The organism is Sporolactobacillus shoreicorticis (genome assembly GCF_024125445.1).
Taxonomy (GTDB): Bacteria; Bacillota; Bacilli; order Bacillales; family Sporolactobacillaceae; genus Sporolactobacillus; species Sporolactobacillus shoreicorticis.
In genome coordinates, this window is the sequence record NZ_JAMXWM010000007.1 from 57,672 (window position 1) to 115,342 (window position 57,671).

Annotated in this window: 52 protein-coding genes (2 of these 52 cut by a window edge); 39 read left to right on the forward strand and 13 right to left on the reverse strand. The window is 42.6% G+C overall.

What is annotated here, in order from left to right; all coding sequences use genetic code 11:
* Window positions 1-1,362: the 5' portion of a glucose-6-phosphate dehydrogenase gene (gene zwf, locus NIE88_RS07855; RefSeq protein WP_253060825.1), read on the reverse strand. The gene continues 111 nt to the left of window position 1, outside the view; the window shows 1,362 of its 1,473 coding nt (coding positions 1-1,362); the start codon lies at window positions 1,360-1,362; the stop codon falls past the left edge of the window.
* Window positions 1,363-1,712: 350 nt separating this feature from the next.
* On the opposite strand from zwf, the gene cshA reads away from it, so the two are divergent.
* Complete coding sequence (cshA, locus tag NIE88_RS07860; protein ID WP_253060827.1) at window positions 1,713-3,161, forward strand: degradosome RNA helicase CshA; 1,449 nt, start codon at window positions 1,713-1,715, stop codon at window positions 3,159-3,161.
* Between the two features lie 183 nt (window positions 3,162-3,344).
* Window positions 3,345-3,572, forward strand: coding sequence for an IDEAL domain-containing protein (locus NIE88_RS07865; protein WP_253060829.1), 228 nt, complete (start codon window positions 3,345-3,347; stop codon window positions 3,570-3,572).
* 175 nt (window positions 3,573-3,747) lie between these two features.
* On the opposite strand, the gene NIE88_RS07870 is transcribed toward NIE88_RS07865, so the two are convergent.
* Both NIE88_RS07870 and NIE88_RS07875 read right to left on the reverse strand, forming a co-directional pair.
* On the reverse strand, window positions 3,748-4,665 hold the full coding sequence (locus NIE88_RS07870; RefSeq protein ID WP_253060831.1) for a DMT family transporter: 918 nt from the start codon (window positions 4,663-4,665) through the stop codon (window positions 3,748-3,750).
* Window positions 4,662-5,093 carry a reverse transcriptase-like protein gene (locus NIE88_RS07875; protein WP_253061089.1) on the reverse strand — a complete coding sequence of 144 codons (432 nt, stop codon included), beginning with the start codon at window positions 5,091-5,093 and terminating at the stop codon, window positions 4,662-4,664. Before NIE88_RS07875 ends, NIE88_RS07870 begins: the two co-directional genes overlap by 4 nt.
* 140 nt (window positions 5,094-5,233) lie before the next feature.
* On the opposite strand from NIE88_RS07875, the gene NIE88_RS07880 reads away from it, so the two are divergent.
* Complete coding sequence (locus NIE88_RS07880) at window positions 5,234-6,925, forward strand: formate--tetrahydrofolate ligase (protein ID WP_253060833.1); 1,692 nt, start codon at window positions 5,234-5,236, stop codon at window positions 6,923-6,925.
* 118 nt (window positions 6,926-7,043) lie between these two features.
* On the opposite strand, the gene NIE88_RS07885 is transcribed toward NIE88_RS07880, so the two are convergent.
* On the reverse strand, window positions 7,044-8,312 hold the full coding sequence (locus NIE88_RS07885; RefSeq protein ID WP_253060835.1) for a BaiN/RdsA family NAD(P)/FAD-dependent oxidoreductase: 1,269 nt from the start codon (window positions 8,310-8,312) through the stop codon (window positions 7,044-7,046).
* A gap of 237 nt (window positions 8,313-8,549) precedes the next feature.
* Between NIE88_RS07885 and trhO the strand changes: the two genes are divergently transcribed.
* Window positions 8,550-9,488, forward strand: coding sequence for an oxygen-dependent tRNA uridine(34) hydroxylase TrhO (gene trhO, locus NIE88_RS07890; protein ID WP_253060837.1), 939 nt, complete (start codon window positions 8,550-8,552; stop codon window positions 9,486-9,488).
* Window positions 9,489-9,596: 108 nt separating this feature from the next.
* A complete protein-coding gene (locus NIE88_RS07895) occupies window positions 9,597-10,271 on the forward strand; it encodes a type II toxin-antitoxin system HicB family antitoxin (RefSeq protein ID WP_253060839.1) in 675 nt (224 codons plus the stop codon).
* Window positions 10,272-10,663: 392 nt separating this feature from the next.
* On the opposite strand, the gene tgl is transcribed toward NIE88_RS07895, so the two are convergent.
* Together tgl and NIE88_RS07905 are read right to left on the reverse strand one after the other, a co-directional pair.
* Entirely contained in the window at window positions 10,664-11,464 is an 801-nt protein-coding gene (tgl, locus tag NIE88_RS07900; protein WP_253060841.1) for a spore coat transglutaminase TGL, read from the reverse strand.
* Window positions 11,461-12,444: a hypothetical protein gene (locus tag NIE88_RS07905; RefSeq protein WP_253060843.1), complete on the reverse strand. Its 984-nt coding sequence runs from the start codon at window positions 12,442-12,444 to the stop codon at window positions 11,461-11,463. Before NIE88_RS07905 ends, tgl begins: the two co-directional genes overlap by 4 nt.
* 184 nt (window positions 12,445-12,628) lie before the next feature.
* On the opposite strand from NIE88_RS07905, the gene NIE88_RS07910 reads away from it, so the two are divergent.
* The 4 genes from NIE88_RS07910 (at window position 12,629) to NIE88_RS07925 (ending at window position 16,214) form a co-directional block, all read left to right on the forward strand.
* Window positions 12,629-13,423, forward strand: a complete 795-nt coding sequence (locus tag NIE88_RS07910; RefSeq protein WP_253060845.1) for a thymidylate synthase — start codon at window positions 12,629-12,631, stop codon at window positions 13,421-13,423.
* Window positions 13,420-13,905, forward strand: coding sequence for a dihydrofolate reductase (locus tag NIE88_RS07915; RefSeq protein WP_253060847.1), 486 nt, complete (start codon window positions 13,420-13,422; stop codon window positions 13,903-13,905). Before NIE88_RS07910 ends, NIE88_RS07915 begins: the two co-directional genes overlap by 4 nt.
* 84 nt (window positions 13,906-13,989) lie before the next feature.
* Complete coding sequence (locus NIE88_RS07920; RefSeq protein WP_253060849.1) at window positions 13,990-14,208, forward strand: hypothetical protein; 219 nt, start codon at window positions 13,990-13,992, stop codon at window positions 14,206-14,208.
* A 554-nt stretch (window positions 14,209-14,762) separates the two neighbouring features.
* Complete coding sequence (locus tag NIE88_RS07925) at window positions 14,763-16,214, forward strand: NADP-dependent glyceraldehyde-3-phosphate dehydrogenase (RefSeq protein WP_253060851.1); 1,452 nt, start codon at window positions 14,763-14,765, stop codon at window positions 16,212-16,214.
* 109 nt (window positions 16,215-16,323) lie between these two features.
* Here the strand turns inward: NIE88_RS07925 and NIE88_RS07930 are convergent, their stop codons facing one another.
* The gene (locus tag NIE88_RS07930) at window positions 16,324-16,704 is read right to left on the reverse strand and encodes a hypothetical protein (RefSeq protein WP_253060853.1); all 381 of its coding nucleotides are present in this window, start codon (window positions 16,702-16,704) and stop codon (window positions 16,324-16,326) included.
* Window positions 16,705-16,887: 183 nt separating this feature from the next.
* Here NIE88_RS07930 and NIE88_RS07935 point away from each other — a divergent pair, with 183 nt between their 5' ends.
* From NIE88_RS07935 to NIE88_RS07955, 5 genes are all read left to right on the forward strand, one after another.
* Entirely contained in the window at window positions 16,888-17,361 is a 474-nt protein-coding gene (locus tag NIE88_RS07935) for a GNAT family N-acetyltransferase (RefSeq protein WP_253060855.1), read from the forward strand.
* Window positions 17,362-17,666: 305 nt separating this feature from the next.
* Entirely contained in the window at window positions 17,667-19,217 is a 1,551-nt protein-coding gene (locus NIE88_RS07940; protein WP_253060857.1) for an ABC-F family ATP-binding cassette domain-containing protein, read from the forward strand.
* Between the two features lie 85 nt (window positions 19,218-19,302).
* Window positions 19,303-19,626, forward strand: coding sequence for an ArsR/SmtB family transcription factor (locus NIE88_RS07945; protein WP_253060867.1), 324 nt, complete (start codon window positions 19,303-19,305; stop codon window positions 19,624-19,626).
* 93 nt (window positions 19,627-19,719) lie between these two features.
* Window positions 19,720-19,968, forward strand: a complete 249-nt coding sequence (locus NIE88_RS07950; protein ID WP_253060869.1) for a hypothetical protein — start codon at window positions 19,720-19,722, stop codon at window positions 19,966-19,968.
* 146 nt (window positions 19,969-20,114) lie between these two features.
* On the forward strand, window positions 20,115-20,582 hold the full coding sequence (locus NIE88_RS07955; protein ID WP_253060871.1) for a Fur family transcriptional regulator: 468 nt from the start codon (window positions 20,115-20,117) through the stop codon (window positions 20,580-20,582).
* Here the strand turns inward: NIE88_RS07955 and NIE88_RS07960 are convergent.
* The gene (locus NIE88_RS07960) at window positions 20,549-20,995 is read right to left on the reverse strand and encodes a hypothetical protein (protein ID WP_253060873.1); all 447 of its coding nucleotides are present in this window, start codon (window positions 20,993-20,995) and stop codon (window positions 20,549-20,551) included. The two genes, NIE88_RS07955 and NIE88_RS07960, sit on opposite strands and share 34 nt — an antisense overlap.
* Window positions 20,996-21,014: 19 nt before the next feature.
* Window positions 21,015-21,770: a hypothetical protein gene (locus tag NIE88_RS07965; RefSeq protein ID WP_253060885.1), complete on the reverse strand. Its 756-nt coding sequence runs from the start codon at window positions 21,768-21,770 to the stop codon at window positions 21,015-21,017.
* Window positions 21,771-22,095: 325 nt separating this feature from the next.
* Here NIE88_RS07965 and NIE88_RS07970 point away from each other — a divergent pair, with 325 nt between their 5' ends.
* The 14 genes from NIE88_RS07970 (at window position 22,096) to NIE88_RS08035 (ending at window position 37,843) form a co-directional block, all read left to right on the forward strand.
* Window positions 22,096-22,377 carry a DUF3870 domain-containing protein gene (locus NIE88_RS07970; RefSeq protein ID WP_253060896.1) on the forward strand — a complete coding sequence of 94 codons (282 nt, stop codon included), beginning with the start codon at window positions 22,096-22,098 and terminating at the stop codon, window positions 22,375-22,377.
* A gap of 88 nt (window positions 22,378-22,465) precedes the next feature.
* Window positions 22,466-23,386, forward strand: coding sequence for a S66 peptidase family protein (locus NIE88_RS07975; RefSeq protein ID WP_253060906.1), 921 nt, complete (start codon window positions 22,466-22,468; stop codon window positions 23,384-23,386).
* 184 nt (window positions 23,387-23,570) lie between these two features.
* Entirely contained in the window at window positions 23,571-24,374 is an 804-nt protein-coding gene (locus NIE88_RS07980; protein WP_253060908.1) for a serine hydrolase, read from the forward strand.
* A 196-nt stretch (window positions 24,375-24,570) separates the two neighbouring features.
* Entirely contained in the window at window positions 24,571-24,888 is a 318-nt protein-coding gene (locus NIE88_RS07985) for a DUF3870 domain-containing protein (RefSeq protein WP_253060910.1), read from the forward strand.
* A 146-nt stretch (window positions 24,889-25,034) separates the two neighbouring features.
* On the forward strand, window positions 25,035-25,970 hold the full coding sequence (locus NIE88_RS07990; RefSeq protein WP_253060912.1) for an ABC transporter permease: 936 nt from the start codon (window positions 25,035-25,037) through the stop codon (window positions 25,968-25,970).
* Window positions 25,970-26,926 carry an ABC transporter permease gene (locus NIE88_RS07995; protein WP_290446362.1) on the forward strand — a complete coding sequence of 319 codons (957 nt, stop codon included), beginning with the start codon at window positions 25,970-25,972 and terminating at the stop codon, window positions 26,924-26,926. The genes NIE88_RS07990 and NIE88_RS07995 overlap by 1 nt, the downstream gene beginning before the upstream one ends.
* A 7-nt stretch (window positions 26,927-26,933) precedes the next feature.
* Complete coding sequence (locus NIE88_RS08000) at window positions 26,934-27,950, forward strand: ABC transporter ATP-binding protein (protein WP_253060914.1); 1,017 nt, start codon at window positions 26,934-26,936, stop codon at window positions 27,948-27,950.
* Window positions 27,951-27,969: 19 nt separating this feature from the next.
* Complete coding sequence (locus NIE88_RS08005) at window positions 27,970-29,589, forward strand: peptide ABC transporter substrate-binding protein (protein WP_290446363.1); 1,620 nt, start codon at window positions 27,970-27,972, stop codon at window positions 29,587-29,589.
* Between the two features lie 250 nt (window positions 29,590-29,839).
* Complete coding sequence (locus NIE88_RS08010; protein WP_253060916.1) at window positions 29,840-30,925, forward strand: mandelate racemase/muconate lactonizing enzyme family protein; 1,086 nt, start codon at window positions 29,840-29,842, stop codon at window positions 30,923-30,925.
* Between the two features lie 13 nt (window positions 30,926-30,938).
* Window positions 30,939-31,838: a C40 family peptidase gene (locus NIE88_RS22595; RefSeq protein ID WP_253060918.1), complete on the forward strand. Its 900-nt coding sequence runs from the start codon at window positions 30,939-30,941 to the stop codon at window positions 31,836-31,838.
* Between the two features lie 3 nt (window positions 31,839-31,841).
* The gene (locus tag NIE88_RS08020) at window positions 31,842-32,804 is read left to right on the forward strand and encodes an ABC transporter ATP-binding protein (RefSeq protein WP_290446375.1); all 963 of its coding nucleotides are present in this window, start codon (window positions 31,842-31,844) and stop codon (window positions 32,802-32,804) included.
* Window positions 32,805-33,081: 277 nt separating this feature from the next.
* Window positions 33,082-35,004 (forward strand): NAD(+) synthase, encoded by a 1,923-nt coding sequence (locus NIE88_RS08025; RefSeq protein ID WP_253060925.1) that lies wholly within the window; start codon window positions 33,082-33,084, stop codon window positions 35,002-35,004.
* Window positions 35,005-35,028: 24 nt separating this feature from the next.
* Complete coding sequence (locus NIE88_RS08030; protein WP_253060927.1) at window positions 35,029-36,753, forward strand: ABC transporter ATP-binding protein; 1,725 nt, start codon at window positions 35,029-35,031, stop codon at window positions 36,751-36,753.
* A 97-nt stretch (window positions 36,754-36,850) separates the two neighbouring features.
* Window positions 36,851-37,843 carry a S66 family peptidase gene (locus NIE88_RS08035; RefSeq protein ID WP_253060932.1) on the forward strand — a complete coding sequence of 331 codons (993 nt, stop codon included), beginning with the start codon at window positions 36,851-36,853 and terminating at the stop codon, window positions 37,841-37,843.
* 203 nt (window positions 37,844-38,046) lie between these two features.
* On the opposite strand, the gene ald is transcribed toward NIE88_RS08035, so the two are convergent.
* Entirely contained in the window at window positions 38,047-39,186 is a 1,140-nt protein-coding gene (gene ald / locus NIE88_RS08040) for an alanine dehydrogenase (protein WP_253060934.1), read from the reverse strand.
* Window positions 39,187-39,462: 276 nt separating this feature from the next.
* On the opposite strand from ald, the gene NIE88_RS08045 reads away from it, so the two are divergent.
* The 3 genes from NIE88_RS08045 (at window position 39,463) to NIE88_RS08055 (ending at window position 44,793) form a co-directional block, all read left to right on the forward strand.
* Window positions 39,463-41,118: a PucR family transcriptional regulator gene (locus NIE88_RS08045; protein WP_309247023.1), complete on the forward strand. Its 1,656-nt coding sequence runs from the start codon at window positions 39,463-39,465 to the stop codon at window positions 41,116-41,118.
* A gap of 95 nt (window positions 41,119-41,213) precedes the next feature.
* Window positions 41,214-42,953 (forward strand): ABC transporter ATP-binding protein, encoded by a 1,740-nt coding sequence (locus tag NIE88_RS08050; protein ID WP_253060945.1) that lies wholly within the window; start codon window positions 41,214-41,216, stop codon window positions 42,951-42,953.
* The gene (locus tag NIE88_RS08055) at window positions 42,946-44,793 is read left to right on the forward strand and encodes an ABC transporter ATP-binding protein (RefSeq protein WP_253060947.1); all 1,848 of its coding nucleotides are present in this window, start codon (window positions 42,946-42,948) and stop codon (window positions 44,791-44,793) included. Before NIE88_RS08050 ends, NIE88_RS08055 begins: the two co-directional genes overlap by 8 nt.
* 6 nt (window positions 44,794-44,799) lie before the next feature.
* Here the strand turns inward: NIE88_RS08055 and NIE88_RS08060 are convergent, their stop codons facing one another.
* Window positions 44,800-46,038, reverse strand: coding sequence for an EAL and HDOD domain-containing protein (locus tag NIE88_RS08060; protein WP_253060957.1), 1,239 nt, complete (start codon window positions 46,036-46,038; stop codon window positions 44,800-44,802).
* A gap of 175 nt (window positions 46,039-46,213) precedes the next feature.
* On the reverse strand, window positions 46,214-46,927 hold the full coding sequence (locus NIE88_RS08065; RefSeq protein WP_253060959.1) for a DUF1361 domain-containing protein: 714 nt from the start codon (window positions 46,925-46,927) through the stop codon (window positions 46,214-46,216).
* Between the two features lie 189 nt (window positions 46,928-47,116).
* Here NIE88_RS08065 and NIE88_RS08070 point away from each other — a divergent pair, with 189 nt between their 5' ends.
* The 5 genes from NIE88_RS08070 to NIE88_RS08090 all read left to right on the forward strand — a co-directional run bounded on the left by NIE88_RS08070 (window position 47,117) and on the right by NIE88_RS08090 (window position 52,967).
* Window positions 47,117-48,529 carry an isochorismate synthase gene (locus NIE88_RS08070; protein ID WP_507237320.1) on the forward strand — a complete coding sequence of 471 codons (1,413 nt, stop codon included), beginning with the start codon at window positions 47,117-47,119 and terminating at the stop codon, window positions 48,527-48,529.
* Entirely contained in the window at window positions 48,526-50,271 is a 1,746-nt protein-coding gene (gene menD, locus NIE88_RS08075; RefSeq protein WP_253060968.1) for a 2-succinyl-5-enolpyruvyl-6-hydroxy-3-cyclohexene-1-carboxylic-acid synthase, read from the forward strand. The genes NIE88_RS08070 and menD overlap by 4 nt, the downstream gene beginning before the upstream one ends.
* Window positions 50,261-51,097, forward strand: coding sequence for a 2-succinyl-6-hydroxy-2,4-cyclohexadiene-1-carboxylate synthase (menH, locus tag NIE88_RS08080; RefSeq protein ID WP_253060970.1), 837 nt, complete (start codon window positions 50,261-50,263; stop codon window positions 51,095-51,097). The genes menD and menH overlap by 11 nt, the downstream gene beginning before the upstream one ends.
* On the forward strand, window positions 51,094-52,212 hold the full coding sequence (gene menC, locus NIE88_RS08085; RefSeq protein ID WP_253060972.1) for an o-succinylbenzoate synthase: 1,119 nt from the start codon (window positions 51,094-51,096) through the stop codon (window positions 52,210-52,212). Before menH ends, menC begins: the two co-directional genes overlap by 4 nt.
* A gap of 104 nt (window positions 52,213-52,316) precedes the next feature.
* Entirely contained in the window at window positions 52,317-52,967 is a 651-nt protein-coding gene (locus tag NIE88_RS08090) for an HAD family hydrolase (RefSeq protein WP_253060974.1), read from the forward strand.
* On the opposite strand, the gene NIE88_RS08095 is transcribed toward NIE88_RS08090, so the two are convergent.
* Complete coding sequence (locus NIE88_RS08095; RefSeq protein ID WP_253060976.1) at window positions 52,964-53,698, reverse strand: SIR2 family NAD-dependent protein deacylase; 735 nt, start codon at window positions 53,696-53,698, stop codon at window positions 52,964-52,966. The genes NIE88_RS08090 and NIE88_RS08095 overlap by 4 nt on opposite strands.
* Before the next feature lie 119 nt (window positions 53,699-53,817).
* Here NIE88_RS08095 and NIE88_RS08100 point away from each other — a divergent pair, with 119 nt between their 5' ends.
* The 3 genes from NIE88_RS08100 to NIE88_RS08110 form a co-directional block, all read left to right on the forward strand.
* On the forward strand, window positions 53,818-56,076 hold the full coding sequence (locus tag NIE88_RS08100; RefSeq protein ID WP_290446364.1) for a DEAD/DEAH box helicase: 2,259 nt from the start codon (window positions 53,818-53,820) through the stop codon (window positions 56,074-56,076).
* Complete coding sequence (locus tag NIE88_RS08105; protein WP_373689416.1) at window positions 56,076-57,353, forward strand: ribonuclease H-like domain-containing protein; 1,278 nt, start codon at window positions 56,076-56,078, stop codon at window positions 57,351-57,353. Before NIE88_RS08100 ends, NIE88_RS08105 begins: the two co-directional genes overlap by 1 nt.
* 147 nt (window positions 57,354-57,500) lie before the next feature.
* Window positions 57,501-57,671: the 5' portion of an SLOG family protein gene (locus tag NIE88_RS08110; protein ID WP_253060980.1), read on the forward strand. 420 nt of this gene lie beyond the right edge of the window; 171 of the gene's 591 nt are visible here — the first part of the coding sequence; its start codon is at window positions 57,501-57,503; its stop codon lies off the right edge, out of view.

Sequence of the window (57,671 nt, forward strand, 5' to 3'; positions counted from 1 at the left end):
TTCTTTCCAAGAATCAACAATTGAATCAATGATCTCCCACGAATAGGCAACCTCATCCCATCGCGTGAAATTTGTGGAATCGCCCTTGATACAATCAGCCATGAGCCTCTCATAAGCATCTTGCATGTTTTCCATAGCCAGCTCATTGTTACGAAATTTGAGCGAAATTGGAATTGTGTTACCCGTTTCGCCGGTCTCTTTTACATTTAATTTAAGCGAAAGTCCTTCATCCGGTGAAATATAAATCACAAGCAGATTTGGTCCGACGTGATTTATATTATGAAAATAAGGGTTCTTCGGCAATTTCTTAAATTGTATAACAATTTGGGTGGATTTTTCAGCAAGGCATTTCCCTGTACGGATATAAAACGGTACCCCTTGCCAACGATAATTATCAATTAAAAATTGAGCCGCAACAAAAGTTTCGGTATCTGAATCGCTACTAATGTTGTCCTCATCCAAATAGGCTCTCAGTTTCTTGCGGTCAGGAGTTATCCCCCTAGAATACTGACCGCGAACAATTTGCTCGACGACATTGTTAATATGCATGGGGCGGATTGCTTTCAATACCTTGACCTTTTCATAACGCACATCATTCGTTTCAAATCGGACAGGCGGCTCCATTGCAATGAGTGTCAAGAGCTGCATGATATGATTCTGAACCATGTCCAGCAGCGCGCCGGTTTGATCGTAATAATTGGCACGGTCTCCGACACCCAGAGTTTCACTGAGCGTTATTTGAACATTTGAGATGTAACGCCGGTTCCATATCGCTTCAAAAATAGGATTTGCAAAACGCAGTACTTCGATATTTTGAACCATTTCTTTGCCGAGATAGTGATCAATTCGGTAAATCTCTCTTTCGTTAAATGCATGAAGCAGGCTCTCATTTAATTCTTGAGATGATTTAAGGTTATGGCCAAATGGTTTTTCAATAATCAGCCGCTTCCAACCCGAAGTTGTTGACAGACCGGACTTTTTTAAATTTTGTGCTGCCTGTGCAAAATAACATGGGGCAAGAGAAAGGTAGAAAATTCGATTTCCATGCAGTTGGTAGCGTTCGTCAAGCTCATCACAAAAACTTTTTAAAGCATCAAAATTTTCCGGGCGTGTAATATCGAGTCGCCGATAATAAAAACGTGTTAGAAAATGTTTGCGCGGCCCAGCCTCCGAAGGAAGCGAATCATTAATTAAATCTCGAAAAGATTCATCTGTGTGTGCACGGCGAGCCAGTCCGATTACTGCAAATTCCTGATCTCTGGTATAAAGTCGATAAAGAGCTGAATAAAGTTTTCTTCTGGCCAAATCGCCTGTCGCTCCGAAAAGAAAAATTAACACCGGCTCTTTTGACGTTTCAATCATTATTGATTTCCCTCGTTCCTCGTTCATTATGCTTAAATGTTATCACACTTTTTGATTAATGTGCTACACTTTATTCCTGCTTCGTTTGAAATGAATGTGAACATTGGCTATTATTGGCGGATTATAAAGGTTTCAATCTGTTTTTAAGGTGCGTCCATTGCATTTCATGTCTGTACATGTTATGGTGAATTTATGTGTTTAGGTAATCATAGGGATGGAAGAGGTTTACTTTTGAAAACAATGATGAAATCTCGTTCAATGTTTAGTAGGCATTTTCCGTCCGCCGCGGGGAATGCCTAATCATTTGCTTGATAAAACTAAACAGGATAAAAAGGAGATAGTACAGCTTAATGAAATTTTCAGAACTTAAAATTAGTGAAGAAATCAAAAAGGCAACCGAAAGAATGGGGTTTACAGAAATGACCCCTATTCAAGAGCAGGCGATTCCGGTTGCTGAAACTGGTGTGGATTTAATCGGTCAAGCACAAACCGGCACAGGAAAAACGACTGCTTTCGGTATACCAATGATTGAGGCGGCGGATCCTCATAATTCGGACATTCAAGGTGTGGTCATCACACCTACGCGTGAACTTGCGATACAGAATGCTCAAGAGCTTAGTGCTTTAGGTTTTTATAAGAAGGTTAGAACAGTCGCCATTTACGGAGGGCAGGATATTCAAAGACAGATTCGCGATTTGAAAAGACGGCCAAGCATCATTTCCGCAACACCGGGACGCTTACTCGATCATATTAAAAGACGGACGATCCGTTTGGATCAAATTAAAATGATCGTGCTCGACGAAGCAGATGAAATGCTGAACATGGGCTTTATTGAAGACATTCATGAGATTTTGGAGAGCACCCCGCAAAATCGTCAAACGCTGCTGTTCTCAGCAACGATGCCGAGACCAATCCAGTTGCTGGCAGAAAAATTTATGCACGAGCCGCAGAAGGTACAGGTCAAAGCAAAAACGCTGACAGTGTCTTTAATTGAGCAGAATTATGTAAAGCTCAGAGAGAATGAGAAGTTTGATGCGCTGACCCGTTTTCTAGACATTCAGACTCCCGAACGGGCCATTGTTTTTGGACGTACAAAGCGCCGGGTTGATGAATTAATGAGGGCTTTGCAAAAGCGCGGTTATGAAGCAGAAGGTATCCATGGCGATCTAACACAATCAAAGCGTGATCTTGTACTTCGCCGCTTTAAGCAAAATGAAGTAAAACTTCTGATTGCCACCGATGTTGCAGCGCGCGGTCTTGACATTAGCAATGTAACACATGTGTACAATTTTGATCTTCCCCAAGATCCGGAAAGCTATGTACACAGAATCGGACGTACCGGACGTGCCGGCAAAACCGGTATGGCACTTACGTTCATTACACCTAGTGAGTTTCCTCACCTTCGTTCCATTGAACGCTTGACAAAGCAGCCGATGAAACAGATTAATGCACCAAGCTATGAAGAAGCGCTGGTTGGTCAACAGAAATTAGCGATTGATCATTTAAAGGAAGCACTTGAGTCCGGAAATTATCATGCTTACGCTTCAAAAGCCCAAGATCTGCTTGACGACTTTGACGCCGTTGATCTTGTGGCTGCTGCGTTAAAGCTTATTACTAAGGAACCGGATACGACACCGGTACGGCTAACACGGGAACAGCCGCTGATGGTAAAGCGTTCATCCGGCCGTCAACAACGGGGCGGAAAAGGGAGAAGCTCATACCACTCTCGCGAACGGGATCGTCGCCAAGGTAATAATAATTATCGTGGAAGAAGCAAGCAAAAATCGCAACGCTATTAATTAATTGTACTGATCATTTAGAAAGAGCTTAGATAGCTCTTTCTTTTTTCGTTTTGCAGCAATTTGTTAATCACCTCCAATTTAATCAAATAATTTGAAAAGTAGAAAGAAATCGAACGCAAATGGTTGTAACTTTCAGAAAAGTAGTGTAGAATAATAAAAAGTGCAAAGGGGGCAATAAAGATGAACAATGATCACTCTTTCCAGGATAATACGAAGGCGCTTGTTGTATACAAAGAGCAGCAAGCGAAGGTCTCAGTTGTCGAAATGTATGCCCAGATGATCCTTGATGAACTGGAATTCAATCAAAAAGTGAAAAATTTACGCGAGAAGATTGATGAAAGCTTGGATTCAAGGAACGAAGCACTCTTTATGAAGCTCACTACGGAATATACGGCATTGACTCGCTGATAATAGGTGCGAGCAGTTTTAATAAAAGGAGACGAATGATGGTCGTCGGTCAGGGGTGAACGGAGCATCTTTTCCTCCACATCATTCATTTGTTTTCACAAATTGATAATAATAATAAAAAAACGGACTTTTTGAGTCCGTTTTTTTATTTGCTTCAAGAAGTGATTGGTGAAACCTAGTGCTGTTTTTCCATAGTTCTCCTGCCGACGGGCCATTCGGCAAGAAACATCCCAAGCAGAATAAGCAGTGATCCAGTTAATTCACTCGGACCGAAATGAGCATCTTGGATCAGGACAGAGGTCCAGGCAGCAAATACAGGTTCCATAATATAAATGATTCCGACATGAGTTGCAGGTGTTTCCTTTTGCAAGCTTGTCTGAAAGAGAAATGCGAGCGCAGTCGCAAACAATGACATGAAAAGAACAACGATAATTACGTCGCCCTGAAGCAGAATATGCAAATTAAAAGCTTTTCCGCCTTCAAAAACGTAACCGGTAATAAAAGCAAATAAAGCGACAAAAGCAAGCTGAACAATGGTTAGTGACAGACTATTATATTGCTCTGTCACCTTTGCTGTAAAAATAATATGCAGTGCAAAGGTGACAGCACTGACCAAGACGATTACATCGCCCTTGTTAAGAGAAAACTGACCTTTTGTAGTCAGAAAAAACAGGCCAACAGCGGCAAACAGTACACCAATGACCGCTGCTTTATGCGGTACACTTCGTAATAAAATTGCTGAGAAAATCGGAACAAGTACAACACTTAATCCAGTAATGAACGCAGCATTGGAAGCGGATGTATAAAGAAGGCCAATGGTTTGGCATACATAACCTGCAAACAAAAAAATGCCCAGAAGCGCCCCCGAACCAATTAATTTCCAACTGTAGAGATTAATTGTTGTCTTGCGTTTCTTAGAAGTGAATAATTGCCACAGGGCAAGGAAAAGAGCAGCGAATAAAAATCGCCAGGCATTAAAGGTCAATGGTGACAGTTGGTTAAGAATATTTTGCACAATAATGAACGTTGTACCCCATACAAAAGTAATTCCCAGTAAAGCAGAATCAGCGAAAAGTACACGTTTAAGTGTCATGAATCAGCCTCCTTTTTTGGTTTTAGTTTTGCGCTCATCTGTTTTTGGATAGCGAGTCGAGCAAGCGCATCGGCGTTTTTATTTTGCTTGTCGGGAATCCATTTGCAGAAGAACAGATCGAAATGATCAATTAAAGACAGGGCTTCATTCAGATAGGGAATAAACAGCTTGTTTTTTACATGGTGTTTTTCCAAGGCTTCATTGACAAGCTGTGAATCGGTACGAAATGAAACCGTTCTGTAACCCATTTCAAGCGCGCAATGCAGCGCGGCAACGGAGGCAGCAAATTCCGCCTCGTGATTGCTGGTAAGTACACCGAATGGAAGCGAACGCCGAATTTCTTTTCCATTTCCTTCATTTATGTATATCCCGCCTCCTGCAAGACCCGGATTGCTGGTTGCAGCACCGTCAAATGAAACCTCAATCACATCGTTCACCGTCCTTTCCACGCATCTAAATTTGTCACGTGAAATCGTATCCTGTCATTTTAGCTTCGCTCACATTATGTTATCATAATAAAGAAAAAATGGCTGGACAATTTTATTATTGGATGGGTGATTAAAAGAAAATGTCAGAAACATCAAAAATGGTAAAATCGGACATTGAAATAGCTCAAGATGCGCTTCTCAAACCGATTGGCGAAATCGCCGCTCAACTGGGCTTGGACGAAAATGACTGGGAACCTTACGGACGTTACAAGGCTAAGGTATCTGCAAATACGCTGAATAAAATGAGCGATTATCCCGAAGGCAAGGTTATTTTGGTAACTTCAATCAATCCTACGCCGGCCGGTGAAGGAAAATCAACAGTTACGGTTGGACTGGGACAAGCATTGAATAAGATTAATCGAAAAGCAGTGATTGCGCTTCGTGAACCATCTCTTGGGCCAACGATGGGTGTGAAGGGTGGAGCAGCCGGTGGAGGGTATGCTCAAGTCGTGCCAATGGAAGATATAAATCTTCATTTTACCGGTGATTTTCATGCGATTACAACGGCTCATAATGCCTTGGCCGCTTTTCTAGATAATCATATCCATCAAGGAAATGCACTGAATATTGATCCGCGCCGGATTGTATGGAAACGGGTACTTGACTTAAATGATCGTGCACTCAGACATGTGATCGTTGGTCTGGGTGGTGTCGCAAATGGCGTGCCTCGCGAAGATGGCTTTGATATTACGGTAGCATCGGAAATCATGGCAATACTCTGCCTTTCAGAAAACCTTGATGATTTGAAGACAAGGCTTGGCAGCATGCTGATTGCCTACACCTACGAACGAAAACCAGTATTTGTCCGAGACTTGAACGTTGAAGGTGCACTGACACTGCTTCTTAAAGACGCCATTCACCCGAATCTGGTTCAAACCTTGGAAAATACGCCGGCATTCGTCCATGGCGGTCCATTTGCCAATATCGCTCATGGCTGCAACAGTGTTCTCGCTACAAAAATGGGGGCAAAACTAGGCGATTACGTGATTACGGAAGCAGGATTTGGTGCAGATTTAGGGGCGGAAAAGTTTCTGGATATCACGACGCGTGCAGGACATTTCAAACCAAGCACTGTAGTAATTGTTGCAACCATTCGTGCGTTGAAGATGCATGGCGGGATGACCAAGGATGAATTAAAGCATGAAGATATTGACGCACTGGCACATGGTATGGAAAACCTTGCCTGCCATATTGATACGATTAAATCCTTTGGCCTGCCCTACGTTGTGGCAATCAATCACTTTATTTTTGATACGGATCGTGAAGTCGCTTATGTTGAAAATTGGTGCCGCGCACATAATCATCCGGTGGCCTTGGCAAATGTTTGGGAACATGGCGGAGAAGGCGGTAAGGAACTTGCACAATTGGTTGTCGATACCATTGAAAACCAAGAGAATCATTTTAAGCCGTTGTACAAACTGACGGATTCTATTGAAGAAAAAATTCAAACCGTTGTTACAAAGGTTTACGGCGGTAAGGCTGTTGACTATTCTTCAAAAGCAAAGAAACAAATAAAAGCATTTATAAAAAATGGTTGGGATCAATTTCCTGTATGCATTGCAAAAACACAATACTCATTATCAGACAATCCGAAATTACTTGGTAGGCCGAAAGACTTCACCATTCATGTTCGTGAGCTGAAAGTAGCGGTCGGCGCAGGATTCATTGTCGTCATGACGGGAAATGTATTGACCATGCCGGGCTTGCCGAAACACCCGGCAGCCTTGAATATGGACATTGATCAGAATGGAAAGGTAATTGGTTTATTTTAATTACTGTTTACTATAAGGTTTCTAAAAAATCCAGCGCCTGTCTTGGCACTGGATTTTATATTTAACACATTTCATGGACATGGCCAATTTTAAGAGGAAGCTAGCTTGTCCGGCTATCTTATTTATGTTTACATGTATGTTCAGCTGCAGCCGCTCCTGCTGCATGACCGGTAACAAATGCAGCGGTAATATTGTACCCCCCGGTATAACCGTGAATGTCGAGAATTTCTCCGCAAAAATACAGACCGGGCATTTTTTTGGATTCCATGGTTTTAGGGCGCACCTCTTTAAGTGAAACGCCGCCCCCGGTAATGAATGCTTTTTCGATAGGCAAAGTGCCTGAAACACGGACTGGAAATCGTTTTAATGCTTCTGTCATTTTTCGAACATCTTCTTTAGACAGTTCGTGAAAATTCCGATCCGGTGATAATTGAATCTGTTCAAGAAGAAACATCAAGTACCGTTCTGGAACGATACCCTTCCAGACATTTTTTAGTGTTCTTTTCGGATTGGATTCAGTTAACTTCAGCAACTGGCTGTACAGCGCATTCATGCTCTGATCAGGTTTACTGTCAATCGTAACGATAACTTCTGTTGTGGCAAACTTTTTTAACGCCTTAACGACAAATTGGCTTAATCGCAGAATTGCGGGTCCTGACAAACCAAAATGAGTAAAGATCATATCCCAGCGGTGGGACTGAATGGGTTTTCCTTTTGGATTTAACAATGTTACAACAACATCTGATAGAGTAAGCCCTTGAAGCATCTTTTGTTGAATAAAGGGTTCTGTTGATGTTAACGGAACCTCGGTAGGATAGAGATCAGTAATTGTGTGACCAGCCGCCTTTGCCCATGCGTAACCATCTCCAGTACTTCCAGTTTGTGGAACGCTTCTACCTCCGACAGCAACAATAACCGAATGTGATGAGAATTTTTTCCCATCCACCGTTTTGACTCCTTCGACGCGGTCGGAATAAAGAACGGCTTGTATAGAGGTGCCCGTTTTCAGAATGATTTTTAAATCTTCCATGCGCTTTATGAGCGCATCGACTACTGATTTTGCACTGTTGGAAACGGGAAACATCCGTCCATGATCTTCCTCCTTCAAACCGACGCCAAGCTGATCAAAAAAGCGGATTATATCTTGATTGTTAAATGATGAGAAGGCACTGTATAAGAATCTGCCGTTCCCTGGAATGTGCTTAATTAACTCATCAATTGGCATTGCGTTTGTGACATTGCAGCGGCCGCCGCCTGAAATTGCTAATTTTCTTCCTAATTTATATCCTTTTTCGAGCAGCAGAACATGAGCACCATATTCTGCTGCGATAATTGCTGCCATTAATCCTGAAGGTCCTCCGCCTACAACAATCACATCATAATCCATCATTAATTCCTCACTTTAACCTTTTTCCTAACGTAACTTTAACAGAATGTAGATAACATTTCACCCTTTTGAACGATGCAGTTCATACGCTGCGTAAAGTTGCGAATTTGTACGATTTAAACTAAGTTGATTAGTAGTGTGATGTTTGTCATAGAAAATTAAATCTGATAGGATAAACAAAGAAAAACTGACTTTTCATGTGGCAAAAAGCAGTTGACAATAAATGGGGTGAATCAATTGACAGAAGAAAAGCCATTTCGCGTATTACTCTACTATCATTATGTGGACATTGGTGATCCACAGCAGTTTGCAGAGAAACAGTTGCATTTTTGCAATGAGCTTGGCCTTAAAGGGCGTATCCTCGTTGGCAAGGAGGGCTTGAATGGAACAGTGTCCGGACCTGTGGAACAAACGCAGAAATATATGGATACCCTTCATCAGGATCAGCGATTTAAGGATATGCCTTTTAAAATTGATGAGACAGACGGACATGTATTTAAAAAAATGCATGTACGGCCGCGCAAGGAAATTGTTGCGCTAAAATTAGATGAAGATATTGATCCGCATAAACTGACAGGAAAACATTTAAAACCAAAAGAATTCTATAAAGAAATGCAGAATGAAGATGTGCTTCTCATTGATGCGCGGAATGATTATGAAACACAGATCGGTCATTTTCAAAACGCAATACTGCCGAATATCCACAATTTTAGGAGCCTGCCTGAATGGATTGAAAGAAATTTGTCAGGTTGTAAAGATAAAAAAGTGCTGACCTATTGTACCGGTGGTATTCGTTGCGAGAAATTCAGCGGATATTTGCTGCGTGCAGGTTTCAAAGATGTCAGTCAGCTTGACGGCGGCATTGTGGAATATGGAAAAGATCCCGAAGTTCAGGGAAAGCGCTATGACGGGAAATGCTATGTATTTGATCAGCGTATTTCCGTCTCGGTTAATCGAACCGACAAAGATGTAATCATCGGGCATTGCATCCATTGCGGCAAGTCATGCGACCGAATTGTGAATTGTGCGAATCCGGAATGCAATAAGCAAATAATTTGTTGCGAGGAATGTGAGAAAGCACACCATCGTTCATGCAGCGATGCCTGTTACCATCATCCAAGAAATCGTTATTCCTCAGAATGTGATACTAAACCGGAGCAGGAAGCAATGGTATAACATGGAAAAGAATCGAATGTTTGTTCGATTTTTTTTGGAGATAAACACGTATTAACTATGTTCTTTACACGTGTAAAATACGTGTTATAATTAGTGAGAGGTGATTAAATGAGTAAAGATCAATATATCTATCCGGCACTTTTTACAAATAATGCGGAGCGGTTGACGATAACTTTTCCCGATTTACCCGACTGCTCAGCAGAAGCACAGAATGTTGAGGATGGATTTGCGCGTGCCAAGGAAGCCCTTGCATTATTTATTTATGCGCTGGAGGAAAAAGGAGAGCAGCCGCCTGATCCTTCAGAGGTAACCGCTATCCATACTGAGCAAGATCAACTGGTAACGCTTATTGAAACATGGATGTCGCCATTTCGAAAAAAGATGGAAAATCAAGCAGTGAAAAAGACACTGACCATACCTAAATGGCTGGATGATGCTGCCAAGGAAGCGGACTTGAACTATTCACGGATTTTGCAGGATGCTTTAAAAGAGGAGCTTAACTTGGATGAAGGTGATCGTTCTTTTTCCGTTCAAGACAAATTAAATAAGCAACTAAAAAAAGTGAAGAAGAGTTTGAAGGATTTATCTAAAATACGTGTGCATGTCAACATGGCAAATGATGATGAGCAGATCAAAGAGGAACCTATCTCTGAAACGGTTAAGAAAGAAATTGAGCACGTGAAACAAGAATTAAATGAAGTTGCCGATCGTCTGAAAAGCTCTGAGGAATATCAACGATTGAATGAAAAGATTAATCGAATTCTGGAAAAATTAAATCGATGAATTGTGAAAAGAAGAGCCTGTAGCGGCTCTTTTTTTGTCTGGGTATTATTACCTCTACTCTGACAGCCATTGCCGTATCGTTTACAGCGGAGCAAATGAAAAGAGCAGTTACGGCAACAAATCAATTTTTCCGCAGCATTTGACAAACAATCAGTACCGCTTTCTTCGTATGTATTTTAATGTCCAGAAAGCGAGTGCAATTTATGAAAAAAGTAGTGCAAATGATTTAATTAAATCAACTTGTCCATTCTTATGGTCACGAACAGCTGCAACCATCGTGCTGCACGTGTTGCAGGGGGGCTTATGCCAAGCGTCCATCATCTGTTTACAATATTCATGTTTTTGGCTTTGTCCCTGTATTGCGGTACTGCTGCAAAGCAGTTGCACAAACATCAAAAAGTATAAAATGATGTTCCGGCGGCAATACGGATACCATCCATCTGTGTGCCGTCAGCGAGTGCGGACAGCGCTAAATAATTAGGCCGTGTCGCGTTGCTCATAAGAAAAGCGGAGATCGTTGCACCTGGACGCCGATATTGATTTAATTCTGCAATCATTTGATTTGCAGGCAGGATACCAACGCCATGACCGAAATACATGCCATCAGACAAATCAACGACATTTTCTCCTTGCCACTGTGGTGTCTGTGGGCTGACATCCGGATTTTTAAAATAGCGTACATCACCTGGAATGCCTTCACCGACACGCGGCGTGTTTCTTAGTGGGAAAAAAGGGTGATTCTGCCAATCCCATAAGTAGAGATGCTGGAAAACTTCGTTAAATCGTTCTGCAGGAATTGTATCAATTAATGCTTTGTAGAAAATGATCATCATTGCCGTTGCACATTCGAATGCATAGGCTTCGCCGTTAACAAAAATATCATTAACTGCTTGTGATGCCGGTACTCCCGGCTTTAGCTCAAACCCGCCGTCTCCTGTCAAGGTCCAATAGTAATCATTGCATTCCGAATAATAGAAAGTCGCAAAGGATGCACGGCTAGCCAGAAGCGCATGCGCGGCTTCAATCGTTTCATTTCTCAGTTTAATTTCAAAATTCAGTTCATGTCGTGACGGATAGGCAAACCACTCGTGAGACTCCGCCATCGCTCTGAAGATTACTGGTGCGAATCTGCCGTTTGCGGCGAAGCTCCCATAATCATCGGCTGAGAGCTGCTGGTTTGCTGCAATAATCATAGATAGTACCCCCCATGCGCAGCAGTGTTTATCGATTGAAGCTGTTCATTAAGCGGCTGAATCACCCAGGAACGCCAAATTTTCGGCTGTTGTTTTCTTAACCTGATTGAGTATGCGGACAAACTCGTTTGCAGACGGGGCGGTAATTTAAGAAAATCGAAATAATTCTTTTTTTCGTTGGGCAAAAGTGCTTGAATCGGTTCACCGCTGCGGGGAGAGACCGTTTTTCCAAGATATTTTGCACTATAGTGAATTCTGTATGGGCGTCCTCCGGGAACGGCATCGTTTGTTTCGCCTGTATATACTAAATAGTGAGCGTTTTCTTCATACCAAGTCTCAAAAGCGAGCAGCGCCGATTGATTATCAAGAGAATGGCGAACTTCTGGAATAAAGGCAAGCATTTTGCGTGCGTAATTGCTTTCCACGGACTGATCGGATAAAAAATAGTTTGATAGATATACAAGACATAGAGGATTAGCCGTCTCCCACATAGCGCTGATCAAATAATGGCGCTGGCTTTTATTTTTGTAGCGGTATATGACCAGATCCACCATTCCCTTAAGCCAGTTTTCATGATACGTATGCAGAAGATTGATGGCTGTTTGATCAATGACTTGTGTGTAGTCGGTTGATACAATATTTTTCCATCCGGTATTCAGTATCCAATACATTGATTCAACTACTTCATCGTGCTGGTCAGCAAATGAAGCAGGATGGTTGTTCCCTAAATCTGCACCATGGAGCACATTACGTATTTGTGCTAAAGCGATACGTGCACGTGCGGTGAGCTCCTCACCACGTGTTTCAATTTGATCGCGGAGCATGAAAAGAACTGGGAATTCCAAACCGGGATCATTGATCATGGTGAATGCTTTCTCTTGATCGTTTTGGCAGAGTTGATTCCATTCATTGATGAGGGTGTCAGGCTGCTGCCGCCTCAACTTGTTTAATGGATTGTTCTGCTGTTTTTCAGCGCTCAATCGTGATCCCTCCAATGTAGTAAGGTAGTAGCCTTGTAACAAGCTTATGAATGTATAAATGAATTATTCGTGCGTCTCACCATGTATTCAGAACGTTCAGCAGTGGAAGCGCAGGAAATACAATTTCTGTTTCGAAATGATTATGTTAAACTAAGGATTAGTAATCGAAAAGCGGGGGATCTCAGTGGAACAATATTTAAATCTTTGCCGTAAAGTACTGACTGACGGTCATGAAAAAAGTGATCGGACCGGCACGGGTACAATCAGCATCTTTGGCTATCAGATGCGTTTCAATCTGCAAGACGGGTTTCCATTAATGACGACAAAGAAACTGCACTATAAATCAATCATTTATGAACTGCTTTGGTTTCTCAGAGGCGATACAAATATCAAGTATCTGCAGGAACACGGCGTTCGGATATGGAATGAATGGGCGGATAAGAATGGCAATCTTGGCCCGGTCTACGGCCATCAATGGCGTTCTTGGCCAGGAAAGAACGGAGAAACAATTGATCAAATAACCAACGTGATCAATGAAATTAAAAAAAATCCGGATTCCCGTCGGCTGATTGTCACAGCATGGAATCCATTAGACATACCGAATATGGCGCTGCCTCCATGCCACTGCTTGTTTCAATTTTATGTTAATGACGGACGGCTGAGCTGCCAGCTCTATCAGCGCAGCGCAGATCTCTTTCTCGGTGTGCCGTTTAATATTGCTTCCTATGCGCTTTTAACGCACATGATTGCCCATGTTACAGGGCTTAAAGTTGGCGAGTTTGTACATACATTTGGAGATGCTCATATTTATCTCAATCACCTGGATCAGGTAAAAACGCAGCTTAGCCGCAAGCCTCGAGGACTTCCCAAGCTCGTTATTAAACGTGAAGTACCGTCAATCTTTGATTTTGATTATGATGATTTCAATTTTATTGGCTATGATCCGTATCCCGCAATTAAAGGCGAGGTGTCGGTATGATTTCCTTTTTGCTTGCGATGGATCAAAATCAGCTGATCGGCAGAGATAATCAATTGCCATGGCATCTTCCCTCCGATATGCGCTATTTTAAGCAGACAACGATGGGGCATCCTGTTATTATGGGTAGAAAGACATATGATTCCATTGGGAAACCGCTTCCCGGACGGGAGAACATTGTCTTAACACACAATCCAGAATTTAGTCAAAATCAAGTCACTTGTTTCTTATCTGTAGAGGAATTTTTGCGAAGCGGCTCGGCGTATGGCCGTGAATGTTTTGTTATCGGTGGGGCGGGTATTTTCAAAGCTTTTTTGCCCTATGCGGATCGTCTCTATATAACTCATGTTGATGCGGAATTTGAAGGGGACACATACTTTACTGGTTTTATAAGGCAAGAGTGGCGTTTAATACGGAGTACAGATGGGATTATTGATCGAAAAAATCGATTTCCTCATACATTCTGTGTCTATGAACGTGCCTGACTAAGGACAGTCATGTAATCATCAACACTCACCTCTTTTCTCAGTATGCATAAACTGTTAAAAAGAGTGACGGAGTTGATAAAAATGATCATTTCATGGCTTCAGCTTTTGCTTTTTTATGGATTAATCGGATTGATCATGGGTTCTCTGTTAGGCCTGCTCCCGTTCTGGCGCGTGTGGCAAACCAAACATTTTGCCGCCTTCTTTATATTTTTAATTGCATGGCTCCCTATTGTTGTTCTTGCGTTAATCTGTGCTCCGCTGGCAAATCGATTTCGTTCCCTGCAGAGCAGTGACTGCTGAAGGGAGGCTCCTATTGGGGGGGCCTCTTGTTTTGCGCGCTTATTATATTAAGGCTTTTGATTTCACTGAATGATCATGATTATTTAATCGTTATTGAGAAAATACATAGTTTAGCGATTGGACAAGCAAAGTTCGGACGTCCACGATCATAAACACTCAATCTAGATTTGATCTTGTTCCATAAAAGTCGAACCGTAAGTTTAATGAGAATCAAATATATGAACTTGTTTTATGCATTGAAGTAAATTTATTTTCTTGACAAATATATGAAATTGCTTTAAAAACTTATAATAAACGGGTAAGATGAATTTATTGCATATTTTTTATGAATGAACGGATCATACCGACAGTGAGCAAAAGATTGGAAATGATACGCTTTTCATGCGAAAATAAACGTGTTAAAAGATAAGTACTCATTGAAAATTTTGTTGTTTTGCTGTAATGGGTGAACGAAAATAATTGTCAATTTGAGCAATTGTTCGACGTAATTTTTTCTGCGTATACGACAATGGCGATAAAGAAAAAAGTTGACAAAAAAAGGAGAATGAATAGGTATGGCTTCTAATGTATCAGAATTGACCACCTACATGGCTTACCTCAATGGTGAATGGAAAAAGAGTTCATCCGGCGAGACAATTGCCATTCAATCCCCTTACCTGAGAGAGACGATCGGTTATGTTCAAGCGGTCACGCAGGATGAAGTGGATGAAGCAATAACTGCAGCACATGCTGCACAAAAAGACTGGGCAGAGCTGACGCTGAGTGAACGCGGTGCTTACCTTGATCAATGGGCTGATGAGCTCGTAAAAAACAATGAAGAAATTGCTAAAGCGGTTATGCAGGAAGTGGGCAAAGGATTTAAAGATGCTCAGAAAGAAGTTGTCCGTACAGCAGATCTGATCCGTTATACTGTGCAGGAAGCGTTGCACATGCATGGTGAAAGTTTAAAAGGCGACGGTTTTCCGGGCGGCGATCAAAAGAAAATTGGAATTGTTGAAAGGGCACCATTGGGTGTTGTGTTAGCCATTGCACCGTTCAACTATCCGGTTAATCTTGCAGCTTCTAAAATTGCTCCAGCATTAATGACGGGCAATGCCGTTATATTTAAACCGGCTACCCAAGGCTCAATCAGCGGTATTAAAATGATTGAGGCACTTGATAAAACCGGTCTCCCAAAAGGACTGCTCAGCTTGACAACTGGCCGTGGATCGGTTATCGGCGATTATCTTGTTGAACATAAAGGAATTAGCATGATCAGTTTTACAGGAGGTTCTGCAACCGGACGTCATCTGTCAAAACAAACAGCAATGATTCCGCTTGTACTTGAACTAGGCGGAAAAGATCCGGCACTTGTTTGCGATGACGCAGATATGGATGTTGCTGTCAAAAGTATCATTAATGGAGCCTTTTCTTATTCAGGTCAGCGATGCACGGCAATCAAGCGTGTGCTGGTGAATGAAAAGGTTGCCGATGAGCTTGTTTCGCGTCTAAAAGCAGAAATTGAGAAACTGACTGTCGGATCTCCGGAAACGGACAGCACGATTGTTCCGCTGATTGATGACAAGTCTGCAGACTTCGTGCAAGGCTTGATCGATGATGCACTCGCAAAAAAAGCAACACTCGTGATCGGCAATGAGCGCAAGAAAAATCTGATTTATCCTACACTTTTGGATAATGTCAGCGAAGATATGGATATTGCTTGGATCGAACCTTTTGGTCCTGTATTGCCCGTTATTCGTGTGAAATCCGATGAAGAAGCAATTGAAATTGCAAACAAGTCGGAATTTGGCTTGCAAGCAAGCATTTTCTCACAGGATATCGACCGTGCTCTTGCAGTGGCTCGGCAAGTTGAAGCCGGAACGGTTCAGATTAACGGACGCACGGAACGTGGCCCGGATCACTTCCCATTCCTTGGCGTAAAGTCATCCGGCATGGGTGTTCAAGGAATCCATCACAGCCTCCTGTCCATGTCTCGTGAACGTGTCACTGTTTTAAACTTGAAGTAATTTTGCAATTTCAAAAAGAGAATCGGCTGATGCTGATTCTCTTTTTTGCCTGCTCTTGAAAGAAAAAGCACACCGCTAAATGAGTGTGCGACATTGGACGGAGTAGCGATTAATAGTAAAACGGTCCTGGTCCCGGGCCGTAGAATCCACCGCCATAAGGGGGACGCGGTCCTGATCCCGATCCGTAAAAAGGTCTTGGAGGATAGTACGGACAAGGCCGGACACCGATGATTGAACTGAGACCGACGCCGAGCAGTCCGCCGGCGAAGCCTCCTAAGAACGCTTGCGGACCAAAACCGAAGAATCGTTCATCATCGTTGCGCATTTCGCCAGTTGTATTATTTGGTGTCTGCGAATCGTTAGTTAAAGGCTTTAAATACACATTGTCCTGGTCAAACGATTCAATGACTCCATAGTGAACCGATCCGTCGTTGCACTGTATTTCTACAGGCTGATTGATCAGATTTTCCCAATAGTTTTGATATGACATATTCGTTCCTCCTATAATCATTTCCATGCCGGATAAGTGATTCTGGGCAAAGCATAGCTAAACAATGGCCTATATCTAAACTATGCAGATCCTGTGAAAATGGTTAGGCGAATGCCTTAATGATGAGATTAAAGACCAATTTTTTTTGGTTCGGTAACGGCGGAAAATCAAGGAGATGAAAACTTGGGTATTCAAATCAGGAAGATAGGGCAGAAGGACAGAGCAGAGGTTAAAAAACTTCTCGCAAAGTATTGGAATGGGACAGTAATGGCTATTCACGGAGAATTAATCGATATGATGACATTGCCTGGACTAGTTGCTTTTGTCAATGACCAAATCACAGGTATGCTGACCTACAGACACGATTTAAAAGGAATTGAAATCATCTCTTTGGACAGTTTTGTTGAGAATCAAGGTATTGGTTCGGCACTGGTCAATGAGATCATTAAGTTAACCGAACCCGGAATGTCGCTCAGGGTGACAACAACGAACGATAATACGCATGCGTTGTTTTTTTATCAAAAGAAGGGATTCACATTGTCAGCACTTTATCTCGATGCAGTGTCCGACGCAAGAAAATTGAAACCGTCAATTCCTGTCGCAAACAAAGAGGGCATTCCCATTGAACATGAGATCGAACTCACTTATCGTCGGTAACGAATTGCTTTTCACCGTAACTAGGTTTAAAATGAAAAAGTATTTACAAGAAGGAGTGGAAGTATCGATGAATTTATCTGATTGTCTGCAACTTAAATTGGCCTGATAGGGTGAAGTCTGCCCTCATCATATGTAAAAAAGGCCAATTGGTTGCGACAATAGATAAGCGATGTTTCTGTTTCTGACGGTTAAAAGACAAACTTAAAGGGGCGAAGCGTCATAGCTTCGCTCCTTTTCATGCGGATCGGAAAAGTCCTGTCTATCTGCTTGCTTCTCAATCGGCCGTAAATCAGGAGCGTGAATATATGTTACTTATTGAAGCAAAGGATGTCGCTTTTTCTTATGGAGACAAATTGATTTATCAAAAACTGAATTTCAGGCTGATGGAGGGCGAACACATTGCCCTTGTCGGCCATAACGGCGCCGGAAAATCTACCTTTCTTAAATTGCTGCTTGGCGAATTATTACCGGACAATGGGAGCATCAACAAGCGGAAGAATTTGAAAATCGGCGTTATTGAGCAGCATTTGAATTTCGGCAAGGGAAAAAGCATTTACGAAAGCCTGCAAGATGCGTTTAAAGAACTTTTTGATGCTGAACGCACAATGAATGAACTTACAGTCAAAATGCAAGATCCGGATGCGGATCCTTCCTATATTGACCAGTACGGTCAGCTGCAGGAGCTATTACTGGCAAATGATTTTTACACGATTGACGCACGAATTCATGAAATGGCAGATGGATTAGGATTAACGGCAATCGGACTTAATAAAGACGTAACGCAATTGAGCGGAGGGCAACTGACTAAATTGTGTCTTGCAAAATTACTGCTTGAAAATCCGGAAGTACTGCTGCTTGATGAACCGACGAATTATCTTGATGTCGTTCATATTAATTGGCTGACGAATTACCTCAATGCGTATTCACATGCTTTCATCGTGATTTCTCATGACACACACTTTTTGAATCGAATTGCCCAATTTGTTTATCACTTGGAAAATCAGCAATTGGTTCGTTATGTCGGTAATTATCAATCCTATCTCAAGCAGCATGAAGCACGGCTGGAACAGCAAGAAATTGCGTTCCGGCAGCAACAACGCGAAATTAAAAAGCTGGAAACCTATATTCAGAAAAATAAGGTGCGTACGGCTACGGCAAAGCAAGCTAAGAGTAGGGAAAAACAACTGGACAAAATTGAGCGTCTGGATCCGCCTTCACAGCTCCGAAAGCCGCATTTTCATTTTAAGGTAGATCATCAGCCGGTACGAATGATTTTCACAGCTGATCATCTTGATGTCGGTTATGATCAACCCTTATTTCCACGCATTAATGAGAAAATTATGCGCGGCGAGAAAATAGCTATTATTGGACATAATGGCATTGGAAAAACCACGCTTCTTCGGACACTGCTAGGTGAGCTAAAGCCGCTTTCAGGAAGAATAGAACAGGGGGATCGCGTGATGCCCGGTTACTTTTCGCAACTTTCGGCACCGCCTCATTTAACACCTCTGGAATGGATGATGGAACAATTTCCGGAAACGCCTGAAAAAATTCTCCGCCAGCATCTGGCTCAATGCGGTGTGTTTGCTGAACACATGCGACAACCGATGGATACATTGAGCGGTGGTGAAGAAACGAAGGTCCGAATCGGAAGATTAATGCTGCAGAAAAGCAATGTCCTGATTTTTGATGAGCCGACAAACCATCTGGATGTATACGCAAAGGAAGCATTAAGCAAAGCGTTGGAAGCTTATGAAGGCACTGTTTTAGTGGTCAGTCATGAACCGGTGTTCTATGAAAATTGGATTACAAGGATCTGGGACATTGAACAATGGGCGCTGAATAAGAACAAGTAAGCCATCATGCGTGCAGTACAATAGACAGAACTGTTCGGAGTCTGCTATGTTAGTCACATGAAATGTTTCGATTAGGATGATAATGATGAGCGATCATGTACCGGTTGATTTAGATAAAAAAACATTAACAACAGTTACACGAATTTTTAAAGCTGTGTCTGAACCGACTCGTGTTCGGATTCTCTATTTGCTGTCGCAGCAGGAATGTTCGGTTTCGGAGATTTCTGAGTTTTTAACGCTGCAGCAATCGACTGTGTCTCATCAGCTCAGTTTTTTAAAGCAGCTGCATCTGGTTAAATCACGTCGTGAAGGAAAGGTCATTTATTATTCCGAAGAGGACGAACACGTTATGAATCTGCTTGCACAGACAATTGACCACACACGACACCACTACGTCAAAAATAGTTGAGAACGGGCGGAAAAAGGTGATGAATGCCGCCACTCCCAGTTGTTCTTAGACATACAGTATTAGAGAATAACCTGTGAATGGGAGTGAATGAAAATGCCCAATCAATCGATTTATTCTCAGTGCTGCGGTCTATTAAAACAGCCGGTCGAAATTCGTTGTCATGATGGCTCTGTTCATCGAGGCATACTGACGCGTGTCGACGAACGGAATGCATACGTGCAGCCCGCTGGAACTGATTTATCAAGCAGTCCCGGCTTATTCCTCTGGGGAAGCTGGGGCTGGGGTTATCCAATCGCGCTTGCGTCAATCGCAGCTATCCTGGCAATCGGTTTTTTCTGGTGAAGGAATGAGAATAAGAGAGTTTCTCCATGTGGGAATCTCTTTTTTTCGTTCATAACGATTGTTATGCTTTTTCAGAGAAAAATGGTATGCTGTGTTGTGAAGGTTCAAGTTCAACAATGATTTTACGGCAAAAGAGGTGATTCTCATTGAATAAACAGGAAGCCATGGTTTTACTTAAAAATAAAGGGTATAAACATACAGATAAACGCGAAGACATTTTGAATCTGTTTGATCGAAAGGGCGGATATCTCTCGGCTAAAGACATTCAAATTGCCTTGAAAGATGACTATCCGGGAATAAGTTTTGATACCATTTATCGTAATTTATCTCTGTTCCAAGACTTAATGATTCTTGAGGAAACAGAACTGGACGGGGAAAAAATGTATCAGTTTCATTGTAAGGAGCATCACCATCATCATCTCATTTGTCTGAGATGCGGGAAAACGAGAACCATCGATGTATGCCCAATGCAGGATCTGTCCCAAGTTGATCCTGATTTTCAAGTAACCGGACATAAATTTGAAATTTACGGATATTGCAAAGAATGCCGTAAAAAAATAGAAAATGAGAAAAAGCCGCTTCAAGACTCAATAACGGTAAGCCCGAGCACCTGATGGGTTTCCGCTATTTTTTTTATTAAAGTTTCTTGTTCGCTGCGGCAGCAAATTGAAATCAGCACAAAAGAATGCGACTTTTGTTTGTATGCCCTTGTGAAAAAATAATCAATAATAAAACCAAGTAAGAAACCGATAATACTTGAGACAATTCCCCAGATGATCGGACCTAGAGTCAGTCGAAATCCTATGCTGGCACCAACAACACCAAAAACAGTAGCAAAAATAAAGCCCAAGTCTGCCAGACTTGTTGTTTCAGTTGGATCTTTATCCGTTAATCCGTTTTTAAATGGTGTTTGTGCTTTTAAAATAAAGCAGGAAATATCACTTTTTTTGATCTTATTTCTCTGCAGTTCGGTTAACAGCAGTTCAACAGAAAGTGATGGACGAAACAAGCAAAGGATGTTGCTCATCAGTCTGGGCCTCCCTTTCTCAAATATTCAGCCGTGATTGGTTCGCTCCCCATTCGCGATATAAATAAGTGCTCAGTTCTTCCTCAAAAAGATGGTTGGTTTCAACTGTTTTTGAGTATGCGTCATAGGCGCTGCCCCAAATAAGTGAAGGAATAAAAAGAAACCATTCAGCATCAATGACCTGAATAGATTCATTGACTTTTGCAGGATCAATGATGAACAGCTGCATGCCTTGAAGTTCATGGCAATTGACGTAAATAGCCACCGACCAGGCCAAAAGTGAAATGGCGGGAATAAGACGGCGCGTATAAAGCTGCCCTAATCCGGGAAGCAAAATTGACCAAACGGATGCGACCCATGGAAGGCGCTTATCCAGAAAACACGTTTCTAACGAGCGTAAATCGAGTACATTCATTTCTACCGGTTGATCCTTAGTTAATGTATATAAGAGATTCAATTTTGCGGCCGTACGATAACTGTCCCAAATACAATAAAAATAAAAAGGGATATAGATGAGTATCCATTGCGTATTAATAACGTTTGTTGCATGCTTGAAATCACCAATGAAAGAATAAACCATTGCCAAGTTTAGTTTTGAATTGAAGTTGATAATGATCTCAAAAAGAAATAAGACATTTCCTTTGACATGCATATCCAGAAGCGTGTGACCGAACCCCGGAAATGCTGCCGACCACCAAGCAACAACCGCCGGTCGATGATAGTTCAAACTTGAGGATCCGCAGTAATCCAGTATTGCTCTTTTTCTTCTTGCCATTTTTTAACTCCGATCTAAAAAAATATTCAATTGATGATTGATAGCGGATAATCAGTTCATCAATAGGGACTTTTCTTGTTAGTTTTCCTTTAACGATGCAATTCATACATAACAAATGGCTTGCCATGACCATTTTGTTCACCTTGTTTCCATATAATGTCATGCCAACGATAGTGATTGTTAGCAAAAATATTTAAAATATTGACAAAGTAAATGAGTCCGAATATACTTATTTTGTTCCTTTTAGTTTCACGGACTAAGTCAACTGTGGTTATCATTGATCTCTCGAATCACTTGATTGTGGCAGAGGAAGGAAATTAAAGTAATGACTTACGATGCCCATGCAATTTACTTCATCATCGGTGCAAAATCATTACAGGAACATTCGAGCATGTTACGATTCATTCAATTCTTTATTAATGATAAAAGTGTAGAAGCAGATCATTTGCTGATCGTTGTGTTGACGCAATTTGTTAGTTTTTCTTTAATAGGGAGACCGACGGATGATTCTCAAGTCGTTCATGATGAATACATCGGTTCTTCTCAAAAAGCGTCAATGGTGGCTTTTAAAGATGCGCGCAAATATAGAGAATATAAAAGTTTATAAGCTTTGTCTAAATAGTCCTAAAAGAATCCAGTTCAAAGTCATTTTGAACTGGATTCTGTGGTGTTTGGGCATGAAGGAGGCAGTGTTAATGATTATTCCAAGTCGATTATATGAAGGAGATACGATAGGCGTGATCAGTCCTGCTGGATCACCTGATATGCAGCGGCTTAAAAAGGGATGTGATTGGTTAAAGCAGCTTGGTTTTCAAGTTCGTCTGGGGAAAAATATCGATAAAAAATACGGCTATTTGGCCGGATCTGACGAAGAACGATTAGCTGATTTTCATGAGATGTTTGCTGATGATTCGGTACGTGCAGTTATCTGCTCAAGAGGTGGTTACGGTACGGCCCGGTTTGCAGATCGTATTGATTTTGATTTAATCCGAAATCATCCCAAAATTTTTTGGGGATACAGCGATATTACTTATTTACATACGGCGATTAGGCAGCAATGCGGTTTGGTCACCTTTCACGGCCCTATGCTCGCTTCGGATCTCAGCGCTCCTGATGTACCGCTGCTTTCGAAGCAATTGTTTTCCCAGCTTTTTCAGCCAATGTCACTGCGCTATGACGAACATTTGTCTCCACTCTCCACGTTACATGGTGGTATTGCTGAAGGCAAGCTGGTCGGTGGCAATTTATCACTTTTAGTCAGTTCAATCGGAACACCATTTGAGATTGATATGAGAAAGAAACTTGTCTTAATCGAAGATATTGGAGAAGCACCTTACCGGATTGACAGTATGCTCAATCAATTGAGAGTGGTAGGAAAATTGGATCAGGCAGCCGGATTTATAATTGGTGATATTCATCAAAGTCCCTCGAAAGAAAAAAAAGATTCGCTTACTTATCAAGAAGTCATTCGGACTTATTTAGGGTCTCTGGGGAAACCGGTAGTCGGCGGTTTTCTCATTGGTCATTGCGCTCCGAATTTTTCTGTTCCACTTGGCGTTGACGCAATGCTTGACGCTGATCGGAAACAGTTGTGGATTCAGCCGGGAGTCATGTAACCGATAAATGATTTTAATAAGGCAAAATGTTTCGCTGAATTCCAATCAGGATCTTTTCAACAAGAGGGCCGCAATGCTATATTGAGTGTAGTCTTGACATGATGATTCGTAGTACTATCAGTAGATTTTTACTACCCTTCTTGACCATTTTGAACATCCTCTATAGTAAAAGGAGCCCAGATTGATGACTGATGCAAGTACCGAGCTTCGTAAAGTGTTCCGATCAGTTACGAATGAATTCAGAGATCATATAGCAGTAGAGGCAATCGGTTCGGATGGAGCTTCATTTGGCTACAACGAAAATATTCCAATGCTGTCGGCCAGCCTGATCAAACTGCCTATTTTATTCTATGCATTTAAAAATCCACACCTTAACCCATCCCAGCTGCAGCAAACCGTTCGCTTTGATGAGGAGCAGATTGTTGGAGGATCAGGTGTCCTTCAGCTTTTATCCGGACGTGAGTGGATGGTAAAAGATCTTTTGGGACTGATGATCAGCGTGTCCGACAATACGGCAACTAATCTAATTATGGATTTTTTTGGAATTGATCAAATTCAGAAGTGGGTTGCTGATCAGGGGCTAACGGAAACGAAGATAGAACGAAAAATGATGGACGAAGATGCTCAGCGTAAAGGACGTACGAATCGCATCAGCGCACATGATGCAAATTCAGTTATCCGCCATATTTTTTCTAAGACTGATCCGTTTCCGGATGAAGTCAAATTTTGGATGCTTCATCAGCAATTCAGGGACAAGCTTCCTGGTTTGTTTGACGAAAAAACTCAACCCGTCTCAGTTTACAATAAAACTGGTGAAATGGAAGAAATTGATCATGACGCGGCCTATTTCACTTGCAACGGTCACTCCATGGCTGTTACTGTAATGACAAGTGGAATCAAAAACAGACAGAAAGCATTAATGGCTATTCAGAATATCGGAGATGCAATTGCAAATTATTTGATTCAACAATCGGAAAAGAATGAATGAATACGGTTTTGCAATCGCTGTGGTGCAAAAATGGTCCGATTATTGTTTAAAAATTAAAACATTTTATAATATTGACATTTAATTAATTCTCTTATATACTTTTCTTAATCCTTAAAGCTGTTCGCAATTTGAGTTCCTGCAGCCATCCAGCTGACAGTCCCTCAAATTATCTGAATGAAATAAGGAAGGAACATGTATGGTTTATCATAAAGATACGGTCTTTGTTATTGGGGATGCCAAGTCTTCGCAAAAGAATCCGATAACGATTCGTTTTAATCAATTTTTTATTGGACTAGTCATTGATCGTATGAATGGAAGAATTGTTGACGTGGAATGTTCGGCAACGATCAATTTGACAACTCGCTTTGTACATTCTTTATTATCGGGACGATTAATCAATGACCCTGATATTGTGGATGATATTCGGACAAGATATTTCGGCTCATCACAGAAAGCATTGATCGTTGCTTTTTGCGATGCTGTAAAAAAATACAATCAAATTATTCATCAATAGGCCGCTTTGTCTAATAACCTAGACAAAATCCAGCTCTTGTTTTTCGGGGCTGGATTTTGTGTTTTTAGAGAGATAACAAAATATTTGCTGCAAAATTCAGAAAATATAAATTAAATTTACTCATTTTTTATAAAGGAGGTGCTGCTATGCTTCGCTTTATTGCGAGGAGATTTTTTGCCATGATTTTAACTCTGTGGGTGATCGCTACATTGACATTTCTGCTCATGCATGCGATTCCGGGATCGCCATTTAACAATTTAAACGGAAAAGTACTTAGCGATGCTGCGGTGCGAAATTTGGAAACACATTATCATATTGATAAACCGCTCCCGATTCAGTATCTCATTTATCTTAAGTCAATAGCAACATTTACATATGGTCCGTCAATTAAGCAACCTTCCCAAACGGTAAATGATTTGCTTGGAAGAGGGTTTCCGGTGTCTTTTGAACTGGGGATGTGGTCACTTGCAGTAGCTGTTGTTTCCGGAGTTGTTCTTGGTATTTTCGCTGCTTTGAAACATAATGGCTTCATTGACTATTTAGCAATGACGATCGCCGTTCTGGGGATATCCATTCCTAACTTTGTTCTGGCTACGCTGCTTATCCAAGAATTTGCAGTTAATCTCCGTTTGCTGCCTGCGGGAACATGGCAGGGATTTGCTTATATGATTATGCCGGTTGTTGCACTGGCGACCGGTCCGATGGCAATTATTGCACGCCTGATACGTTCAAGCATGCTTGAGGTGCTGACACAGGACTACATACGGACTGCTCAGGCTAAGGGGCTTTCTCCTTTTTTAATTGTCACAAAGCACGCATTAAAAAATGCGCTTTTACCGGTTGTTACGGTGTTGGGTACACTTGCTGCGAGCATATTAACCGGTACGTTTGTTATTGAAAAGATATTTGCGATACCGGGAATGGGCAAATATTTTGTCGATAGCATTAATTCTCGTGACTATCCCGTGATCATGGGAACAACGATGTTCTATAGCGCGCTGTTAATTTTTATGCTGTTTCTTGTTGACATTGCCTATGGATGGCTTGATCCACGAATTAAAATGGGCAAGGAGGGGGATTGATGGCAGATTTAAAAGAGTTGAAAAAACAAACGTTAATGACACAAATTCCAACGGATTGGTTTCGTCTGCTCAATCGTAAGAAAAAAGTGCAGCAGTCATTGTCGCGTCCGAGCATCTCGTATTGGCAGGATGCTTGGATTCAGCTTCGGAAGAACAAGCTTGCTATGCTTGGCCTGACTTTTTTAGTCCTTCTTGGTCTATTTGCCATTTTTGGGCCGATTTTTTCACCTTATTCAGTAACGGCACAGCATTTGACACTGCAAAATTTAGCGCCGTCTTCCAATCATTGGTTCGGAACGGATGAACTGGGCCGAGATGTTTTTACACGAACTTGGTATGGTGCGCGGATCTCATTATTTGTCGGGATTGTGGCAGCACTTGTTGACTTGTTTATCGGCGTTGCGTATGGTGGGGTATCCGGCTATTTGGGCGGGAAAACAGACTTGGTTATGATGCGGATTATTGAGGTTCTCTACGGTCTTCCTTATTTGCTTGTTGTCATTTTGCTCATGGTTGTGATGGGTCCGAGCTTATTGACGATTATTGTTGCATTAACAGTCACCGGTTGGACCGGAATGGCGCGCATCGTCAGAGGACAAATGCTTCAATTAAAAAATTACGAATTCGTCACTGCTTCCAAATCATTTGGCAGCAAGCCTTGGCGCATTATTCGAAAAAACCTCATTCCTAATACTATGGGTCCAATCATTGTGCAAATGACGTTAACCGTTCCATCGGCTATTTTTTCCGAAGCATTTCTTAGTTTTCTAGGATTGGGTGTACAAGCTCCATACGCGAGCTGGGGCGTGATGGCTAGTGATGCATTATCCGCACTTCTCGCCGGATTTTGGTGGCGATTGTTTTTCCCGGCATTATTTATTTCGCTGACAATGTTTGCTTTTAATATCTTAGGTGACGGCTTGCAAGATGCGCTGGATCCGAAATTAAGGAGATGACGCTACAGTGCATAGACAATCGGACAAACTGCTTGAGGTAGAAAATTTACATGTTTCTTTTACGACTCATGGTGGTGAAGTTCATGCAGTTCGAGGCGTCTCGTTTGATATCCGCAATGGAGAGACCTTCGCGGTGGTTGGTGAATCCGGATGTGGAAAGAGTGTTACCTCATTGGCTGTAATGGGTCTGATCCCTAAACCGCATGGAAAAATTATTGATGGCTCCATTCGATTTAAAGGAAAGGAATTGACGACCGCTTCACCGAGAGCATTGAGAAAAATCCAAGGCGTGAATATGTCAATGATTTTTCAGGATCCTATGACCGCTCTGAATCCGACGTTGACCATAGGGTCACAGCTAACCGAAGGAATCATTCATCAGAAGAAGGGATCACGAAAAGACGCCTATCAAAAAGCGATTGAGATGCTTCAAATGGTTGGTTTGTCAAACGCGGACCAGCGAATGAAACAGTATCCGTATCAGTTCAGCGGAGGCATGAGGCAGAGGATCGTTATTGCAATGGCTCTAATTTGTGAACCGGATCTGATCATTGCAGATGAACCGACGACAGCTCTTGATGTGACAATTCAGGTGCAAATTTTAGAATTGTTTGATTATATTCAAAAGAAAACCGGTGTTGCAATGATTATGATCACTCATGATCTTGGTGTTGTCGCCAAGTGTGCGGATCGAGTAGCCGTCATGTATGCCGGTAAGATTGTTGAAACAGGCAGCAAACGGGATATCTTTTATCATGCGAAGCATCCGTATACTCAAGCACTTTTGAATGCAATCGTACGGATTGATCTTCCTTCCGATACTTTAAAACCGATAGAAGGCGCGCCACCGGATTTATTTGCTCCTCCCGAAGGTTGTGCTTTCTGCGAAAGATGCCCGTTTGCCATGGAAGTTTGTCAGCGTGTTCAACCGCCGACAACAGCGGCTGGTGAAAACCATGCAGTTGCTTGTTGGTTTTTAGATAAAAGAGCCGATACTATTCGGCATCAGGTTGAAATATTATAAAAAGGCAGGAGGAATTCGTTTGAAAAAGTTATTTAGCAAAGTTTGTTTGCTTGGTATGACGGTTCTGCTTGTTTTAGCATTTAGTGGTTGTACCGCTAAACCTGATTCATCAAGCAAGAAATCGGATGGAAAGCAGGTTCTGAAGCTTAATAATGGATCGGAACCTACCTCTTTTAATCCGCCAATCGGATTTGATGCGTATTCTTGGAACGCTTTGAACAATCTGATGGAAGGATTGACGCGTCTGGGAAAAGACAATAGCCCTCATCCGGCAGCCGCTTCAAAATGGGATGTTTCACCAGATGGGAAAACCTATACATTCCACATTCGAGAGAATGCAAAATGGGATAATGGAGACGATTTAACTGCCGGTGATTTTGAATACGCATGGAAGCAGCTGCTTAATCCTAAGACTGCTTCACCAGCAGCGTTTTTGGGTTATCTCATTAAAGGCGGTGAAGCATATAATCTGAATAAAGGTTCCGCTGATGATGTTCAGGTTAAAGCAGAAGATGATAAAACGCTGAAGGTAACCTTGAATGCACCGCAATCCTATTTTCTCAATATGATCTCCAATCCTGCTTTCTTTCCGGTAAACAAAAAAGTTGCGGAAAAAGATTCGAAATGGTATGCGAATGCCAAGACCTTTGTCGGAAACGGACCATTTAAGCTGGCTTCATGGAAACATGATGCGAACATGGTTTTTAAGAAAAGCAGTACCTACTGGGATAAGAAAACAGTAAAGCTTGACGAAGTTGACTGGGCAATGGTTAACGATACAAATACAGAATATCAAATGTATAAAACTGGAGAACTTGACGTGGCAAGCGTTCCGCCGGATCTTTCCGATCAACTTTTCAAAGAAGGAAAAGTCAAAGTCGGTCAGCAAGCAGGCACATACTTCTTCAGCATGAATGTGAAAATGAAGCCATTTGATAACGCGAAAATCAGAAGAGCCTTTGCACTTGCAGTGGATAACAAGAAAATTGTTAATTACGTTGTCAAGCAAAAGAACGATCCGGCTTACGGATTTGTTTCTCCGGGATTTAAAGATCCAAGTGGCGAGGATTTCCGTGCGCATAACGGCAATCTTTATAAATATGATCCAAAGGCAGCCAAGAAATTACTTGCTGAAGGCATGAAAGAAGAGGGGATTACGAAACTGCCTCCTGTTACCTTGACATATAATACGACAGACATTAATAAATCAATAGCAGAAACAGTTCAGGAAATGTATAAGCAGAATTTGGGTGTGAGCATCAAACTGGCTAATATGGAGTGGAATGTGTACGGAGTTGATCAGAAGAGGGGCAAATTCCAGTTCTCACGCGGTTCATTCCTAGCGGATTATGGGGATCCAATTAACTTCCTTGAGAACTTCATTACAGGGATGCCTATGAACAGTATGCAGTGGAGCAATAAAGAATATGATCGACTGCTTAAGGAAGCAAAGAATGAGAAAGATGATACAAAACGTTATGCGCTTATGTATCAAGCTGAAAAGCTTCTGATGAAAGAAATGCCGCTCTTCCCAGTATATTTTTACAATCAATCTGAATTACAGAGCAGTAAAGTTAAGGGAATTGTTCGTCATCCGGTAGGCTATATGGAATTGAAGTGGGCAACTAAATCGAACTAATCGCAGTTGTTCAAACCAGCAGGAATACTTAGCGCATGTCCATTCTTATGCCAGAAGAGACCGTTTTCCTGATTACGGAAAACGGTTTTTCTCTGAATGAGGATGCTCCATGTTGCTGCAAAGGAACTGATTGCATCTGGGAACTTGGTTCACTCGTGCAATTTTTATGAAAGCAGCAATTGTTTTACCGCCTGATTCGGGAAAGAGCTTGCGGGTTTCATCCCGTTTAAATAAAGCGGAGGGAATGCTTATGAAAATTGTTAATGTGCAGACTAGAAAAATCACAATTCCTCTCACAAAACCTTTTAAAACAGCACTTCGGACAGTCAGGAAAGCTGAAAGTCTTATTGTGTGTTTAACATGTGATGACGGAACGACTGGTTTTGGCGAAGCTCCGCCAACGCATGTCATAACAGGTGACAGTCTTGGGAGTATCAACTATGTGATAACAGAGGTTATTCGTCCGCTGATCATAGGTTTAGCCATTGAAAACAGAGAGCAGATTCATCAAGTGATTGAAAAGTCAATACTCCATAATACGAGCGCTAAAGCTGCTGTCGATATTGCAGTATATGATTGCCTTGCAAAGAAAGCGGATCTCCCACTTTATCAGCTCCTTGGGGGAAATGGAAGTGAATTGGAAACAGATTTAACGATCAGTGTTAATGGAGTCCATGAGATGATGGGGGATGCACGAGCCGGTGTTGAAAAAGGCTTTACCACATTAAAAATTAAAGTCGGCAACTCAACACTTTCAGAGGATCTGGAACGAATCAAGGGTGTTCGGCAGGCAGTGGGCAAAAAAGTTAAGCTGCGTTTAGATGCGAATCAGGGCTGGTGCGCAAAAGATGCGATTGCCATTATTCGAAAAATGGAAGATATGGACCTTGACATTGAATTGATCGAGCAGCCGGTACAATCGTGGGATTTTGAGGGAATGAAACTTGTAACCGAAAATGTAGCGACACAAATCATGGCTGATGAGAGTATATTCGGCCCTAAAGATGCGGCGAGACTGCTCGCGATGCACGGTTGCGACATTATTAATATTAAATTGATGAAGGCAGGCGGTATCACCGGAGCTGAGAAAATCAATACATTAGCTGAAACCTACGGGATTGAGTGTATGGTAGGCTGCATGATTGAATCGAAAATATCAGTAACTGCGGCCTGCCATTTTGCAGCTTCCAAGTCCAATGTTACCCGATGCGATTTAGATACACCACTTATGTTTTCTTCGGACCCAATTGAAGGCGGTGCTTCATACAAACAAAATAAAATTACTTTGTCTGACTCACCGGGATTAGGAATATCGGACATTCATTTTGAAAAGTAAAAGAGGGAAAGTTGTGCAAAAAAGAAGGATTTCTGTTCCTGTTGCTACGGTTTGGACATCGCCCAGCTCGTTTCGTCCTATTGACGCTTCGGCAGTTTCAAAAAATCCGGATATGAAAACTTGGCTTTCGGCCATGACCCGCGAAGAAACGATTGCCTTATGCAGCGAAAAGAGGACACAAACTCAAGTGCTCTTTAATGATCCGATTATTATTGATGAGATAAATGGAGAATGGGCAAGAGTGGTTGTTCCTGATCAGTACTCGTCAAGAGATAAACGCGGATATCCCGGTTGGATGCCCGTCAGTCAGTCCATTCTCTGTAATCGAAGCGAAGCTTACGAGTCAGTTATGGTTCAAAGTAAAACGGCGATCCTTTATAACGAAACAAATCAGCCGATTTTCGAGTTAAGCTTCGGTACTTTTCTTCCTGCGATTGCGGAAACCGATCATCTTGTCCAAGTCGATACACCCATAGGGACGGGGATTCTTCACAAGAAGGATTTGAGTTTTCCAGCTAGGCGGTCATCATATACCGGTACGGATATTGTTCACGTTGCATTAAAATTCTTGGATCTGCCTTATTTATGGGCGGGCATGAGTGCCTATGGCTATGACTGCTCCGGCTATAGCTATTCCATGCTTCGAGCCGGAGGGTACCTCATTCCTCGTGATGCCGATGACCAATCGGCGGGCGGCAGAGCGATCGTTCTCAAATCAGTCTTACCTGGTGATCTGCTTTTTTTTGCTTATGAAAAGGGATCAGGTGAGGTACATCACGTGGGCATCTATTTCGGGGAAGGAAAAATGATTCATTCACAAACACCTGGAAAAAAGGTCACGATTACCGCACTAAAAGGTACGATTTATGAGCAGGAACTATGCGCGATCAGACGTTATTGGAAGGAAGGATGAATGATGGAGAAGAAGCCGCTCTTAAAAATAAAACACTTAAAAAAGTATTTTGAGATTGACCGGTCACAAATTTTAAAAGCCGTTGACAATGTCAGTCTGTCTATAAGTGCCGGTGAGACGCTGGGGATTGTAGGCGAGTCCGGATGCGGTAAATCAACGCTGGGACGAACAATTATGGGACTCTACGAAAAAACAGATGGAAAAATTGAATTTAACGGCCAGGATGTTGACTTGATGGCCGCATCGGAACGTTTCCGGTTGCATCGAAGGATGCAAATGATATTTCAGGATCCCTATGCTTCACTGAATCCGCGTTCAACAGTTCTTGAGTTAGTTGCCGAACCGATGGATATTCATAAGACATACAAGAATTCCAGAGAACGGAAAGAGAAAGTAGAACAGCTGCTGGAAGAAGTGGGATTAAATCGAAATTACTTAAATCGTTACCCGCATGAGTTTAGCGGGGGACAGAGGCAGAGAATTGGAATTGCACGCGCGCTGGCCCTAAATCCGAAGTTTATTATTGCCGATGAGCCAATATCGGCATTGGATGTCTCGGTACAAGCTCAAGTGGTTTTCCTGTTGAAGCGGCTTCAGAAAGAAAAGGGACTTACAATGATGTTTGTTGCTCATGATCTTTCAATGGTTAAGTATATTAGTGATCGCATCGGAGTCATGTATCTTGGTCATCTTGTCGAATTGAGTTCAAGTCATGATCTTTATGAAAAGCCTTTACATCCATACACTCAAGCTCTGCTTTCTGCAATTCCCATTCCGGATCCGGATATTGAGGAGAAACGGGAACGAATCCTGTTAGAAGGAGAGCTGCCAAGTCCAATTAATCCGCCAAGCGGGTGTGTGTTCCGCACACGCTGCCCATTCGTCATGGATACTTGCTCAGAAAAAGTTCCTGAATTTACCGAAATTGAAAGTGGTCATTTTGTTGCCTGTCACTTGCATCGTTAAAAAAAAGAAAACAGCAATACATAGGAGCAAACGGGATGAGTGAATACGCACAAGGTTTAAAAATTGCCTTCATTTGACATTTTTTTGAAGCGGCTTTAAAATTATTTTGAATGAACATGTGTAAGTTGAGAATTTTGTAAAATAAAAGACGATGCTGTCTGCTGAAGCCTCTCTGGAATCGGGAGGCTTTTTGTACAACTGTGCATTGTCAGTCCATGTTTTAGGGAATGATGGATACCGTAAGTTTTTCAGGTCTACCTGATCGGAGGTTTAAGTAATGAAGTCAATGAATTTTATCCGCGTTGCTGCTGCTTGTCCGGTAACTCGAGTTGCGGATGTCGCTACGAATATCATGAATATAAAAAAGTGTATTGATCAGGCGGTTGAGCAACATGCAAAACTGATTGTTTTTCCCGAATTGTGCGTCACATCCTACACATGTGCCGACTTGTTTCTGCAGAAGCAGCTGCTTGATCAAGCAGCTTTGGGTGTGAAGGAGTTATGCGCCTACAGTGCTGGAAAAGACATCATGATTGCTGTTGGTTCTCCGCTCTACGCTGAGACAGTAGTTTATAATTGTGCCTATATTTTATTTGACGGAGACGTGCTCGGTATCGTCCCCAAGAGCTACATCCCCAATTATGAAGAGTTCTATGAAAGACGCTGGTTCTCGTCAGGAAGGGAGATTATCGGTCATTCAGTTGATTTATCTTTTCAGAAATCGATACCATTCGGCATTGACCTTCTCTTTCAAAGCGGACCGTTTCAAATTGGATTTGAAATTTGTGAGGATCTTTGGAGCGTCGTGCCGCCAAGCAGCTATTTGAGTTTGGCAGGGGCGCAGCTAATCGGGAATCTGTCTGCATCAAATGAAGTGGTGAGCAAAGCTGATTATCGACATGCATTGGTTGCTTCGCAAAGCGCGAAATGCATAGCATCTTATCTATATGCGGGTGCCGGAACAGGAGAATCATCAACCGATGTCGTTTTCGGCGGTGAATTATTGATTGCTGAAAACGGAAATATGCTGGCTAAAAATGAACGTTTTCAAAGAGAGAATCAAGTTGTTACATCGATCATTGATATTGATCGGCTGAACCTGCAAAGAATCAAAAATATCAGCTTTAGAGAAGCATCTTCCACGGTTCCCTGGGAAGTGAGAAAAATATTCTTTACCTATAAAAACACAGAATTCGGAGTCTTTGATCGTGCAATTGATAAACATCCATTTGTGCCGTCTGATGTCAAGCAAAGGGAGCAGCGCTGCAGTGAAATTTTCAATATCCAAGTAGCAGCACTTGCAAAACGAATGGAGCACACTGGATTGAAAAAAGCGGTCATTGGAATTTCTGGCGGACTCGATTCTACGTTGACATTGCTTGTCATCGTCAAGACCTATGACTTGCTTGGCTATGATCGAAAGAATATCATCACAGTAACACTTCCCGGTTTCGGTACAACGGATCGCACCTATCAAAATGCCGTGTCACTGTGTAAAAAGCTGGAGACTGATTTTCGAGAAGTCAATATTGTAGCTGCGTGCCTGCAGCACTTTAAAGATATCGGCCATGATCCGGCCATTCATGATGTGACCTATGAAAATGTTCAAGCACGTGAACGGACGCAGATTTTGATGGACATTGCCAATAAAGAAAGCGGACTTGTAATTGGAACAGGCGATCTTTCCGAACTCGCGCTTGGATGGAGTACCTATAACGGTGACCACATGTCGATGTACGCTGTCAATTGCTCGGTTCCGAAAACACTTGTTCGTTATCTTGTCCGTTATGTTGCCGAAGAAGAGACGACAAAAGAAATCAGTGAAATTTTACGTGACGTTCTTGACACACCGGTGACTCCTGAGTTGCTGCCTAAAGACGCTGAAGGGAAAATTGCCCAGAAAACCGAAGATATCGTCGGTCCTTATGAATTACATGACTTCTTCCTGTACTATTTTGTCCGCAGTGCTTTTACGCCGGCAAAAATACTCTTTTTAGCTAAAGCAGCATTTGCGGACGTCTATGATGAAGCGGTTATTCGGAAATGGCTGGATGTTTTTATTCGACGGTTTTTCTCAATGCAATTCAAGCGTTCGGCAATTCCGGATGGCCCGAAAGTGGGAACAGTGAGCCTGTCCCCACGAGGTGACTGGCGTATGCCTTCCGATGCCAGCCGCGATCTTTGGCTAAATGAACTTTAAATCGAATGAAAGTGAGGGCGGCAAGTGATTCGTTCTTTTTATGCTTATTACAAACCCTATAAGAAACTGTTTTTCCTTGACTTTTTCTGTGCGGTCCTGCTTGCCTTGCTCGAACTTGTTTTTCCAGTCGCTGTCAACCAAGTCATTGACCGACTGCTTCCGGGAAAAGACTGGTCAATTATTATGCTCGCATCCGCGGGTTTGCTTCTTTTTTATGTGATTAATACAATCACTCATTATATCGTGACCTATTGGGGGCATATGCTGGGCATCAAAATAGAAACGGATATTCGTCAGGAACTGTTCGAGCATATCCAAAGGCAATCGTTTCATTTCTTCGATAACAACAAAACCGGACATATGATATCGCGTCTCACTACGGATCTTTTTGATATTGGTGAAACTGCACACCACGGACCGGAAGATATTTTTATTGCGCTGATGTCTTTATTTGGAGCATTTTTCTTAATGGTGACGATTAATTGGAAATTAGCGTGCATCACGTTTGTTCTTGTCCCAATTCTTGGTACGTTTATCATTGTATTCAATATGAAAATGACTCGAGCAACCGATCAAATTTATCAAGATATCGCGTCATTTAACGCTAATGTTGAGAATGCGGTTGGCGGAATTCGTGTGGTTCAAGCATTTTCAAATGAAAACTATGAACGAAAAAAGCAGTTTCGAGAAAATAATAAATTATATCAAAAAGCAAAATTATTTTCTTATAAAATTATGGCGACGAGTGTGACGACCAACTACTTTTTCATGCGACTGATCACTCTGTTTACTTTAATCAGCGGTTCCTGGTTCGTCATTCACGGTGAATTAAGCAGCGGACAATTTGTTGCCTTCCTGCTGCTCGCCAATATCTTTGTTCAGCCGATTGAAAAGTTTAACGCAATTATCGAACTGTATCCTAAAGGAATTGCCGGCTTCAAACGTTTTATGAACTTAAAGAGTCAGGCGCCCGAAATCGTGGATAAAGAGGATGCAATTGACGTGGATTCTGTGAAAGGCAGGATTGATTACTGCGATGTCAGCTTTGGCTACGAAGGAAAGAAACAGGTGCTGAAGCACATTAATTTGCATATTCATGCTGGAGAAACGGTTGCATTTGTCGGCCCGACAGGAGCTGGCAAGACGACTTTGTGCAGCCTGCTTCCTCGATTTTACGATGTGACCGGAGGCAGGATTACGATTGACGGCATCGATATTCAGGATTTTAAGCTTTCCTCATTGCGCCGTCACATCGGCTTAGTACAGCAAGATGTCTTCCTTTTTTCAGGAACGCTTCGTGAAAATGTGGCATACGGAAAATTAGATGCAACTGATGAAGATATTTGGCATGTCCTCCGGCTTGCACAATTAGAGGATACAGTTGCGACTATGCCAAACAGTTTAGACACGGTTATTGGTGAACGGGGGGTCAAATTATCTGGCGGGCAAAAACAGCGCCTTTCGATCGCGCGCATGTTCCTCAAGGATCCGTCCATTTTGATTCTTGACGAAGCCACTTCTGCATTGGATACCGAAACAGAGGTCGCAATTCAGAAGTCACTTGAATTGTTATCCAAAGGACGTACAACACTGATTATCGCTCATCGGCTAGCAACGATTAAGAACGCAGATCGAATCGTTGTTGTTACTCAAGACGGAATTTCTGAGCAAGGTGCTCATGACCAGCTCCTCGATCAGGATGGTGTTTATCGTCGCCTGTATGAATCGCAGTTCTCCTTGACGATGTGATATTTGGGTGAATAATCATTGACAGAATTTCCGGCAAGATATTTGCCGGTTTTTTTATTAATTTCGATTAAATTTGGAAATGGAAGGTTGCTAACTTATGCTAACTTTAGAAAAAGGAGATAAAATAGGTATTTTTTCACCATCATCGCCAATAACGGCAACGTCGCCTTTGCGTTTTACACGAGCGAAGCATTTTCTTGAGTCAAAAGGTTTTCAAATTGTTGAGGGATGCTTAACAGGAAAGCAGGATTTCTATCGCTCCGGAACAATCGAAGAGCGAGCGGAAGAATTAAATGAATTAATCCGTAATAATGACATAAAAATGATTATGTCAACTATTGGCGGAACAAATTCAAACTCACTGCTGCCTTATATCGACTATCGAGCATTTAAGAGAAATCCGAAAATAGTGATTGGCTATTCAGATATGACCGCTATTCTTCTTGCTGTCTACACGCAAACTGGCTGTCCCGTTTTCTATGGACCGGCCCTTGTTCCGTCATTCGGTGAATTTCCTCCTTTTGTGGATCAAACGTATCGTTATTTTGAACAAATAGTTGACAAGAAAAGTGTTTATCCGATCCAACTTACTGCTCCGGACTATTGGACGGAAGAAGCGGTGAATTGGGAAGTTAAAACAAAAGAAAAAACGCAACACGAGAATCATTGGATCGGTAATAACAGCGGAAAAGTCACTGGACGGCTCATCGGCGGCAACTTAAATACGATGAATGGATTTTGGGGAAGTCCCTATATGCCTGAAATAGAAAAAGGGGATATTCTGCTCATTGAGGACTCGATGAAGGATGCATCTCAAGTAGAGAAAAATTTCTCATTACTTAAAGTTAATGGTGTCTTTGAGCGGGTAAGTGGTATTTTGCTCGGCAAGCATGAACAATTTGATGACGAAGGTACCGGAAGAAATCCGGTTGACCTGCTGATAGAGGTTCTGAATGGCAAAAACCTGCCGATCATCGCTGATTTTGACTGCTGTCATACCCATCCGATGATGACAATGCCGATTGGTGCACAGGTGACGATTGATACGGATAAAAAGCATCCGGCGGTGTGGATTAATAAAACTTTTTAACCGAATATCGATTATCATTGCGTTGATTTGGCTGCCGGCTGTGGGACGGATATTTGGAAAAGAATTACTCCTTATCATGAACGGCTCGCTCTGGTCGTTGTGCGGATAAAAAATACCTCTTTGCATAGAAACAAAGAGGTAAATGATTCAATAAAGAGCCGCAAAACTACCGAATTAATTAAGGTTAATTCACAGGGCTAAAATCAAACTTCAGCCGCTGCCTTAAGCAATTCCTTAGCACATTTGTATTCCAAGCCATGCGCGTCGGCAACTGCTTTGAAAGTAATGAAGCCATCCAAAGTGTTCAATCCCTTGAGCAGTGCTTCATCTTCGAGACATGCCTTGACGTAGCCCTTGCTGGCAATTTTCGCCGCGTAAGGAATGGTAACATTAGTCAGGGCAAGCGTCGAGGTATTTGGAACAGCGCCAGGCATGTTTGCTACTGCATAATGAATGACGCCGTGCTTCGTATAGGTAGGATCGTCATGAGTTGTGCTGTGATCGGATGTTTCAACCACGCCGCCCTGGTCGATGGCAACATCCACGATTACAGAGCTTTCCTTCATGTTGGCAACCATTTCTTCAGTTACCAGCTTAGGAGCTTTCGCGCCGGGGATCAGTACGGCACCGACAACAAGGTCGGCTTCTTTAACCGATTCAGCGATATTATAAGGATTCGACATGACCGTATTCAGTGAATTTCCGAAGATATCGTCGAGATCACGCAATCTGTCTGCACTTATGTCAAGAATTGTGACATCCGCTCCGAGTCCGACCGCGATTTTTGCTGCGTTCGTGCCGACAATACCCCCGCCGATAATGGTGACTTTGCCACGGGATACGCCAGGTACCCCGCCAAGCAAAATGCCTTTTCCGGCTTCGTTGCTGAATTTTTCAAGGTATTGGGCACCAATTTGAACGGCCATTCTGCCAGCAACTTCACTCATTGGCTGGAGGAGAGGGAGCACGCGATCAGCACGTTGAACCGTTTCATAAGCGATGGATACCACTTTATTTGCAACGAGTGCTTTTGTCAATTCGGCACCGACTGCAGGAGCAAGGTGGAGGTAAGTAAAAAGAATCAGTCCTTCATGAAAGAAATGATATTCTTCCGGTTCCGGTTCCTTAACCTTGATCACCATTTCAGCCGACCAGGCTTTTTCAGCTGAAGTGATGACTGCGCCTGCTTCTTCATACTGTTGATCGGAGAATCCCGCGCCTGCACCTGCCAACGTTTCTACATAGACTGCATTGCCTTCTTGAACCAAGTGATACGTACCCGCAGGGGTGATGGCAACACGACGTTCGTTGTTCTTCAATTCTTTTGGAATGCCGATGATCATGAATGAATTCCTCCCAGTTATTTTATCTAATCCAATAATTGAATAATCAGACATATGAATTTGACGACCACAGTCAACAGTTTTTTCATACTAAACAAGTTGACTGAGAATCAAATGAAGCCTGTGTTATTCCTTAATTAGAATGTTACAAACAAAAAGGGTTCATTTCATCATACGTTTTGTCTACTCTTTCGGTAAAAAACTTGACATTTGGCGACTGTGTTAGATAATATGACAATATAATGAAATGAAATACGACATTTGGGGGGCTGGATGATGGATGAAATGCCATTTTGTGTGAAGGATGTGCTTGAACGCCCACTTTTTCAGCGAGCAGCATTAATTGCGGGTGCACATGGTTTGTTTCGAGAAGTTCGCTGGGTGCACATTCTAGAAATTACCCATGCTGCTCCATACGTCAGCAAGCATGATTTGATTCTCACAACCGGTATTTGGTTAAAGCGTTCGGTGAAATCCGGATTAGACTATATGCGTCAGATCATCGATCATGGTACCTCCGGGCTTTGCATTGAGTTCGGCACGACGATTGATGAAATACCGGATAAGATCATCGCACTGTGTGATGCGTATGATTTTCCGCTCATTTTGTTCCGCCAGCCGATTCGTTTTGAAGAGATCACGCAAGACATTCATTCTTTTTTAATTAATCAGCACTTTGGTCTGCTGAAAAATTTGGAACAATTTTCTCAAAAACAGCAGCAGCTGATTCTGCAGAGTACGGACATTCCTGCCATTTTGCGTCTTTTACAAAGTTACTCCGAAAGGCAAATTATCTATTTATCCACCATTGAGGCAAATAAATTTTATCCTTCTGTAACTAAAGAAAAGTCCGATATGATAAACGCTTTTTGCAATGAGAAGAAAAAAGCTTTTGACCATATTCAGGAGACCGAAATTTGGAAGATGGATGATACTTGCTATTTGCTCATCCAGCCGGTTGTCTGTTTTGGCCAAGTATTTTCCTGCGTCGGCATGGTTCTTCATCAAGCGCACCCCACCGAATATATGAAGCTGCTGATTGATTATACCGCTAAAGCAGTAGCGACCGTGCTGCTGCGTACACAATTTCTTGAAGAGAAGATCCTGAGCAATCAGAATGAACTGATTCAGGATATTCTCAGCAAGCGTATCGAAAGCGAAGAGCAGGCACAGATGAGAATGGGGCTTCCATCGCCAAACGGAGAAAAATACATCTTTGTCGGAGGGGTTATCGAATTTGAGCATAATGTGATCGAAGCTGGTCCGGAGCGTATGGAGGCCCGTAACCAGGATATTCTCGTTCTCACCCGGTCATTATTAAAACGCTATCAAATGCACCACCTGTTAATGATGAAAAATAATCAGATTTATTTTATTTGCGCTAAAGAACGCGTTACGGCGGAGTCGCTGACAGGACTGTACAAAAATGTCCAGGGCTTAATCGACGGACTGGAGAAGTATATTAATCAAGCGCTGCCCGGCTTAAACTTTCATGTCGGTATTGGAAAATCACGAACGCGTCTGTCTGAAGTGTGGATGAGTTTTAAAGAAGCGTATCAGGTGATCGAAATTTCTCAAACAGTACCTGCAATGGAAAAATGCTGCTTTTATGGAAACCTTGGCGTTTATCAGCTGCTTAACACTGTTCCGGGCCCAATTCTGAATGAATTCATACATGATCAGCTGGGGCAGTTAATTGATTATGACCACAAGCACCATCTTAATTTAGTAGATACACTGTCTATGTATTTTAAATGCATGGGTTCAAAAGGAGAAACAGCGAGGAAACTGTTCATTCACCGGCAAACCTTATACAATCGTCTGGAAAAAATTCGAGATATTCTCGGTAATGATTTCTTTGAACCGAATCGGCGCCACTGTCTGGAAATGGCACTGCTCGGCTATCCTTTGCAGGCCATTGAAGAACAATAAAAAAGTACAAGGTCGAAAGGGTTCTGATTACATGGACCTTTTTTATTGCTATACTGAGATTGTTCATCTTGTTTAAGACCGAAAGAAGGTTTTCCATGAACTATCTGACTGTTTACTGGAAAAGATATAGAATCAGATTTTTATTGGCTATTTTTTTTCTGTCGCTCGAAGCTCTGTCAGATCTGCTGCAGCCGGCATTGATGGCGCGCATTGTTGATCAGGGAATCGCACAGATGAATATGCCTCAGATTGAACGATACGGGCTTCTGATGCTGTTAATTACAGCAATCGGAGCAGTTTGTGCGAGTATGCGCAACATACTTTCGGGTATTGTATCACAGCGATTTGCCCAAGATCTGCGTCAAGATTTATACATAAAAATCCAAAGTTTGCCACAATCCGGAGTTGATCAATTGGGCAGTGCTTCACTGATTACTCGGCTCACAAACGATGTCACTCGGGTCCAAACCTTTGCCAATGGTCTCATGCGTATCATGGTCAAAGCACCTCTTGTCGGGATCGGCAGTCTGTTCATGGCTATTCACCTCAATGCGAGACTCTCACTGGTCTTGCTTGGAATTGCGCCGATGATTGCATCGCTAATCGTTTTGAATATGAAGATCAGCTATCCGTTTTTTCGAAACGTGCAGCTTGCACTTGATCGAGTCAACCGATCAATGCAGGATTATTTATCCGGTATTCGTGTTATAAAAGTCTTTAATCGTTCCGATTATGAACAGGAACGGTTTCAAATAAATAACAAAAAGCTCGGTCATCTTTCTTCTTCTGCTTCGAAGGTAGGAAGCATATTCAGTCCCATGATCAATCTGTCTGTAAACATCGGGATTCTGGCTATTCTATGGTTTGGAGGAATCGGTGTGAACCATGGAACAATGCAGGTCGGTTCGATCATTGCTTTTACTAATTATATGATGCAGCTTCTGTTCGCGATTATGATGGTGAACAATGCCTTTAATATGCTTGTACGTGCAAAAGCTTCAGTGGAACGTATTGGAGATGTAATGAATCACGAGTCGGATGAACGGTTTCCCAAAAAAACAAATCAGAAATTAGGTTGTGAAAACAGGGGAGCTCTTCATTTTCGAGATGTAACCTTCTCATTTTATAAGAATCAAGAACCCGTATTAAAAGATATTCATTTTCAGGTCAAGCCTGGAGAAACGCTTGGAATTATCGGGCCGATTGCTTCAGGAAAATCGACGCTTGCTCAATTGATTCTCCGTTTTTATGATCCTGATCGCGGGGAGATCCTTTTTAACGGACATGATATCAAAAATTATACAGAAGAAGAATTGCGGAAGAAAATAGCCATTGTGCCTCAGCGTCCGCTGCTTTTCAGTGGATCGGTCATTGAGAACATTCGTTGGGGGGATGATCAGGCGAGTAACGAGTCAGTCTATCAGGCGGCACAGATTGCGGATGCGGACCATTTTATCCGCCTGCTTCCACATGGCTATGAATCATTGATTGGTCAGGGAGGTGTCAATTTGTCCGGCGGACAGAAACAGCGCATCTCCATTGCGCGTGCCCTGATCCGTAAACCTGATCTTCTCATTTTGGATGATGCAACAAGCGCTGTGGATGCACATACGGATAAAATGATTCGCTGCCGTTTAAGACAATCATTAAAAAGCATGACCTGTGTTATGATCTCTCAAAAAGTTTCTTCAATAAAAGATGCAGATCAAATTGTGGTCATTAACGGTGGGCGTATTGAAGCCATCGGAAAACACGCTGATTTATTAACCCGCTCTTCGTTCTATCGGGAAGTTTGCGCGACACAGTTGAGTGATGGAGGGGTTCAGCATGGCTGACAGGAATTCCGGCATAAACCGAACGAACAGCGCAATGACGCAAAGAGGCAGAGGGAAAAGGGGGCCGGCTCGATTTGCTCCAGTTGAAAAACCGAAACGAATACGAGAGACGCTGCGACGTTTAGGAAGTTATTTTTTTCAGGAAAAAAAGGCATTATGTACCGTATTTGGTTTTGTTCTTCTTGACTCGATCATTTCTTTGCTTATTCCTTATTTTATCGGACTGGCCATCAACCAAATTGGTGTCCGCGCCGGTGCTGTACATTTTTCAATGCTGATCCAGCTGCTTCTGGTTTTGGCTGTTTTTTATTTGGCTGACGGCCTGTTGACTTTTATTCAGGGGTGGCTCATGGCATCGGCAGGACAACGTATGGTCGTTGCACTTCGAGGAAGCCTTTTTGAAAAGCTGCAGAAGCTTCCAATCTCATTTTTTGACCGCCATAATCACGGTGAAATTATGAGCAGGCTGACCAATGACATTGAAAATATTGATGTCACAATTTCTCAATCTACGGTGCAATTAATGAACGATGTGATCATGATTGCCGGTTCTCTGGTCATGATGATTTGGATCAGCCCGTCATTAACTCTGGCTAGTTTAATCATGGTTCCGCTTGTTATTATCCTTACAAAAACAATTGCTGTTCGTACCTCCAAGTTGTTTGTGGAGCAGCAAAAGGAATTGGGAACATTAAACGGACATATTGAAGAATCTATTTCTGGTCTGTCAGTTATTAAAGCATTCAGTCATGAACAAAAGGAAATCGAGCGTTTTACACAAATGAATCAGCGACTGACCGACGTCGGCATGCACGCACAAATTTGGTCCGGATATTTAATGCCATTAATGAATGTCATCAATAATCTGGGCTTTGCCGCGGTTGCCTCAGTCGGCGGATTTTTGGCAGTTAAAAAGATGATTACCATTGGCATGATCGCAAGTTTCCTCACCTACTCGCGGCAATTTTCAAGACCTTTAAATGATGTGGCCAGCATTTTCAACACATTGCTATCCGCAATTGCTGGTGCTGAACGTGTTTTCGATATCATGGAACAAAAAGAGGAAGTTCCGGATCAAATAAACGCACGGCCGATCAGCAGCAAAACCTGCAAGGGCGACATTGATTTTTATAATGTCTCATTTGGTTACAGTCCGAAAAGAATGATTGTGAAGCAGGTTTCTTTTCATGCGCGCGCAGGGGAAACCATTGCACTGGTTGGCCCAACAGGTGCAGGTAAGACGACACTTGTAAATTTACTGACGCGTTTTTATGAACCGAACTTCGGCTCGATTCGTGTTGACGGCATTCCAATTACCAATTATAGACGCGCGGATTACAGAAGCCTATTCGGCATGGTGCTTCAGGATACTTACCTGTTTCACGGCAGCTTTAAAGATAATTTACGATACGGACGGCTTGATGCAACGGATGAAGAGATAAAACGCGCTGCCATTGCAGCGCATGCAGATTCATTCATTATGGCAACTGAACACGGATATGGCACGATGCTTCAGGGCAGCGGAGAAAATTTGAGCGAGGGACAGAAGCAGTTGCTTACGATTGCCCGTGCCGTGCTCTCTAATCCGGCGATTCTGATTATGGACGAAGCAACGAGCCATGTCGATACACAAACTGAACACGAAATACAAGAAGGCATGCGGCAGTTGATGAGTGGACGAACGAGCATCATCATTGCGCATCGACTGTCTACGATTCGTCATGCGGATCTAATTCTTGTTGTCGAGGACGGAATGATTGCCGAGCAGGGAAGACACGAGGAATTATTGGAGAAAAAAGGGATCTATTTCTCAATGTACAGCGACCAATTTTCAGTCTGATCACTATTAAGTTTTAGGCAGAGGTTGTTTCCCATCAAACTCGTTTAAACTATGTTCCCACTTAATTGCGCTTAAATAAAATGACATGAATTGTTTGCTTGTCAGTGCATTCTTTTCAATGAATAGACGAACTTTATCCCAATTTGCCTGTTCAAAATTGATGACTGCGGCTAGACTGTTTTTAAGTTCATTTGGAACACCAAGCAGCGCATCTCGAATCAATGGATTCAGAGGCAATTTCGTTAAAATGGCTTGCATGGGCTGGTTTAAAATCTGATCAAGGGAGGAGAAAATACCAGTAATAAAATAGTCCGCTGCATCATGTTCCTTTTTTGTCATGACTGCGATTCGCTCAAGCATTTTTCCACGGATAAGCGACCGCTTAATGAGCTCGGCGTTTTCAACATGCTCAAAGCCTTTGATCATCATGATCTGAATCCACTGAGCCATCTCCTTTGCGCCGATACGCGCTAATGCTTGCCGAACAGAATGAATCGGATATTTCGATCCATATTGGATGGTATTGGCCGCATGCAATAATTTATAGGTGAGACCAACGTCCGCATGAATGAGTTTGACAATACGGTCTAAATCCGGATCCGGCTGGCGTAATTCATTGAGAATCCGAATCAAAACCGTTTGCTGGTAGCCGATCTCTTTAGCATTGACCATCAGAGGCCTGCTGAAAAAGTAGCCTTGAAAGAGATCATACCCCATTGCAAGGGCAAAACGATAATCCAGCATGGTTTCAACTTTTTCGGCAAGAAAAGTTTTTTTGCCGTGATATTTTTGGATCAGGCGTATTTGATCTTTAATATTTGCCCGAGAGAATTCTACTTTGATCATGTCAGCAAGATTTATTAATTCTTCATAGCCTTTGCGTCCAAAAATAAAATCATCAAGTGCTAAAATATATCCGTCCCTTTTCAGCGAACGGCATGCTTCAATCACCTCATGACTAGGACGCACGCGTTCCAATATTTCAACAATGATTTTCTTTTTTGGCAGAAGTCGAGGCAGCTGCTGAATGAGAAAGTCCTCCGGAAAATTAATAAATCCATGGGTGCCTTCAATTAATTCATCAAAGCCAATGACGAGAACCGAATTTGCGAGAAGTGACGCGGTTGCATGGCGATCACTTGATCCGCTGAATGCGTTTGTATTATTCTTCCGATAAAGTAATTCGTAACCAAAGAGCTTCATTTTTCGATCAAGAATCGGTTGGCGAGCTACATAAATATCCATAGGATCATCATCTCGTTCAAAATATTTTTTTAATAAATCGTGTAAAATTTAATTGAGTCATTCAACTAAGGATGACAGATCTTAATTGTCAATGCAGTGACTGAATATTTTGAGCCTTTTTACCTATGCTATCACGTTTATTTTTCATACACAATCATCTTTTAGCGGGTTTATCCTACCCTCTTTTTCCCCACCGGTTCGTACGCATATCTAAATGATTGATTGCGGCAAAAAAAAGTGTGAAGAAGTAGTAGACAATACATATGTAGCATGCGGAAAGTAAAGAAAAACCAACTGAGAAAAAGGTGATATGGCCGGAAAGAAGGGCGACAAATCGAGCCGGGTAAAAAAGATCCCAGGAGTTGAGTTGCAAAAATCTGCCGATATACATGGCAAAGCCGCTTAAGATGAAAATAAAAAACATCATCAATTGAGAAAGCGGATAAGCATATTTTTGCAGGAATCGATGATGAACGATCCATAAAGAGAGCATGCCGGCACATGTTCCGATAAAAATGCCGGTACCGATTTGAATAAGGCTTAACCAGGACAGAAAATCAGTAGAATAAGTAAACGAGTGTTCCGTTCCAAAATAGAAGGAAATTCGCTGCAAATGAATGAAGTCGGTAACCAGATATGGCGCATTCGGAAAGAAAATAAGCCATAGAAATGCAAGCAGCCATGTACGCAGCCAATCATGCGCATTGTCGGCAAGACACATCCAAATTGCGAAAAACAGCGGAAGAAGTGACAAGAGCAGATTCCAGAGCATCATGACATGTATTGTCCGTTTAGTGAACACGTATAAAAGCAAGCTGATCAGAATGTAGAAACCAGCACAATAAATGATTGGGTTAGGTGCATGCCGCCTTTTCCTTTTACGGAACATATAATCGAAATCCTTTCAATGATGGTTGCCGATCTCCCTAGGATTATATTAATCTCGGACAAGTTTTACTCATGTTCTTCTTTTTAAGTACCATTACTTTGAAATTGACAGATATCCTTGAGAAGGGTTATCTTAAAAAAGACATAAATTGTTCACATTGAAAGCGACATCAGACATCAGGTGATAAAAGTGATAGTAATCGATGATACAGATTTATATCATGAAATTTGTTCTGCGATTGACAAAGCTAAAGCAACAGGCGGGAAACATGTGGTTAGTGAAATAAAAGAAATTGAGTTAACAGATCCCATCCGCTTCTATGATGCCGCCGGAAAACGATATCACGGCAAACGCTTTTTCTGGGAGAACCAAACAGACGGACAAATCCTGATAGGAGCAGGCATTGCTGCTTGTATCACAACAAGGCGCGGGGAAAATTATGCTGCGATGCAAAATCAATGTGGCAATTTATTAAGTACGGCGCGTGTTTTAGGTCCCACGGAAGCGGAGGCAACGGGACCGCTTCTGGTCGGCGGATTTGCCTTTGAGGCGGAAAAACAGCCTTCTGAGGACTGGGCATCTTTTGGCTCCGGCTACTTTTTCCTTCCCGTGTTTTTATTAACGATTCAAAAGGGACACTGCTATCTGACACGATCGATTGTCTGCACCTCTCAGGACGATGCCGGTCAGTTAACTCAGCGGCTGAAACATGAAGAGAAAGAATTATTCAGTTCTCTAAATGCTGAAGCTCCTGATCTTAACGTGTTTAACTCACTGATCAAGCAAACCGATCAAGAGACACAAGCATGGAATCAACTCGTTGAAGAAGCAATTCAAACCATGGGAGAGAGCGGATTAAAGAAGGTGGTACTTGCGCGTTCCCGAAGGCTGCTCTATCAAAACGAGCTTTCGAGCGAGCAGCTGATCCAGGCTCTTCGCGAGCAGCAAGAACAAACCTGTCTGTTTTGTCTTGAGAAAGGTGCTTCGGCTTTTGTCGGGGCGACTCCGGAACGATTGATCAAAAAGCAGGCCCGAACTATTTATTCGGCGTGTCTTGCCGGATCGGCAGCGCGTGGAGACACAGATAAAGAAGATACAAGTCTTGGAGAATGGCTGCTTAATGATCGTAAAAATCGTCTCGAACATCACTATGTTGTTTCTATGGTTCGTGATTCTCTTCATGATCTTTGTGAACAGCTGACGGTCCCGGAACGGCCCAGACTAATGAAGAATAAAAATATTCAGCATTTGTATACACCGGTGGAAGGAATTTGCAATAAATCGGCATCGATTTTTGATTTCATAAAGCGCCTGCATCCGACGCCTGCACTGGGCGGACTACCACGAAAACAGGCCTTATCTTGGATAAGGGAACATGAATCACTTGACCGCGGGTACTATGCTGCGCCAATCGGCTGGTGCGATGGGCGTGACAACGGAGAGTTCTATGTCGGCATACGCTCAGCACTGCTTCGTGGAAAGGAAGCAGTGCTGTTTGCCGGATGCGGTGTGCTGAAGGATTCAATACCAGAGCAGGAATACAAAGAAACTGCCATTAAATTTCACCCGATGCTCGATGCACTTTCAGGGAGGCATATATGAATCATTTAGAGCTAATGACACACTATCTATCTTCATTTGTCCATACATTATCACAGCAAAATGTAAAAACAGCTGTGATCAGTCCGGGATCGCGATCAACACCTCTTGCCATTCTTTTTGAGGAGCACTCGGAGATTCAAACCTTTCTTGACATTGATGAACGTTCAGCCGGTTTCTTAGCTCTTGGATTAGCAAAAGCATCGAAATACCCGGTTGCATTAATCTGCACATCAGGAACAGCGGCAGCGAACTATTATCCAGCTATTATCGAGGCCTATTTTTCGCGCGTACCGCTGCTCGTCATTACTTCGGACAGACCTTATGAACTGCAGCATGTTGCAGCGCCGCAAACAGTAGGTCAGCAAGGAATGTATGGAAATCATGTCAAACAGTATTTTCAACTCGAGTTATCCGAGCTTGATCTGAGTCTGCTTTCCTATAATCAGGCCTTGGCGAGTCGAGCGGTTGCCATTGCGAACGGCCTTCCGAAGGGACCGGTGCATTTAAATGTTCCTCTCAGAGAGCCGCTTGTTCCATGCCGGCTGAATCAAACATCAAAAATGAACGTGACTGCCCGTTTCGCAGTACCAGTGAAAAGAGGAATGCTTACGCTGGGTACAACGCAACTGCAGGATTTATCGAAACACATCAATTGTTCCAAGCAAGGCGTGATTATTTGTGGCGCTGCAGAATACGTTCAGTCTGTATCCGGAATCACTGAATTTGCAGAACGAGCAGGCTTCCCGATTCTTGCGGACCCGCTTTCTCAACTCCGCAGGGGAATGCATTCGATGACATCGGTTATTGAGACCTATGACACATTTCTTCGCAACGAGCAGATTGCATCCTCCTTAAAACCGGATCTAATCATCCGTTTTGGCGCTCCGCCGGTGTCTAAAGCGCTCAAACTGTGGATGCAGCATCAAGTCTGCACTAATTTTGTTATTGACAGCGGAATGGAGTGGAGAGATCCGGAGGGAAAAGCTACGGAGATCATTTATTGTGATGAACAGCGATTTTGTGAGGACTTGAGTCCGATTATCGAAAGAAAAGGCAATCACAAATGGCTTGTTTTTTGGCGGACAATTAATAATAAAACGAAATCAGTACTTCGAAGCATACGTGAGGAGCAGACCTTGAGCGAGGAGAAAGTCTTTTTGAAACTGGCTGAGTGGCTGCCGGAAAAAGCAAATCTGTTTGTCGGCAACAGCATGCCGATCAGAGAACTGGACAGCTTTCTGTTCAGTCGTCCGCAGTCTGCACATATTTTTGCCAATCGCGGGGCGAATGGTATCGACGGTGTGGTATCGACAGCAGTCGGTGTGGCCTTGGCAAATCATCGTGCAATTCTTGTGATTGGCGATCTCAGTTTCTTCCATGATATGAATGGTCTGCTTGCAGCCAAACAGTATCATGCAAATTTGACAATTCTTCTCATCAACAATGATGGCGGAGGAATTTTCTCGTTTCTTCCTCAGGCATCTGATAAAATACATTTTGAAAGCCTCTTCGGTACCCCGCATGGGCTGGATTTTTCAAACGTTGCAAGGTTATACGGCGCCCGTTATACGAAAATCAGCAATTGGGAAATGTTTGATCAGGCAATGTCTGCTTCTGAAGATGAAGAGGAATTGACCATCATTGAGATTCCGACAAAACGAGCTGAGAATGTTGAAAAGCATCGTATGCTGCAAAAGTGTCTTGATGAACAAGTAAAACGAGAAACAGCTTATGAAAGCTGAGCTTCGCGGCGTGGTGTATCACTACGAATTAAAAGGCAGTGGGGTACCTTTGCTTCTGCTCCATGGTTTTACAGGAAGCATGGAGACCTGGCATTTCCTAGAAGAATTGATGATTAAGAACTATCAATTGATTTTTGTTGATATCATTGGTCATGGGCAAACCGACTGTCCTAAAGACGCGCAGCGATACTCAATCATTGAGGTTGCAAACGATTTGAAGGCACTGCTCGATCTGTTGGGACTCGACCGCGTCCATATCCTTGGTTATTCTATGGGCGGGCGGCTTGCACTTACTTTCGCATGCCTTTTTCCAGAACGCATCTTAAGTTTAATTTTGGAGAGTTCCTCACCTGGTTTGAAAACGGAGGAGGAACGGTATGAAAGACGTTTGCATGATCGAAATTTGGCGGAGTCCATCTGTGCACGTGGGATTCATGCATTCGTCGACTATTGGGAACAGATTCCGCTCTTTCATTCGCAAAAAAAACTTCCAATGCGGAAACGTGCTGTGCTTCATAACCAGCGACTATCTAATCAGACAACCGGACTTTCGAACAGCCTCATTGGTATGGGCACGGGATCGCAACCATCATGGTGGGATCATTTGCCTTCTTTGCTTGTTCCCGTTTTATTAATGACCGGATCCGTTGACAGCAAGTTTTGTTCCATCGCATCTGAGATGCATGATCGTCTGCCGAATGCAAAATGGCGTGTTATTCCAAATGCCGGTCATACCGTTCATTTAGAACAGCAGCGCCTTTTTAGCCAATGTGTACATACCTTCGTACAATCATACATCGGGTACCAGGGGAGGAAAAGAAAATGAAACTTCATTCCATTACCATACGTGCGATCTCATCTGCCTTGAATACGCCGTTTATGACACACCTACAGCACGTGACACGCAGAGAGGCATTGATCATTGAAATAACGGACCCGGACGGACGGATCGGTTATGGTGAAGCGGATCCTTTTTCGAGTCCATGGTATTCGGAAGAGACGATTCAGACATGCCGGCATATTCTCAAAGATTTTCTGATTCCCGTGCTGTTTGATCACGGTTCATTTGATCCAGAAGAACTGGATCAAATCTGGCGAGGAGTCCGCGGTAATCGTATGGCTAAATCAGGACTTAGTCAGGCAATCTGGGATCTCTATGGCAAGCAACAAGGGGTGTATTTGGGAAAACTGTTTGGTTCAACAAAATCAGAAGTTGAGGCAGGCGCAGTGATTGCTTCAAATGATCCAAATCATGCGGTTGAGCAAATTGAAGCCCTCGAGCAAGCAGATCACTACAAACGCTATAAACTAAAAATATCACGCAGAAATGATCTCAAATTATTGACACAAATTCGCAAGCAGTTTCCCAGACTTCCCTTAATGGCAGATGCGAACTCGGATTACAGCCTTGAGGATACAGATCATCTGCGCCGTTTGGATCAATTTCATTTAATGATGCTTGAACAACCGCTTGCCTATAATGATTTAACGGATCATGCGATTATTCAGAAAGTAATGAAAACGCCGATATGTCTTGATGAAAGCATTGAATGTTATCAAGATGCCGCAAGTGCAATCCAGCTTAAAAGCGGACAAATTTTTACAATTAAAATGGCGCGTGTCGGCGGCTGGTCTCAGGCAGTACGCATTCACAACTTATGTGTTGCCCATTCAATTCCTGTTTGGTGCGGAGGAATGATTGAATTCGGTATTGCCAAAGCCCATAATATCGCGCTTGCTTCTTTAGATGGTTTTTCACTTCCCGGAGATTTGTTCGCATCTGATCATTATTGGAGACGAGATATTATAACTCCTGATATTGCTGTTAATCATGGCGTGATTCATATTCCGAATAGACCGGGAATTGGTTTTTCTGTTGATCGGTCGGCGCTGGATGATCTGACCGATCACCGCGAAATCTACCGTAAAAAAGTAAAATAATGAAAGTAATAACAAAATAACACAAACGTCTTTGACAAATTGAACAAATAAATAGGATACTAATATAAGGTTGTATAATGATTAGGAAATTGGGGAGGAACACAATGGAACTGCAAAACGTGCTCTTTGATTTTGACGGAACGCTTGCTAACACTTTGCCGCTGACGATTTTCGCCATGCAAAAGGTATTTAAGAAATATGACGGACAATCATATGATGGTCATGAAATCGTATCCATGTTTGGACCGCCGGAAGAGGAAATGGTCAGGAAAAATCTTAAGAACCAATCGGCTGCTCTAGATGCGGTCGATCTATACTTTATTTTGTATGAGGAAGAACATGACCGTTATGTTGAAAAAAATGCAGAAATCTTCAACATGCTGGGTCTCCTGAAGGATATGGGAATACGTATCGGACTGATCACCGGAAAGGCGCGCCGTTCGTTCCTTATTTCTGAAGAAAAGCTTGGATTTAAAGACATATTCGATAGCGTCATCACGGGTAATGATGTTGTTAATCCGAAGCCTGATCCTGAGGGGATCAAACAGACGCTGATTAAATTTGAAGCAGATCCCGCTAAATCCATTTACATTGGTGATGCAAATGGAGACATTTTGGCTGGGAAAGCAGCCGGCATTCATACAGCGGCTGTACAATGGCTGGAAATGTCGCAATCGGACTCATATCCGGCTAATCCGGAATTTTATTGGACAAAAGTAAGCCAGTTTGTCGAGCTGCTTAAAAACGATCATTAATCCACGTTAATGGCATTGGCATCAAAGTCTGCAAAGTCTACTTGGCAAAACTGATCAATCGCATCCATGTTCAGAGCGGGGCGATCATTGATAAGGAGCGTCGGCACACCATATTCCTTTGCAAATTCCGGAAGAAAATTGATCGGGGCGACGCCGAGCGAGCTTCCGAGTACCAGCAGGTGATCTGCATGACTGACCGCCTGCTCCACGGCACGAAGGTCCCGTACGGCTTCACCGAACAGTACAATGTCTGGTTTCAAAACAGTTCCGCATGTTTTGCCATCCTTTGAAGAGACAGAGCAGTGCGGAACTTTTTGATCGAGCAGTGATTGTGTTTGATAAAATGTTCCGCATTTCGGACAAATGCAGCGATTGAATGCTCCATGAACTTCAATAATCTTCGAACTTGTTGCTTTCTCGTGCAGGCCGTCAATATTCTGCGTAATAATGGTGACTTCATAAGTCTGCTCAAGATTTTTAAGCCATAGATGGACGGCATTCGGCTTGGCACTGAGTAGAAGCCGGGCATCGAACAATGACCAATAAAAGGTCCAAAATTCACTGGGATGGGTCTGAAAGTACAGCAAAGACAAATACCGCTCAACATTTTTATTTTGATACAGACCGTTTTTGCCGCGAAAGGGCGGAATACCCGAAGGCACACTGATTCCTGCCCCGGTTAGAACGGCAATTTTATGATCGTTTTGAATCCATTCATTGAGTGAGGTCATAGATAATTCTCCTAATTTGTAAATGATTAGCGAACATTTATTCGTTATGCTATAATGATGAACAAAAGAAGCTGAGTGATGCCGTAAGATGACTGATGAATTAGAGGTGGCATAAATAAATGATTGGACGTAAAACAATCGACGACCTTCTGAGCCGGCTGAAGAGCGATCCAAATGTGGTGCACTGGCATGTAATCCCTAAGAGAGAAGCTCATTACGCACCTTTTCCGCAAACGCTTGACGCACGAATAAAAACGGCGCTTATTAATCGAGGAGTTCGTTCACTCTACACGCATCAGGCAGATGCTTATCATGCGGTTATGGGCGGAAAGGATATCGTTTTAGTCACTCCGACTGCATCAGGAAAAACGCTTTGCTACAATCTTCCGATACTTGAGACCATGATTGAGCATCCGGAAAAACGTGCGCTCTATTTTTTTCCAACGAAAGCACTTGCACAAGACCAAAAAAATGAAATGGCCGAGCTCATCGATGCGGTTGGAATCCCTATTAAAAGCCATACCTATGACGGGGATACGGCAGGATCGATACGACAGAAGATTCGCCAGGCAGGTCAGATTGTGATGACCAATCCCGATATGCTTCATGCTTCTATTTTACCTCATCACACGAAATGGGTCTCGCTATTTGAAAATCTTCAATTCGTTGTTATTGACGAACTGCATACATACCGCGGTGTATTCGGCAGCCATGTTGCGAACGTCATCCGGCGGTTAAAGCGAATTTGCCGTTATTATGGCAGCAATCCGCAATTTATCTGTACTTCGGCGACGATCGATAATCCGAGAGAACATGCCGAAGCGCTGACAGGACGAAAAATGTTCTTGATTGACCGTAATGGGGCACCGAGCGTACGAAAGCATTTTCTGATTTACAATCCGCCGATAACCAATAAACAGCTTAATGTCCGTGAAGATGAAAGCTATGCTGTAACGCGGCTGGCCACTGATTTTTTGAAAAATAAAATTCAAACAATTGTCTTTGCAAAAAGCAAACTGAAGGTTGAACTTTTGGTGAGCCATCTGCAAAAAATAAACAACGGGCGTCAGAGTCGCGCTGCAATTTGCGCTTATCGAGGCGGCTATCTTCCCCTCGAACGGCGCAGGATCGAAAAGGGGCTACGCAGTGGCGAAATCATGGGCGTGGTCAGCACAAATGCGCTTGAATTAGGTGTTGATATCGGACAGCTTCAAGTATGTATTTTGACCGGGTATCCCGGAAATATGGCAAGTGTCTGGCAACAGGCAGGCAGAGCGGGAAGACGACAGGAGGATGCGGTCATTATTATGGTAGCCTCATCCAATCCGCTCGATCAATATATGGCCGGTCATGCGGATTATTTCTTTTCCCGGCTGCCTGAGAATGTGCGTATTAATCCTGATAATATCATGATTCTGATGGAGCATATCAAATGTTCTGCATATGAGCTTCCCTTTCAAAGGAAGGAGCTTTTTGGCGGCGAAGAAGTGGACGAACTTTGTGAGTATCTTACTGAAGAGGACGTGCTCCACTTTCAACGTGGAAAATGGTATTGGATGAGCGACGGTTTTCCGGCAAACAATGTCAGTCTCAGATCAGCTGCTCAAGATTCATTTGTCATCGTGGATGTTACTGATCGCAGACACGCAAAAGTGATTGGGGAAATGGATCGTTTCGGAGCAATGACCATGCTGTATGAGGATGCCATCTATATCCATCAGGGGGTTCAATATCATGTTGATGATCTGGATTTAGAGGAACGGAAGGCCTATGTACGCAAAGTCAATGTCAATTATTACACCGATTCGGATCTGGCTGTTCAGCTCGACGTTCTGGAAGAGGACAAACATGCCGAATTTGACGGTGGCAAACTTGAGAAGGGCTACGGCGATGTGTCTGTCCGAGCATTGCCGACAGTTTTTAAGAAAATCCGCTTTGAAACCTATGAAAATATCGGATGGGGAAAAATCCATCTTCCTGAGCTGGAAATGCATACGAACGCAGCCTGGATCAGCTTTGAGCCGGCACTTTTCAATGTGTTTGGAAAAGATGTTTTTCAAGGAGTACTTGTCGGACTGAGTCATTTACTGCGTCATGCCGCACCCCTTTTTGTTATGTGCGATCAGTCGGATCTTTCTGTGGTGGCGAAAATAAAAGCGCCGCACAATGAGAAGCCCTCCGTATTTTTGTGCGATAAGTATCCCGGCGGAATCGGATTAAGCGAGAAGCTGTATCAAGAGCTGCCTCTCTTGCTTGATAAGGCGAGCGAAATGATTGATCATTGCGGCTGTGAATCCGGTTGTCCGTCATGCATTGGCTTCGTCAATGAGGGCAGGGCGGCTAAGACAGCGTTGCGCCGTATATTAAAGGAACGATGATGGTGTCATTAACTAAGAAACTGCAACTATACAGAAAACAGCTGCATGATCAAAATGCTGCTTCGAAACAGTCTTCCCAATCGATCAAGTCTGCTGAATATGAGTCGGAGCAAGATAAAGAAATACAAAAGGCTTCCAAGCTGCTGAATGCTGAAATCCGCCGCTTCGAGGATCAATATGTCCTTGTTCATTCAGAAATGCTGCCGCTCGATTTGAAAATAGGGCCATATGTAATAAGCGAACTGTTTCCGTTAGTGAATGCCTGGCAGTCGGCTTATGACCGGCATCCATTATCCGCAAAGGGGTTGCGTGCAGGCGATCTGCTTTTCTTTGACACGGAAACAACTGGTCTTGGATCAGGAACGGGTCAAATGATCTTTTTAATCGGTATGGCACGATTAACACGTAACGAATTGGAATTGAGCCAATATCTTCTGCCTGGTCCCGGCCATGAAACAGCGTTTTATGATGCATTTCTATCTGACTGCCGCTCATTGAAAAATCTGGTCACGTTTAATGGTAAGGCGTTTGACTGGCCAAGAGTAAAGACCCGTCATCAATTTGTTCGCCGTCAAGTTCCGAAGCTCCCGCCATTTGGGCATTTTGATCTGCTCCATGCTTCAAGAAGGCTGTGGAAAAAAAAGCTGGAATCGGTACGTCTCCAGACGGTGGAAAACGAAATCCTTTCTATGGGAAGAAAAGAAGATGTTCCGGGGAAAATGGCGCCATTTCTATATTTTCAGTTCTTGAAACATCCGGACGCTCATTTAATTAAAGGGATTATGGAACATAATCGAGAAGACGTTCTGACTCTGATCAGTTTGTATATTCATCTTTCGAATAAAATTCTGAACAGAATTGAATCGGATCCGGAGGAACAATACGAAATTGCTCGTTGGAATGAACAGGTCGGTGATCGAGTGCATGCTCAGCAGATATGGGAAAAGCTCATTCGGGAAGCGTCACCTTATCAAAGTAAAGCCAAATGGCATCTTGCGGAGTTATATAAGCGGGAAGGGGAGTACTTGATTTCATTAAATTTATTTAAATCGGCAATCCGTGAATCTGGTGATGATCAGGTGGCGTTATGCATTGAGACTGCAAAATTACTTGAGCATCAATTTAAAGATTATGCCCATGCGCTTCATTATACAAAGCAAGCATTGAAACAATTTTATCAGAAGCATCAAAACGATTTAGATTCAGTAAGGAAAAAAGAAGCTGAATACTTAAAGCGTTTGAACCGTCTTGATCAACGGATTGAAAATAATTCTTGAAGAAAATGAGTATTACCCGGGCAAGCGCAAATAGTGCCTTAAATCGTCATAAATCATCTGTTTTTTTAATTTTTTTGAATCTTTTCGACAAATTAGGCGCACCGGCATGAAGAATCTACCTATAATAAAATGACTGGGGGCAGGATGATGCACGAAAACGGATCAACTATTTTAGTTACCGGATATAAAGCTCATGAACTTGGCATATTTTCAAGAGATCATCCTGGTATCCAGATCATTCGTTACGTGTTAAAGAAAAAGATGTGCGAATACGCTGAGAACGGGGCACAATGGTTTGTCATAAGTGGCCAGACAGGT

Bases quoted from the DNA above. Each gene is read 5' to 3' on its own strand.
- NIE88_RS08045 (WP_309247023.1), top strand. From the start codon at position 39,463: ATGGATGAAATGCCATTTTGTGTGAAGGATGTGCTTGAACGCCCACTT.
- NIE88_RS07980 (WP_253060908.1), top strand. From the start codon at position 23,571: ATGACTGATGCAAGTACCGAGCTTCGTAAAGTGTTCCGATCAGTTACG.
- NIE88_RS08105 (WP_373689416.1), top strand. From the start codon at position 56,076: ATGGTGTCATTAACTAAGAAACTGCAACTATACAGAAAACAGCTGCAT.
- NIE88_RS08090 (WP_253060974.1), top strand. From the start codon at position 52,317: ATGGAACTGCAAAACGTGCTCTTTGATTTTGACGGAACGCTTGCTAAC.
- NIE88_RS08100 (WP_290446364.1), top strand. From the start codon at position 53,818: ATGATTGGACGTAAAACAATCGACGACCTTCTGAGCCGGCTGAAGAGC.
- NIE88_RS07925 (WP_253060851.1), top strand. From the start codon at position 14,763: ATGGCTTCTAATGTATCAGAATTGACCACCTACATGGCTTACCTCAAT.
- NIE88_RS08010 (WP_253060916.1), top strand. From the start codon at position 29,840: ATGAAAATTGTTAATGTGCAGACTAGAAAAATCACAATTCCTCTCACA.
- tgl (WP_253060841.1), bottom strand. From the start codon at position 11,464: ATGATTATTGCAGCAAACCAGCAGCTCTCAGCCGATGATTATGGGAGC.
- NIE88_RS07950 (WP_253060869.1), top strand. From the start codon at position 19,720: ATGCCCAATCAATCGATTTATTCTCAGTGCTGCGGTCTATTAAAACAG.
- NIE88_RS07945 (WP_253060867.1), top strand. From the start codon at position 19,303: ATGAGCGATCATGTACCGGTTGATTTAGATAAAAAAACATTAACAACA.
- menC (WP_253060972.1), top strand. From the start codon at position 51,094: ATGAAACTTCATTCCATTACCATACGTGCGATCTCATCTGCCTTGAAT.
- NIE88_RS07870 (WP_253060831.1), bottom strand. From the start codon at position 4,665: ATGACACTTAAACGTGTACTTTTCGCTGATTCTGCTTTACTGGGAATT.
- NIE88_RS08050 (WP_253060945.1), top strand. From the start codon at position 41,214: ATGAACTATCTGACTGTTTACTGGAAAAGATATAGAATCAGATTTTTA.
- ald (WP_253060934.1), bottom strand. From the start codon at position 39,186: ATGATCATCGGCATTCCAAAAGAATTGAAGAACAACGAACGTCGTGTT.
- NIE88_RS08060 (WP_253060957.1), bottom strand. From the start codon at position 46,038: ATGGATATTTATGTAGCTCGCCAACCGATTCTTGATCGAAAAATGAAG.
- NIE88_RS08055 (WP_253060947.1), top strand. From the start codon at position 42,946: ATGGCTGACAGGAATTCCGGCATAAACCGAACGAACAGCGCAATGACG.
- NIE88_RS07930 (WP_253060853.1), bottom strand. From the start codon at position 16,704: ATGTCATATCAAAACTATTGGGAAAATCTGATCAATCAGCCTGTAGAA.
- NIE88_RS08025 (WP_253060925.1), top strand. From the start codon at position 33,082: ATGAAGTCAATGAATTTTATCCGCGTTGCTGCTGCTTGTCCGGTAACT.
- NIE88_RS07915 (WP_253060847.1), top strand. From the start codon at position 13,420: ATGATTTCCTTTTTGCTTGCGATGGATCAAAATCAGCTGATCGGCAGA.
- NIE88_RS07970 (WP_253060896.1), top strand. From the start codon at position 22,096: ATGACTTACGATGCCCATGCAATTTACTTCATCATCGGTGCAAAATCA.
- NIE88_RS07940 (WP_253060857.1), top strand. From the start codon at position 17,667: ATGTTACTTATTGAAGCAAAGGATGTCGCTTTTTCTTATGGAGACAAA.
- NIE88_RS08095 (WP_253060976.1), bottom strand. From the start codon at position 53,698: ATGACCTCACTCAATGAATGGATTCAAAACGATCATAAAATTGCCGTT.
- NIE88_RS07985 (WP_253060910.1), top strand. From the start codon at position 24,571: ATGGTTTATCATAAAGATACGGTCTTTGTTATTGGGGATGCCAAGTCT.
- NIE88_RS07960 (WP_253060873.1), bottom strand. From the start codon at position 20,995: ATGAGCAACATCCTTTGCTTGTTTCGTCCATCACTTTCTGTTGAACTG.
- NIE88_RS08020 (WP_290446375.1), top strand. From the start codon at position 31,842: ATGGAGAAGAAGCCGCTCTTAAAAATAAAACACTTAAAAAAGTATTTT.
- NIE88_RS07995 (WP_290446362.1), top strand. From the start codon at position 25,970: ATGGCAGATTTAAAAGAGTTGAAAAAACAAACGTTAATGACACAAATT.
- menH (WP_253060970.1), top strand. From the start codon at position 50,261: ATGAAAGCTGAGCTTCGCGGCGTGGTGTATCACTACGAATTAAAAGGC.
- NIE88_RS07965 (WP_253060885.1), bottom strand. From the start codon at position 21,770: ATGGCAAGAAGAAAAAGAGCAATACTGGATTACTGCGGATCCTCAAGT.
- NIE88_RS07880 (WP_253060833.1), top strand. From the start codon at position 5,234: ATGTCAGAAACATCAAAAATGGTAAAATCGGACATTGAAATAGCTCAA.
- NIE88_RS07865 (WP_253060829.1), top strand. From the start codon at position 3,345: ATGAACAATGATCACTCTTTCCAGGATAATACGAAGGCGCTTGTTGTA.
- cshA (WP_253060827.1), top strand. From the start codon at position 1,713: ATGAAATTTTCAGAACTTAAAATTAGTGAAGAAATCAAAAAGGCAACC.
- NIE88_RS08035 (WP_253060932.1), top strand. From the start codon at position 36,851: ATGCTAACTTTAGAAAAAGGAGATAAAATAGGTATTTTTTCACCATCA.
- menD (WP_253060968.1), top strand. From the start codon at position 48,526: ATGAATCATTTAGAGCTAATGACACACTATCTATCTTCATTTGTCCAT.
- NIE88_RS08065 (WP_253060959.1), bottom strand. From the start codon at position 46,927: ATGTTCCGTAAAAGGAAAAGGCGGCATGCACCTAACCCAATCATTTAT.
- NIE88_RS07990 (WP_253060912.1), top strand. From the start codon at position 25,035: ATGCTTCGCTTTATTGCGAGGAGATTTTTTGCCATGATTTTAACTCTG.
- NIE88_RS07895 (WP_253060839.1), top strand. From the start codon at position 9,597: ATGAGTAAAGATCAATATATCTATCCGGCACTTTTTACAAATAATGCG.
- NIE88_RS07885 (WP_253060835.1), bottom strand. From the start codon at position 8,312: ATGGATTATGATGTGATTGTTGTAGGCGGAGGACCTTCAGGATTAATG.
- NIE88_RS07920 (WP_253060849.1), top strand. From the start codon at position 13,990: ATGATCATTTCATGGCTTCAGCTTTTGCTTTTTTATGGATTAATCGGA.
- NIE88_RS07975 (WP_253060906.1), top strand. From the start codon at position 22,466: ATGATTATTCCAAGTCGATTATATGAAGGAGATACGATAGGCGTGATC.